This is a genomic window from Cypionkella sp. (assembly GCF_028290025.1).
Lineage (GTDB): Bacteria > Pseudomonadota > Alphaproteobacteria > Rhodobacterales > Rhodobacteraceae > Cypionkella.
In genome coordinates this window covers 1-54,151 of record NZ_JAQGKQ010000049.1, presented here as the reverse complement: position 1 = coordinate 54,151, position 54,151 = coordinate 1, and the positions used below count along the sequence as shown (strand labels likewise).

The 54,151-nt window shown below is 58.6% G+C and carries 68 protein-coding genes (1 of these 68 cut by a window edge); 24 read left to right on the top strand and 44 right to left on the bottom strand.

Annotation, left to right across the window (positions count from 1 at the left end; translation table 11 throughout):
* The 4 genes from era to JWS10_RS07075 all read left to right on the top strand — a co-directional run.
* On the top strand, positions 1–92 hold the final stretch of the coding sequence (gene era, locus JWS10_RS07090; RefSeq protein WP_299476111.1) for a GTPase Era. The gene continues 832 nt to the left of window position 1, outside the view; 92 of the gene's 924 nt are visible here — the last part of the coding sequence; its start codon lies off the left edge, out of view; its stop codon occupies positions 90–92.
* A gap of 127 nt (positions 93–219) precedes the next feature.
* A complete protein-coding gene (locus tag JWS10_RS07085; RefSeq protein WP_299505802.1) occupies positions 220–555 on the top strand; it encodes a DUF1491 family protein in 336 nt (111 codons plus the stop codon).
* A gap of 152 nt (positions 556–707) precedes the next feature.
* The gene (gene recO / locus JWS10_RS07080; RefSeq protein ID WP_299505800.1) at positions 708–1,448 is read left to right on the top strand and encodes a DNA repair protein RecO; all 741 of its coding nucleotides are present in this window, start codon (positions 708–710) and stop codon (positions 1,446–1,448) included.
* 125 nt (positions 1,449–1,573) lie between these two features.
* Entirely contained in the window at positions 1,574–2,791 is a 1,218-nt protein-coding gene (locus JWS10_RS07075; RefSeq protein ID WP_299505795.1) for an MFS transporter, read from the top strand.
* Here JWS10_RS07075 and JWS10_RS07070 read toward each other — a convergent pair.
* Together JWS10_RS07070 and JWS10_RS07065 are read right to left on the bottom strand one after the other, a co-directional pair.
* Positions 2,788–4,440, bottom strand: coding sequence for an acyl-CoA dehydrogenase family protein (locus JWS10_RS07070; protein WP_299505793.1), 1,653 nt, complete (start codon positions 4,438–4,440; stop codon positions 2,788–2,790). The genes JWS10_RS07075 and JWS10_RS07070 overlap by 4 nt on opposite strands.
* 275 nt (positions 4,441–4,715) lie before the next feature.
* Positions 4,716–6,314, bottom strand: a complete 1,599-nt coding sequence (locus JWS10_RS07065) for a phosphoenolpyruvate carboxykinase (protein ID WP_299505792.1) — start codon at positions 6,312–6,314, stop codon at positions 4,716–4,718.
* 357 nt (positions 6,315–6,671) lie between these two features.
* On the opposite strand from JWS10_RS07065, the gene JWS10_RS07060 reads away from it, so the two are divergent.
* From JWS10_RS07060 to JWS10_RS07030, 7 genes are all read left to right on the top strand, one after another.
* The gene (locus tag JWS10_RS07060) at positions 6,672–7,373 is read left to right on the top strand and encodes a response regulator transcription factor (RefSeq protein ID WP_299476078.1); all 702 of its coding nucleotides are present in this window, start codon (positions 6,672–6,674) and stop codon (positions 7,371–7,373) included.
* Positions 7,374–7,383: 10 nt separating this feature from the next.
* Positions 7,384–9,075, top strand: coding sequence for a sensor histidine kinase (locus tag JWS10_RS07055; RefSeq protein WP_299505789.1), 1,692 nt, complete (start codon positions 7,384–7,386; stop codon positions 9,073–9,075).
* Positions 9,076–9,086: 11 nt separating this feature from the next.
* Positions 9,087–9,491, top strand: a complete 405-nt coding sequence (locus tag JWS10_RS07050; RefSeq protein WP_299505787.1) for an HPr kinase/phosphorylase — start codon at positions 9,087–9,089, stop codon at positions 9,489–9,491.
* Between the two features lie 28 nt (positions 9,492–9,519).
* Positions 9,520–10,416, top strand: a complete 897-nt coding sequence (rapZ, locus tag JWS10_RS07045) for an RNase adapter RapZ (protein ID WP_299505784.1) — start codon at positions 9,520–9,522, stop codon at positions 10,414–10,416.
* 7 nt (positions 10,417–10,423) lie between these two features.
* Positions 10,424–10,819, top strand: coding sequence for a PTS fructose transporter subunit IIA (locus JWS10_RS07040; RefSeq protein ID WP_299505782.1), 396 nt, complete (start codon positions 10,424–10,426; stop codon positions 10,817–10,819).
* Positions 10,820–10,822: 3 nt separating this feature from the next.
* Entirely contained in the window at positions 10,823–11,092 is a 270-nt protein-coding gene (locus JWS10_RS07035; protein ID WP_299476067.1) for an HPr family phosphocarrier protein, read from the top strand.
* 92 nt (positions 11,093–11,184) lie between these two features.
* The gene (locus JWS10_RS07030; protein WP_299476105.1) at positions 11,185–11,997 is read left to right on the top strand and encodes a lysophospholipid acyltransferase family protein; all 813 of its coding nucleotides are present in this window, start codon (positions 11,185–11,187) and stop codon (positions 11,995–11,997) included.
* Between the two features lie 103 nt (positions 11,998–12,100).
* Here the strand turns inward: JWS10_RS07030 and JWS10_RS07025 are convergent, their stop codons facing one another.
* Positions 12,101–12,976 (bottom strand): 3-hydroxybutyryl-CoA dehydrogenase, encoded by an 876-nt coding sequence (locus tag JWS10_RS07025; protein WP_299476102.1) that lies wholly within the window; start codon positions 12,974–12,976, stop codon positions 12,101–12,103.
* Positions 12,977–13,138: 162 nt separating this feature from the next.
* Between JWS10_RS07025 and JWS10_RS07020 the strand changes: the two genes are divergently transcribed.
* On the top strand, positions 13,139–13,966 hold the full coding sequence (locus JWS10_RS07020) for a DUF6473 family protein (protein WP_299505779.1): 828 nt from the start codon (positions 13,139–13,141) through the stop codon (positions 13,964–13,966).
* Positions 13,967–14,009: 43 nt separating this feature from the next.
* Here the strand turns inward: JWS10_RS07020 and JWS10_RS07015 are convergent, their stop codons facing one another.
* The 6 genes from JWS10_RS07015 to JWS10_RS06990 all read right to left on the bottom strand — a co-directional run bounded on the left by JWS10_RS07015 (position 14,010) and on the right by JWS10_RS06990 (position 18,050).
* Complete coding sequence (locus tag JWS10_RS07015) at positions 14,010–14,936, bottom strand: FAD-binding protein (RefSeq protein ID WP_299505777.1); 927 nt, start codon at positions 14,934–14,936, stop codon at positions 14,010–14,012.
* Positions 14,936–15,697, bottom strand: coding sequence for an electron transfer flavoprotein subunit beta/FixA family protein (locus JWS10_RS07010; protein ID WP_299476059.1), 762 nt, complete (start codon positions 15,695–15,697; stop codon positions 14,936–14,938). Before JWS10_RS07010 ends, JWS10_RS07015 begins: the two co-directional genes overlap by 1 nt.
* A gap of 117 nt (positions 15,698–15,814) precedes the next feature.
* A complete protein-coding gene (locus tag JWS10_RS07005; RefSeq protein ID WP_299505773.1) occupies positions 15,815–16,387 on the bottom strand; it encodes a cob(I)yrinic acid a,c-diamide adenosyltransferase in 573 nt (190 codons plus the stop codon).
* Positions 16,387–16,596, bottom strand: coding sequence for a twin transmembrane helix small protein (locus JWS10_RS07000; protein WP_299476054.1), 210 nt, complete (start codon positions 16,594–16,596; stop codon positions 16,387–16,389). The genes JWS10_RS07005 and JWS10_RS07000 overlap by 1 nt, the downstream gene beginning before the upstream one ends.
* Positions 16,597–16,660: 64 nt before the next feature.
* Complete coding sequence (locus tag JWS10_RS06995; protein WP_299476051.1) at positions 16,661–17,485, bottom strand: SDR family NAD(P)-dependent oxidoreductase; 825 nt, start codon at positions 17,483–17,485, stop codon at positions 16,661–16,663.
* A gap of 106 nt (positions 17,486–17,591) precedes the next feature.
* The gene (locus tag JWS10_RS06990) at positions 17,592–18,050 is read right to left on the bottom strand and encodes an SH3 domain-containing protein (RefSeq protein ID WP_299505770.1); all 459 of its coding nucleotides are present in this window, start codon (positions 18,048–18,050) and stop codon (positions 17,592–17,594) included.
* A 157-nt stretch (positions 18,051–18,207) separates the two neighbouring features.
* On the opposite strand from JWS10_RS06990, the gene JWS10_RS06985 reads away from it, so the two are divergent.
* Positions 18,208–20,511, top strand: coding sequence for a DNA topoisomerase IV subunit A (locus tag JWS10_RS06985; protein WP_299505767.1), 2,304 nt, complete (start codon positions 18,208–18,210; stop codon positions 20,509–20,511).
* Between the two features lie 224 nt (positions 20,512–20,735).
* Positions 20,736–20,918, top strand: a complete 183-nt coding sequence (locus tag JWS10_RS06980) for a hypothetical protein (protein ID WP_299482350.1) — start codon at positions 20,736–20,738, stop codon at positions 20,916–20,918.
* Between the two features lie 127 nt (positions 20,919–21,045).
* On the opposite strand, the gene JWS10_RS06975 is transcribed toward JWS10_RS06980, so the two are convergent.
* From JWS10_RS06975 to mbfA, 8 genes are all read right to left on the bottom strand, one after another.
* Positions 21,046–21,963, bottom strand: coding sequence for an ornithine cyclodeaminase (locus JWS10_RS06975; protein WP_299505764.1), 918 nt, complete (start codon positions 21,961–21,963; stop codon positions 21,046–21,048).
* Entirely contained in the window at positions 21,960–22,583 is a 624-nt protein-coding gene (locus JWS10_RS06970) for an HAD family phosphatase (RefSeq protein WP_299505845.1), read from the bottom strand. Before JWS10_RS06970 ends, JWS10_RS06975 begins: the two co-directional genes overlap by 4 nt.
* Positions 22,558–23,550, bottom strand: coding sequence for a DMT family transporter (locus tag JWS10_RS06965; protein WP_299505761.1), 993 nt, complete (start codon positions 23,548–23,550; stop codon positions 22,558–22,560). Before JWS10_RS06965 ends, JWS10_RS06970 begins: the two co-directional genes overlap by 26 nt.
* A 49-nt stretch (positions 23,551–23,599) precedes the next feature.
* The gene (locus tag JWS10_RS06960) at positions 23,600–24,064 is read right to left on the bottom strand and encodes a YaiI/YqxD family protein (protein ID WP_299505758.1); all 465 of its coding nucleotides are present in this window, start codon (positions 24,062–24,064) and stop codon (positions 23,600–23,602) included.
* Entirely contained in the window at positions 24,061–24,525 is a 465-nt protein-coding gene (locus JWS10_RS06955; protein WP_299505755.1) for a CAP domain-containing protein, read from the bottom strand. The genes JWS10_RS06960 and JWS10_RS06955 overlap by 4 nt, the downstream gene beginning before the upstream one ends.
* A complete protein-coding gene (gene fghA / locus JWS10_RS06950; protein WP_299505752.1) occupies positions 24,518–25,348 on the bottom strand; it encodes an S-formylglutathione hydrolase in 831 nt (276 codons plus the stop codon). Before fghA ends, JWS10_RS06955 begins: the two co-directional genes overlap by 8 nt.
* Before the next feature lie 30 nt (positions 25,349–25,378).
* Positions 25,379–26,305 (bottom strand): AEC family transporter, encoded by a 927-nt coding sequence (locus JWS10_RS06945; protein WP_299505750.1) that lies wholly within the window; start codon positions 26,303–26,305, stop codon positions 25,379–25,381.
* A gap of 168 nt (positions 26,306–26,473) precedes the next feature.
* Positions 26,474–27,451: an iron exporter MbfA gene (gene mbfA / locus JWS10_RS06940; RefSeq protein WP_299482370.1), complete on the bottom strand. Its 978-nt coding sequence runs from the start codon at positions 27,449–27,451 to the stop codon at positions 26,474–26,476.
* Positions 27,452–27,798: 347 nt separating this feature from the next.
* On the opposite strand from mbfA, the gene JWS10_RS06935 reads away from it, so the two are divergent.
* Positions 27,799–28,422, top strand: coding sequence for a TetR/AcrR family transcriptional regulator (locus tag JWS10_RS06935; protein WP_299505748.1), 624 nt, complete (start codon positions 27,799–27,801; stop codon positions 28,420–28,422).
* Positions 28,423–28,467: 45 nt separating this feature from the next.
* Here the strand turns inward: JWS10_RS06935 and JWS10_RS06930 are convergent, their stop codons facing one another.
* The 5 genes from JWS10_RS06930 to JWS10_RS06910 all read right to left on the bottom strand — a co-directional run bounded on the left by JWS10_RS06930 (position 28,468) and on the right by JWS10_RS06910 (position 33,921).
* Positions 28,468–29,706, bottom strand: a complete 1,239-nt coding sequence (locus tag JWS10_RS06930) for a folylpolyglutamate synthase/dihydrofolate synthase family protein (protein ID WP_299505843.1) — start codon at positions 29,704–29,706, stop codon at positions 28,468–28,470.
* 23 nt (positions 29,707–29,729) lie between these two features.
* Positions 29,730–30,644, bottom strand: coding sequence for an acetyl-CoA carboxylase, carboxyltransferase subunit beta (accD, locus tag JWS10_RS06925; RefSeq protein WP_299505746.1), 915 nt, complete (start codon positions 30,642–30,644; stop codon positions 29,730–29,732).
* Between the two features lie 128 nt (positions 30,645–30,772).
* Positions 30,773–31,402: a hypothetical protein gene (locus JWS10_RS06920; RefSeq protein WP_299483273.1), complete on the bottom strand. Its 630-nt coding sequence runs from the start codon at positions 31,400–31,402 to the stop codon at positions 30,773–30,775.
* A gap of 152 nt (positions 31,403–31,554) precedes the next feature.
* Positions 31,555–32,862, bottom strand: coding sequence for an AMP-binding protein (locus JWS10_RS06915; RefSeq protein ID WP_299505744.1), 1,308 nt, complete (start codon positions 32,860–32,862; stop codon positions 31,555–31,557).
* Between the two features lie 183 nt (positions 32,863–33,045).
* Positions 33,046–33,921 (bottom strand): LysR family transcriptional regulator, encoded by an 876-nt coding sequence (locus JWS10_RS06910; RefSeq protein WP_299505742.1) that lies wholly within the window; start codon positions 33,919–33,921, stop codon positions 33,046–33,048.
* Positions 33,922–34,018: 97 nt separating this feature from the next.
* Here JWS10_RS06910 and JWS10_RS06905 point away from each other — a divergent pair, with 97 nt between their 5' ends.
* Both JWS10_RS06905 and JWS10_RS06900 read left to right on the top strand, forming a co-directional pair.
* Positions 34,019–34,168: a hypothetical protein gene (locus tag JWS10_RS06905; RefSeq protein ID WP_299505741.1), complete on the top strand. Its 150-nt coding sequence runs from the start codon at positions 34,019–34,021 to the stop codon at positions 34,166–34,168.
* A gap of 222 nt (positions 34,169–34,390) precedes the next feature.
* Positions 34,391–35,239, top strand: coding sequence for a universal stress protein (locus JWS10_RS06900; RefSeq protein ID WP_299505740.1), 849 nt, complete (start codon positions 34,391–34,393; stop codon positions 35,237–35,239).
* 89 nt (positions 35,240–35,328) lie between these two features.
* On the opposite strand, the gene JWS10_RS06895 is transcribed toward JWS10_RS06900, so the two are convergent.
* Entirely contained in the window at positions 35,329–36,087 is a 759-nt protein-coding gene (locus JWS10_RS06895; RefSeq protein WP_299483283.1) for a cell cycle transcriptional regulator TrcR, read from the bottom strand.
* Between the two features lie 152 nt (positions 36,088–36,239).
* On the opposite strand from JWS10_RS06895, the gene JWS10_RS06890 reads away from it, so the two are divergent.
* Positions 36,240–36,878, top strand: coding sequence for a ribonuclease T2 (locus JWS10_RS06890; RefSeq protein ID WP_299505737.1), 639 nt, complete (start codon positions 36,240–36,242; stop codon positions 36,876–36,878).
* Between the two features lie 39 nt (positions 36,879–36,917).
* Here the strand turns inward: JWS10_RS06890 and JWS10_RS06885 are convergent, their stop codons facing one another.
* The 5 genes from JWS10_RS06885 to nth form a co-directional block, all read right to left on the bottom strand.
* On the bottom strand, positions 36,918–37,277 hold the full coding sequence (locus tag JWS10_RS06885; RefSeq protein ID WP_299505735.1) for a type II toxin-antitoxin system death-on-curing family toxin: 360 nt from the start codon (positions 37,275–37,277) through the stop codon (positions 36,918–36,920).
* A 13-nt stretch (positions 37,278–37,290) separates the two neighbouring features.
* Complete coding sequence (locus tag JWS10_RS06880) at positions 37,291–37,434, bottom strand: hypothetical protein (RefSeq protein ID WP_299505732.1); 144 nt, start codon at positions 37,432–37,434, stop codon at positions 37,291–37,293.
* 173 nt (positions 37,435–37,607) lie between these two features.
* Positions 37,608–37,772 carry a hypothetical protein gene (locus JWS10_RS06875; RefSeq protein WP_299483287.1) on the bottom strand — a complete coding sequence of 55 codons (165 nt, stop codon included), beginning with the start codon at positions 37,770–37,772 and terminating at the stop codon, positions 37,608–37,610.
* Positions 37,773–38,025: 253 nt separating this feature from the next.
* Positions 38,026–39,009, bottom strand: coding sequence for an adenosine kinase (locus tag JWS10_RS06870; protein WP_299505729.1), 984 nt, complete (start codon positions 39,007–39,009; stop codon positions 38,026–38,028).
* A complete protein-coding gene (gene nth / locus JWS10_RS06865; protein ID WP_299505726.1) occupies positions 39,006–39,650 on the bottom strand; it encodes an endonuclease III in 645 nt (214 codons plus the stop codon). The genes JWS10_RS06870 and nth overlap by 4 nt, the downstream gene beginning before the upstream one ends.
* 102 nt (positions 39,651–39,752) lie before the next feature.
* On the opposite strand from nth, the gene JWS10_RS06860 reads away from it, so the two are divergent.
* The 3 genes from JWS10_RS06860 (at position 39,753) to JWS10_RS06850 (ending at position 42,244) form a co-directional block, all read left to right on the top strand.
* Positions 39,753–40,583 (top strand): methylated-DNA--[protein]-cysteine S-methyltransferase, encoded by an 831-nt coding sequence (locus tag JWS10_RS06860; RefSeq protein ID WP_299505724.1) that lies wholly within the window; start codon positions 39,753–39,755, stop codon positions 40,581–40,583.
* Between the two features lie 135 nt (positions 40,584–40,718).
* Positions 40,719–41,372, top strand: a complete 654-nt coding sequence (locus tag JWS10_RS06855; RefSeq protein ID WP_299473283.1) for an OmpA family protein — start codon at positions 40,719–40,721, stop codon at positions 41,370–41,372.
* A gap of 104 nt (positions 41,373–41,476) precedes the next feature.
* A complete protein-coding gene (locus JWS10_RS06850; RefSeq protein ID WP_299473287.1) occupies positions 41,477–42,244 on the top strand; it encodes an FCD domain-containing protein in 768 nt (255 codons plus the stop codon).
* Positions 42,245–42,304: 60 nt separating this feature from the next.
* On the opposite strand, the gene JWS10_RS06845 is transcribed toward JWS10_RS06850, so the two are convergent.
* The 5 genes from JWS10_RS06845 to JWS10_RS06825 all read right to left on the bottom strand — a co-directional run bounded on the left by JWS10_RS06845 (position 42,305) and on the right by JWS10_RS06825 (position 44,927).
* The gene (locus tag JWS10_RS06845; protein ID WP_299505722.1) at positions 42,305–42,871 is read right to left on the bottom strand and encodes an ATP F0F1 synthase subunit B; all 567 of its coding nucleotides are present in this window, start codon (positions 42,869–42,871) and stop codon (positions 42,305–42,307) included.
* 4 nt (positions 42,872–42,875) lie between these two features.
* Complete coding sequence (locus JWS10_RS06840) at positions 42,876–43,421, bottom strand: F0F1 ATP synthase subunit B' (protein WP_299505720.1); 546 nt, start codon at positions 43,419–43,421, stop codon at positions 42,876–42,878.
* A gap of 83 nt (positions 43,422–43,504) precedes the next feature.
* Positions 43,505–43,744 carry a F0F1 ATP synthase subunit C gene (locus tag JWS10_RS06835; protein WP_054005488.1) on the bottom strand — a complete coding sequence of 80 codons (240 nt, stop codon included), beginning with the start codon at positions 43,742–43,744 and terminating at the stop codon, positions 43,505–43,507.
* 48 nt (positions 43,745–43,792) lie between these two features.
* A complete protein-coding gene (locus JWS10_RS06830; RefSeq protein WP_299473310.1) occupies positions 43,793–44,581 on the bottom strand; it encodes a F0F1 ATP synthase subunit A in 789 nt (262 codons plus the stop codon).
* A complete protein-coding gene (locus tag JWS10_RS06825) occupies positions 44,565–44,927 on the bottom strand; it encodes an AtpZ/AtpI family protein (protein WP_299473313.1) in 363 nt (120 codons plus the stop codon). The genes JWS10_RS06830 and JWS10_RS06825 overlap by 17 nt, the downstream gene beginning before the upstream one ends.
* A 193-nt stretch (positions 44,928–45,120) precedes the next feature.
* Here JWS10_RS06825 and JWS10_RS06820 point away from each other — a divergent pair, with 193 nt between their 5' ends.
* Entirely contained in the window at positions 45,121–45,471 is a 351-nt protein-coding gene (locus JWS10_RS06820) for a metalloregulator ArsR/SmtB family transcription factor (RefSeq protein WP_299473401.1), read from the top strand.
* 70 nt (positions 45,472–45,541) lie between these two features.
* On the opposite strand, the gene JWS10_RS06815 is transcribed toward JWS10_RS06820, so the two are convergent.
* Positions 45,542–47,047, bottom strand: coding sequence for a malonyl-CoA synthase (locus JWS10_RS06815; RefSeq protein WP_299505718.1), 1,506 nt, complete (start codon positions 47,045–47,047; stop codon positions 45,542–45,544).
* A 181-nt stretch (positions 47,048–47,228) separates the two neighbouring features.
* Here JWS10_RS06815 and JWS10_RS06810 point away from each other — a divergent pair, with 181 nt between their 5' ends.
* Positions 47,229–47,396: a hypothetical protein gene (locus tag JWS10_RS06810; RefSeq protein WP_299505717.1), complete on the top strand. Its 168-nt coding sequence runs from the start codon at positions 47,229–47,231 to the stop codon at positions 47,394–47,396.
* On the opposite strand, the gene JWS10_RS06805 is transcribed toward JWS10_RS06810, so the two are convergent.
* The 4 genes from JWS10_RS06805 to rplS form a co-directional block, all read right to left on the bottom strand.
* Positions 47,365–48,174 carry a division plane positioning ATPase MipZ gene (locus JWS10_RS06805; protein ID WP_299473322.1) on the bottom strand — a complete coding sequence of 270 codons (810 nt, stop codon included), beginning with the start codon at positions 48,172–48,174 and terminating at the stop codon, positions 47,365–47,367. The genes JWS10_RS06810 and JWS10_RS06805 overlap by 32 nt on opposite strands.
* 142 nt (positions 48,175–48,316) lie before the next feature.
* Positions 48,317–48,745: a hypothetical protein gene (locus JWS10_RS06800; RefSeq protein WP_299505715.1), complete on the bottom strand. Its 429-nt coding sequence runs from the start codon at positions 48,743–48,745 to the stop codon at positions 48,317–48,319.
* A gap of 96 nt (positions 48,746–48,841) precedes the next feature.
* Positions 48,842–49,063: a 50S ribosomal protein L31 gene (gene rpmE / locus JWS10_RS06795; protein ID WP_054005494.1), complete on the bottom strand. Its 222-nt coding sequence runs from the start codon at positions 49,061–49,063 to the stop codon at positions 48,842–48,844.
* 11 nt (positions 49,064–49,074) lie between these two features.
* Positions 49,075–49,449, bottom strand: a complete 375-nt coding sequence (gene rplS, locus JWS10_RS06790; protein WP_299505713.1) for a 50S ribosomal protein L19 — start codon at positions 49,447–49,449, stop codon at positions 49,075–49,077.
* A 561-nt stretch (positions 49,450–50,010) separates the two neighbouring features.
* Between rplS and JWS10_RS06785 the strand changes: the two genes are divergently transcribed.
* The gene (locus JWS10_RS06785; RefSeq protein WP_299505711.1) at positions 50,011–50,505 is read left to right on the top strand and encodes a hypothetical protein; all 495 of its coding nucleotides are present in this window, start codon (positions 50,011–50,013) and stop codon (positions 50,503–50,505) included.
* A gap of 34 nt (positions 50,506–50,539) precedes the next feature.
* Here the strand turns inward: JWS10_RS06785 and trmD are convergent, their stop codons facing one another.
* The 6 genes from trmD to JWS10_RS06755 all read right to left on the bottom strand — a co-directional run.
* Complete coding sequence (gene trmD, locus JWS10_RS06780; RefSeq protein ID WP_299505709.1) at positions 50,540–51,367, bottom strand: tRNA (guanosine(37)-N1)-methyltransferase TrmD; 828 nt, start codon at positions 51,365–51,367, stop codon at positions 50,540–50,542.
* A gap of 98 nt (positions 51,368–51,465) precedes the next feature.
* Positions 51,466–52,365 carry a hypothetical protein gene (locus tag JWS10_RS06775; RefSeq protein WP_299505707.1) on the bottom strand — a complete coding sequence of 300 codons (900 nt, stop codon included), beginning with the start codon at positions 52,363–52,365 and terminating at the stop codon, positions 51,466–51,468.
* A 294-nt stretch (positions 52,366–52,659) separates the two neighbouring features.
* Complete coding sequence (gene rimM / locus JWS10_RS06770; protein ID WP_299505705.1) at positions 52,660–53,169, bottom strand: ribosome maturation factor RimM; 510 nt, start codon at positions 53,167–53,169, stop codon at positions 52,660–52,662.
* 65 nt (positions 53,170–53,234) lie between these two features.
* Positions 53,235–53,591 carry a 30S ribosomal protein S16 gene (gene rpsP, locus JWS10_RS06765; RefSeq protein ID WP_299473350.1) on the bottom strand — a complete coding sequence of 119 codons (357 nt, stop codon included), beginning with the start codon at positions 53,589–53,591 and terminating at the stop codon, positions 53,235–53,237.
* 41 nt (positions 53,592–53,632) lie between these two features.
* Positions 53,633–53,929, bottom strand: a complete 297-nt coding sequence (locus JWS10_RS06760) for a chorismate mutase (RefSeq protein ID WP_299473353.1) — start codon at positions 53,927–53,929, stop codon at positions 53,633–53,635.
* Positions 53,926–54,151 (bottom strand): GNAT family N-acetyltransferase (locus JWS10_RS06755; RefSeq protein WP_299505703.1); only part of this gene is annotated, 226 nt, incomplete at its 5' end. The genes JWS10_RS06760 and JWS10_RS06755, both read right to left, overlap by 4 nt.

Sequence of the window (54,151 nt, the reverse complement as noted above, 5' to 3'; positions counted from 1 at the left end):
TGTTCCTGCAGGTGAAGGTGCGCGAAAACTGGCAGGACGAGCCCGAGCGTTATTCCGAGATGGGTCTGGATTTCAAAGACGGCGAGGCTTGAGCCGGGGCGGAATTTGAAGCGAAGTTCGTTCAATAGATTGGCTCAAGTTCCGGTTTTGCAGTTAGAAACCGCGCGTCTGTTACACGATTGATCCCTCCGGGGGGATATTTGCGCAAAGAGGATGATCATGAGCGCCCGCCTGACGTCCGATCTCTGGGTCTCCGCTTATCTCACCCGGCTCCGGCTGGCGGATATTCCAGTTTATGTCACCGCCAAAGGTGATCCCACGGCGGGCGCGGTTCTGGTCAAGGTCGCCCTGCTGAACGGCCAGGCCCGCGCCTATCAACGCTCGTTTGATCTGATGGCCGACACCCGCGTCTGGGTGGTTCTCGCCGATGGGCCCGAGCCGGAAGTCGATGCCCTGCTGACCCGCCAGCGCAGCCGTGACCCTGACCTTTGGGTGATCGAACTCGAAGATCGTCAAGGTCGCACGCTGCTGGACCAGGCCGGTCTCTCCGATTAAAGCGCCCGGCTTCGCTGCGTCCCGTGCAGCGAGGCCCAACGGCAAAGTTGGTTACTCGGCTGAGTAAACCGCGCAATCATCCCCGCAATCCGGCCCAAAACCCAAGCACGGCGAGCCTTGCTCTGCCACCGCGCTGCGTCGATACTCGTCCTATGGAATGGCGCGATCAGGGTGCGGTGATTTCGGTGCGGCCGCATGGCGAGACATCGGCGATCATTGAGGTGTTCACGGCGGCGCATGGGCGTCACGCTGGCGTGGTGCGCGGTGGTGCCTCGCGCCGGATGGCCGCCGTTTTGCAACCCGGCACCCAAGTCGATGTGGCGTGGCAGGCGCGGCTTTCCGAGCAGATCGGCAACTTCAAGGTTGAACCTTTGCGCAGCCGTGCGGGCGTGCTGACCAACCGTCTCAACCTCGCTGGCCTCAACGCCATCTGTGCCATGCTGCACGCCGCCTTGCCGGATCGCGAGCCGCATCCGGCACTTTACGCCCGCTCCATCCAACTGCTCGACGCCTTGCTGACCCCCGGCTGGCCGCCCGATTATTTGCGGTGGGAGCTGCATTTGCTAGAGGAACTCGGTTTCGCCCTCGACTTCAGCCAATGCGCCATCACCGGCAGCCGTGAGGATCTCGCCTATGTCAGCCCGAAAACCGGCCGCGCGGTCAATCGCGATGCGGCAGGCGATTGGGCCTCGCGCCTGCTGCCGTTACCGCCGGTTCTACTCGGCCAAGGCCCCGCGAGCCCCTTGGAGATCGCGCAAGGTCTGGCACTGACCGGCCATTTCCTCAACCGCGCGATGGAGCCGCTGCTGAACGGCAAACCACTGCCCGACGCCCGCGCCCGCCTGTTGGCCATCCTTGCCAAGCATTCCGCCGACGATCCTTTTGCGAAATAGAGGACCGTTTCGCGAGGAAATTCGGCCATTCCCAAAAAATAAAAGCCTGATAAATAGTCGCAGATAGCCCAACCGCCGTCGCCTCCGACACAGACCCATGCCGCCATTCAAAGCCATATACCGACATGGCCCTGCGGTATCAGTCTTTGGAGTTGAAACACTCCTCCAGCCCCAAACTTCAGCACTTCGCCCTGCTTGCGGGATTAGAGGCTGCGGTGCGCGGCACGCTGATTTCCACCATTCCGATCGCGGTTTACGATGCTTTCGGCTCGGCGCAAAACCTGTCCACCGTTTACCTGACCGCCGGGATCATCACTCTGTTCTGGGGTCTGATGGTGCCGCGCCTCACCCAAATCTGGCCGCGCCGCTGGGTCTATTCGGCGGGCTGCGTGTTCTACCTGATCTCCATGGTGCTGTTCGTTTTGGGCACGCAATGGTCGGTGCAACTTGGCATTCTGATCATGTCGATGGCCACCGTGACCTGCTTTGTCTGCTTCAACGCCTATGTGCTGGATTACGTCCCCCGCGCCGAACTGGGCCGCACCCAAAGCCTGCAAATGGTCTATGCCGCAGCCCCTTGGGCAATCGGCCCGATGAGCGGCGTCTACATGCGGGCGTTTTGGGCACCGCTACCCTTCATCGTCGCCGCCATCTTCGCGGTGATCCTGTTCGCGGTGTTCTGGTATCTGCGGCTCGGCTCGGGCAAGCAAATCACCCGCGCCAAAGGCCCAGCCGTCAATCCTTTGGCATACTTAGGCCGGTTCTTCCGCCAGCCCCGGCTGATCGCAGGCTGGCTGTTCGCAGTGATCCGCAGTTGCGGCTGGTGGGTCTACGTAGTCTATGTTCCGGTTTTCTGCATTGAGGCAGGCTTGGGCGACAAACTCGGCGGCTTCATGCTATCGGTGTCCAACGCCACCCTTTTGCTATCGCCCTTCATGGCCTCATGGGTGCGCCGCCGCACTGTTCGCATCGCTTTACGCTGGGCGCTGGCCTATTGCGCAATCCTGTTTTGCCTTGCCACCATCGCCGCCCCGCTGCCGTGGATCACCATCGGCTGCCTGTTTTTAGGCTCATTCGGCCTCGTCATGCTCGACATTTCCGGCGGCCTGCCGTTTATGATGTCGGTCAAACCGTCCGAGCGCGCCGAGATGGCCGCCGTCTATTCCAGCTTCCGCGACGTCTCCGGCATCGCCACCCCCGGCATGGCTTGGCTGGTGTTATGGGTAGCGCCCTTGAACTTCATTTTCGCCGCATCCGGCCTCGCATTCGGCGCAGCCTATGTCATCGCCAGCAGTTTGCATCCGCGTTTGGGCATCTTGCGGCCCTCACGCGGCCGCCCCTAATCGAGCAGCCGCCGCGCGATAACCTGCGCCTGAATCTCCGCAGCGCCCTCAAAGATATTCAGTATCCGCGCATCACATAAAATGCGCGAAATCTGATACTCCAGCGCAAAGCCGTTGCCACCATGGATCTGCAACGCATTATCCGCCGCAGCCCAAGCCACCCGCGCACCGAGCAGTTTCGCCATCCCCGCCTCCAGATCGCAGCGTTTGCCGTGATCTTTTTGCGAGGCGCTGAAATAGGTTAGCTGCCGGGTAATCATAATCTCAACCGCCATCATCGCGAGCTTCCCCGCCACCCGGGGAAACTCAATCAGCGATTTGCCGAACTGCTTTCGATCCTCAGCATAGGCCATCCCAACTTCAAGCGCGTTCTGCGCCACCCCAATCGCCCGCGCCGCCGTCTGAATCCGCGCAGATTCAAACGTCTGCATCAACTGCTTGAAACCTTGCCCCGGCACCCCACCGAGCAGGTTCTCAGCCTTCACGCTGAAGCCATCAAACGCCAACTCATATTCCTTCATGCCGCGATAGCCCAAAACCTCAATCTCGCCGCCAGTCATGCCCGGAGTAGGAAATGGCTCGGCCTGCGTCCCCGGTAGTTTCTCCGCCAGAAACATCGACAAGCCTTTGTAATCGCTGCTTTCTGCGTCCGTGCGCGCTAGCAAAGTCATCACATGCGTCCGCGCCGCATGGGTGATCCAGGTCTTGTTGCCCGTCACCTCCCAGCCATCCGCGCCTTGCACCGCCCGCGTCCGCAAAGCCCCCAAATCGCTGCCAGTATTCGGTTCGGTAAACACCGCGGTCGGCAAGATCTCACCGCTCGCCAGCTTCGGCAACCACTGCGCCTTCTGAGCATCCGTCCCGCCGCACAAGATCAATTCGGCGGCAATTTCGCTGCGAGTCCCCAACGACCCCACGCCAATATACCCCCGCGACAACTCCTCGCTAACCACAACCATCGAAGCCTTCGACAAGCCAAACCCGCCAAACTCCTCAGGAATCGTTAGCCCAAACACCCCCATCTCGGCCAAAGCCTCAATAATCTCCATCGGGATCAATTCGTCGCGCAGATGCCAGCCATGCGCAAACGGCACGACCTTTTCATCGGAAAATCGCCTAAACTGATCGCGGATCATCTCCAGCTCATCGTCGAGACCGCAGGCCCCAAACGTCGCCCGCCCCTGATTGCTGCGCATCAACGCCACCAATCGCATCCGCGCCGTGGCAGTATTCCCGTCCGCCATCAGCGCGTGCGAAGCCGCCCCCGGCACCGCCGAAATCCCCAAGTCTCCCAGACGCGCAATCTCCCCCTGCGACATCGGAAGCCCGCCGTGGATCTGCGCCAAATACTCGCCGAAACCGATCTGAAGGATCAACGCCTCCATCTCGCCAAAGCGCCCCTCAGCCTCCAGCCGCCCCGCCCAAGCCCGCAACTGCCGCAGGCTTTCGGTATAAGTCGCAAGCCAAGCCAGCCCATGCGCCGCAAACTGATGCGCTTCCAACGCCGCGCCCGAGACTTTGCCGCCAACCGTCACCAGCCCCCGCAACGCCTCACGCGCACGCGAAAACAGCGCCTCAACTTCCGGCATAGCCTCAGCGGTCAGCTCCAACAGATCAGCCATCACGCCAGAGTTCTGATCCAAAGCCATCACGCAAATCCTCATGCTGCATCTGCGAAATAGCTAATCGCTTCGCATCCGCAGCGCAATAATAATTCACAAACAAGAACTGAAAAGATTTAAAGTGTCGCAGCCAATCCCGCGCGATCCGCTTTCACATTGGCGGAAATATCCTGCGGGGGTCTGGGGGTGCAAAACCCCCAGCGTTCCTCCAACAAGCAAAGCTTAACAGATCTTTAAGACAGTCTCGCAAGCCACTGAAAACCCCACACTAAAAACGGTCCCAACTCGGGACCGTCTCAATCTCACCCAATAGCCGCCGCTTTCACGTCCGCATCAATGAACGGCACATATTGCGCGAAATTATCCGCGAACATGCCCACCAGTTTCGCGGCCTGCGCATCATAACCCGCCGTATCAGCCCATGTCGCGCGCGGGTCCAGCAAGCCTGCATCGACCCCCTTCACAGCCACCGGCACCTCAAAGCCAAAGTTCGGATCGCGCCGGAACTCTCCCGCCGCCAGCGACCCGTCCAGCGCCGCCGTCAACAAAGCCCGCGTCGCCTTGATCGGCATCCGCTTGCCGGTGCCATACTTGCCGCCCGTCCAGCCGGTATTGACCAACCAGCACGACGCACCAAATTGCGCAATCTTCGCTTGCAACAGCTTGCCGTAAACCTCTGGCCGCCGCGGCATGAACGGCGCGCCAAAACAGGTGGAGAACGTCGGCGTAGGTTCGACAATCCCGCGCTCCGTCCCCGGCGTTTTTGAGGTAAACCCCGACAGGAAATGATACATCGCCTGCGCTGGCGTCAGCCGCGCAATCGGCGGCAGCACCCCATAAGCATCGCAAATCAGCATGATCACATGCTTCGGATGCCCGCCCATCCCCGTGTCGGACGCGTTCGAGATATACTCCAACGGATAAGCGCAGCGCATATTTTCGGTCAGGCTGCTGTCGCTGAAATCCAGCTCCAACGTTTCGGGATCGAACACCATATTCTCAACCACAGTGCCGAACCGCGATGTCGTGCCGTAAATCTCCGGCTCCGCTTCTGCCGACAGATGGATCGTCTTGGCATAGCAGCCTCCCTCAAAGTTGAAGGTGCCGCGATCCGACCAGCCATGTTCATCGTCACCGATCAAAATCCGCGACGGGTCCGCCGAAAGTGTCGTCTTGCCAGTGCCCGAAAGCCCGAAGAACACCGCCGAATCCACCGGATTGCCAATCGCATGGTTCGCCGAGCAATGCATTGGCATCACACCGTTTTCGGGCAACAGATAATTAAGCAGCGTGAACACCGCTTTCTTGTTTTCGCCCGCATAAGCCGTGCCGCCAATCAGGATCATCTTGCGCTCAAAGTTCAGCGCGATCACGGTTGAGGTCCGGCAGCCGTGCAGCGCCGGGTCAGCTTCAAACGTCGGGCAGTTGATGATTGTCCATTCTGGCACGAAGCTATTCAACTCGGCCCGCTCTGGCCTGCGCAGCATGTGGCGGATGAACAGCCCGTGCCACGCCAGCTCCGTCACCATCCGCACGTCCAAGCGATGCACCGGATCGGCCCCGCCAAACAGATCCTGCACGAAATAATCGCGCCCCTGCATATGCGCCAGCATGTCCGCGTACAGCCGATCAAACGCCTCGGGCGCCATCGCTGCGTTATTCTCCCACCAGATCGAATCCTCGACCCCAGCGGTGCGCACCACGAATTTATCCTTCGGCGACCGCCCGGTGAACTGCCCGGTAGAGCATAAAAATGCGCCGCCCTTGCCCAACTTCCCTTCACCACGCGCCACCGCGGCTTCGACCAACGCGGGCTCGATATAGTTGTAAAAGACGCGACCCAGCCCGCGGATGCCCTGATCTTCCAGCCTGTGCGATGGGTTTACACGTCCAATAGTCATCCTGCTCGCTCCCGTTCCCGTCAAAATACGACGGTTAAGTTTCCAACTTGTTACGCCCGGAATCTCAAGGCGCAATGCCGCGAAAACCACGTTTTGGTCTTCGTAATTCTGCTATAACATACGGATATTGCACGGAATAGGACGCGAAAGCGCCGTTAGCGCAACCATTTCCGGGTTAGCGCAACCAAAATGCAGTGTATCGGAAAACTGCGTCATATTAGTCATTCATTTGGAAATTTAGCGACTGATGGACTCTCCAGCCATGGGTGATTCGCAGTTAGCAGTTGCTTAGTGGCCCGGGAATACAGAATATGTGTCAAAAATCAGGCAAGCCGAGCAGAATAGGGAAGCCCAAATATGGCAAGGATCGCCCTTGTAGACGACGACAGGAACATCCTGACGTCGGTATCCATGACTCTTGAAGCCGAGGGGTTTGAAGTCGAAACCTTCAATGACGGGCAATCCGCGCTCGATTCGTTCAATCGCCGGATGCCGGACATGGCCGTTCTCGACATCAAGATGCCCCGGATGGATGGCATGGATCTTTTGCAACGGTTGCGGCAGAAATCCACCATGCCGGTGATCTTTCTGACCTCGAAAGATGATGAGATCGACGAGGTTTTGGGCCTGCGGATGGGTGCCGACGATTACGTCAAAAAACCGTTCAGCCAGCGGCTTTTGGTAGAGCGTATTCGTGCGCTTTTGCGCCGCAACGAAGCGATAGCGACGGGCGAAGTCGCCGTTACCGAAGAAACCAAGATTATGGAGCGTGGCCATCTGCGCATGGACCCGCTGCGGCATTCGGTGGCTTGGAAAGGTCGCGACGTTTCGCTCACCGTGACCGAGTTTATGCTGTTGCAAGCCCTCGCTCAGCGCCCCGGTTTCGTGAAAAGCCGCGATCAGTTGATGGACGTGGCCTATGACGATCAGGTTTATGTCGATGACCGCACGATCGACAGCCATATCAAGCGGTTACGCAAGAAAATGCGTTCGGTTGACGATGACTTTGCTGCCATCGAAACGCTGTATGGCATTGGTTATCGCTACAACGAAGAATGACTGCCAAAGCATGACCGCTGCGCAAAACATATCCATGAAAGACGTGATCCCGGCGAAGAAACCGGGAGAACTGCTCTTGGGCGAAGACTGGGTCTCGCCCGAGGTTGTGGCGGATAATGCATTGTCCCAAGGCCGTGGACGGCGTGGCATCGTCTCGCTGAACCGCTCGCCTTTGGCGCGCAAGATCATCGTATTCAACCTGATGGCGCTGGTGATTTTGGTCGCTGGCGTTTTGTTTATGAACCCATTTCGCGACAGTTTGGTTTTGCAGCGCGAGAAAGCCTTGGTAACCGAGGCGCGTTTGATTTCCAACGTCGTCGAAACCGCTGCGACCAATGCCGAAGGCAAACTGCCGACCAGCATGGCGGGCTTGGCAATCGGGCCGGGGGTCGAGGTTTTCGTATTTGATCTCAATGGCTTGCTTGTAAGCCACAACATCGGTCAAACGCTGCCAGGAACCGTGATCAAAGATGAGCGTCAAACCGTCATCACCGATTTTCTGAATGGCATTTGGGAGGCCGTCTCTGGCCTGCTTGGTTCCAGCAACCGCGCCGCCGTCACCGCCGATAGTGAGGCTTTAGCGCGTGACCTTTACGCCCAGGCTCTCAGCGGTGCCGTTGCGGTGAACACCGGGCGTGGCTTGGATGGCGGCGCACAGTTCTCGGTGGCAAGCCCGGTGCTGATTGCAGGCTCGGTGGTGGGCTCGGTGGTGCTGACCTCGGCGGAAGGTGAGATTGACCGTCTGGTGCGTTATGAGCGTGAGCAAATCCTACAAATGTTTGTGATTGCGCTGCTGGTGTCGATTGGCCTGTCGCTGGTGCTGGCCTCGACCATCGCCAACCCGCTGTCCGATCTCGCGGCCGCTGCCGAACTTGGCCGCGACCGTGACGCCCGCAAAATGTCGCCCGGTCGGGTGCGTATCCCTGACCTCGCCGCCCGGCCCGACGAAATTGGCCGCCTGTCGGTGGCTATGCGTGGCATGGTCGCGGCGCTTTATGACCGCATTGACGCCAATGAACAATTTGCCGCTGACGTGGCACATGAGATCAAAAACCCGCTGGCCAGCCTGCGCTCGGCCGTGGGCTCGATGCGGATGGTGAAGAAAGACGAACACCGTGAGAAGCTGCTGAACGTCATCGAACACGACGTGCGCCGCTTGGATCGGTTGGTTTCCGACATTTCCAACGCCTCGCGTCTCGACAGTGAACTGGTGAAAGAGGAGGAGGAGGAGTTCAACCTCGTTAAAACCCTCACCAACCTTACCGAATATCTGGGCGATCAAGCGCGCGAGAAGCACGTTGAATTCATTACTGATTTCCCGACCGATCCGATCAAAATCCATGGCCTCGAAGGTCGCCTCGCGCAGGTGTTCGTCAACCTGATCACCAATGCCGTGTCGTTCTGCGATGATGGCGATGCGGTGCGGGTTTGGGCGCGCCGCCGTGAAAACCGCGTGCTGATCGTGGTTGAAGACACCGGCCCCGGCATCCCGGAACAGGCGCTGACCAAGGTGTTCAAACGCTTCTATTCCGACCGCCCGACAACTCATTTCGGCAATAACTCCGGCCTTGGCCTGTCGATCAGCAAACAGATTGTCGAAGCGCACGGCGGCGTGATCTGGGCCGAGAACATCCGCCCCACCAACGCCGACCCCACCTCTGACCCGCTCGGCGCGCGGTTTGTGGTTGGTCTGCCGGTGTGACGCAGGCGTTGGTGCACGCCAGTTGCGTGGCGGTGGATGGGCGCGGTGTGCTGATCATCGGCGCTTCGGGCACGGGCAAATCCGCGCTCGCTCTGCAACTGATCGCTTACGGAGCCGCGCTCGTCGCTGACGACCAGACCCAGATCACCGCGCAAGCTCAGCAGCTTATCGCCACCTGCCCGCCACAGCTTTCCGGCATGATCGAAGCCCGAGGCGTCGGCCTGCTGCACTCCCACCCGCGCGCCAGCGCCCCGATCAGCCTCGTCGTCGATCTTGACCAGACCGAAACCGATCGCCTGCCGCCCCATCGCATCACATCTTTGCTGGGCGTGACGCTTCCCCTTGTTCTCGGCCTGAAAAGCAACCATTTTCCAGCCTCAGTCTTGTGCTATCTCAAAGCATCAAGGCTGGCATGAGGTGCTTTTGAAACCGTTGAAACCCCATATGGAACCTGGCGCAGAGCATCAACTGGTGCTGATCACTGGCCCCTCGGGCGCTGGCCGTTCCACCGCAATCCACGCGCTTGAGGATTTGGGATTTGAGGTCATCGACAACCTCCCCCTCAGTCTTGTGCCGCGCCTGATTGACGGCCCCACGCTTGGCCGCCCCATCGCGCTTGGCCTTGATGTGCGCAACCGCGATTTCAATACCACCGCCCTGATCGAACTGGTTGATACCCTGACCCGCGATCCGCGCGTCGGGCTAGACCTGATCTACCTTGATTGCGCGGCAAGCGCGTTGATCCGCCGCTATTCTGAAACGCGCCGCCGACACCCGCTTGCCCCGATGGAATCCCCCACCGAAGGCATCGCGCGCGAGATTGATCTGCTGGCCCCGATCCGCGCCCGCGCCGATCACATGATTGATACCACTGAAATGTCGCCGCACGATCTGAAAGCTGAGATCGGTCAATGGTTTGACCGCGGTGCGACCGGGCATATGTCGGTCTCAGTTCAGTCGTTCAGTTACAAGCGCGGGCTGCCGCGTGGCCTCGACATGGTGTTTGATTGTCGCTTTCTGGCGAATCCCTATTGGCAAGCCGACCTGCGTGGCCTAGACGGCCGCGACGCGAGCGTTGGCGCTTATATCGAAGCCGACGCGCGGTTTGTTGATTTCTTCCAAAGGTTGCAGGGGCTTGTTCTGATGCTACTCCCGGCCCATCTAGCAGAGGGTAAGGCGCATCTGTCGATCGGCTTTGGATGCACGGGTGGGCAACACCGCTCTGTTGCAGTTGCAGAAAAACTCGGCAAGGTGCTTGCGGAAGCAGGCTGGCCGGTGTCAAAACGGCATCGTGAATTGGAACGCAGGGCGGTGACGTTGCCTGCTGAAGGGTCGAGGTAAGACGCGCGTGATCGGTATCGTGATCGTGGCACATGGCGGCTTGGCGCGGGAATATCTTTCCGCCGTCGAACACGTGGTTGGTCCGCAGACCTCCATGCGGGCGATTGCGATTGAGGATGACCATGACCGCGGTGCCAAACAGCGCGAGATCTGTGATGCCGCTGATGCGGTTGATCAGGGCCAGGGCGTGGTGATGGTCACCGATATGTTTGGCGGCTCGCCGTCCAATCTGTCGCTGATGGCTTGCGCCGCTTCTGAACGCCGCATTATCTACGGCGCGAACTTGCCGATGCTGATAAAGCTGGCAAAATCGCGCGATCTTCCGGTGACAGAGGCTGTGGCAGCCGCACTGGAAGCTGGACGAAAATACATCAATTCGCTGGATCTGGGCGGGGGAGCCTGAACAATGCCCGCACAGGTGCTATACATTACAAACGAAAAGGGTCTGCACGCGCGCGCGTCGGCCAAATTCGTCGAGGTGGTCGAGGAATTTGACGCTACGGCACAAGTCACCAAAGACGGCATGACCGTGTCTGGTGACAGTATCATGGGGCTTTTGATGTTGGCAGCCTCACGCGGAACCTCTATTGAGGTCTCTACTGGCGGACCAGACGCCACGGCACTAGCCGAGGCTCTGGCGGCTTTGGTGGCCAATCGCTTCGGAGAAGAATTCTGAGGCGCGACGAGGAAGGCTTAGGCTTCGTGACAGACACGCCACAGACAGAGAGCGTCAGCGCAGGCCCGCCCAGCGGCAAGCGCGAATATGACATGCGGCGGCTGTCCTATGCCGGCACTTTCAGCAATCCGGTCAAGGCAGGCACGATTCGCGCGATCGAGTGGTTGACGGCGAAGATCACTTTGCTGCGGCTGATCCGCGATTTTGAACGCTCAGGTGCGCCGTTTGGCTCGCCGTTCTGGCCGAAGGCCATGAAACAAATGGGCATTCGCATTGATACTCCGCCCGAAGAAATCGCACTGATCCCTCCGACCGGGCCGTTGGTCGTGGTGGCAAACCACCCGCATGGTCTGGTCGATGGCATGATTATGGCCGACTTGGTTAACCGTGTGCGCTCGGATTTCAAGATTTTAACCCGCAGTCTGCTCACCGGGATTCCCGAAGTGGCGGAGTTCATGATTCCGGTGCCGTTCCCGCATGAAGATAACGCCCGGCAGTTGGGGCTGGAAATGCGCAATGAGACGATGGCGCATCTAAAAGCGGGCGGCGTGATCATCGTTTTTCCGGCGGGTAAGGTCGCGATGTCGGAAGGCTTCTTTGGCCCGGCGATAGAGGCCGAATGGAACGTGTTTACTCATAAGATGATCCAACGCTCGGGTGCCACGATTCTGCCGATCCACTTTACCGGCCAAAACTCGCGCACCTTCCTGATTGCCAACAAGCTGTCGGACACGTTGCGGCAAGGCTTGCTGCTGTATGAAATCAAGCGGGCCTTGTTTAAGCCCCAACGGCCCTATATCGGCGCGCCGATCTCTGCGACCGAGCTTGATAAATGGGAAGGCAACCCACGCGGCTTCCTCGCTTGGCTGCGCCAACACACGCTGGATCTGGGCAATAAACCATAGGGTTTGAATGGGGGAAATCGACGGAAGCGTTAAAACTTCGCAAACCACCCCCTCTTAACCCATTGATTTTACTGAAGCGCAAATCTGTCCACGCATGGACATCCTACCGGGTCGGAACCGGCACCTCGCCGCGATAATCATAAAAGCCACGCTGAGTCTTACGGCCCAACCAGCCCGCCTCAACATATTTTGCCAGCAGCGGGCACGGCCGATATTTCGTATCGCCAAGCCCCTCATGCAGCACATTCATAATCGCCAGGCAGGTATCGAGGCCGATAAAATCCGCCAATTCCAGCGGCCCCATCGGATGATTGGCCCCCAATTTCAGCGACTCATCAATCGACTTCACCGAGCCGACCCCCTCATACAAAGTATAAACCGCCTCATTGATCATCGGCATCAAAATCCGGTTCACAATGAACGCCGGGAAATCCTCGGCGCTCGCCGCCGTTTTCCCCAATTTGCCCACCACAGCCAGCAACGTATCATAGGTCGCCTTGTCGGTCGCAATGCCCCGGATCAGCTCCACCAGCTGCATCACCGGCACCGGGTTCATAAAGTGGAACCCCATGAACTTCTCCGGCCGATCCGTCCGGCTCGCCAGCCGCGTGATCGAGATCGACGAGGTATTGGACGTCAAAATAGTATCCGGCCCCAAATGCGGCAACAGCCCGTCAAAGATCGCGTTCTTGATGGCTTCCTTCTCCGTAGCCGCCTCAATCACCAGATCCAACGGCCCCAGATCAGCCAAAACCTGCGTCGTCCTGATCCGCCCCATCGCCGCAGCCTTGTCTTCAGCAGCCAGTTTGCCCCGCGAAACCTGCCGCTCCATATTCTTGTCGATAGTGGCGATAGCCTTGCCCAGCATCTCGGGGTTCACATCGTTCAGCAACACCTCGAACCCGGCCTGCGCGAACACATGCGCAATCCCGTTGCCCATCTGCCCCGCCCCAACGATGCCAACCGACCTGATTTCCATCCCAAACGTCCCCATGCTGCTGTGCGGCACAATACGCAGCCAACGCAGGCAGGTGCAACCCTGCGGCGGGTCCGAACAATTCGCCATAAATGCACGCATTAGCAATTCGGTAAGGCGATTCGGGCAAAGTCGATCTTGGGTATGAAGACGATTGGGTGGGCTATGGCGTATATTTTTCCCGGCGAGGGGTCGCTGGACTATTTTCCGTGCCGATATGGCAGTTCGCGGGTGCTGTTCCGCGGGCCAAAGCGAGATATTGAGCGGGCCTATGTGGCGGTCCTTGGCGGCACGGAAACCTACGGCAAATTCGTGCCCCTGCCATTCCCGGACCTCATTGAACGGGAGCTGGGGCTTCCGGTGGCCAATCTCGGCTGCATGAACGCAGGGCCAGACGTATTTCTGAACGAAGTCGCCGTAACAGAGATTGCCGCCAAAGCCACTGTGACCGTGGTGCAGATCCTCGGTGCGCAAAACCTGTCGAACCGTTATTACGCCGTGCATCCGCGCCGCAATGATCGGTTTCTGGGCGCGACGCCGCTGCTGCGGGCGATCTTTCCGCGCGTCGATTTCACCGAGTTCAACTTCACGCGCCACGTTCTGATGTCGCTGCAACAAGCCTCAGCCGACAAGTTTGAAGTCATCGCCGAAGAACTTCGCGCGGCTTGGGTCGCTCGGATGAAACTACTGCTGTCCCGGCTTGGCCCGCGCACGATACTTCTGTGGGTGTCGGACCAGCCGCCGCCCCCGCCCGCCCGCAAGGCGGATCTTACGCGCAATCCTCTGCTGATCGACCGAGAGATGATCCACGCCGTCCAGCCGCCAAGCGCTGCTTATGTTGAAGCTGTGTTCAGTCCTGCGGCCAACTCGCAAGGTGTTGACGGTATGGCCTTCGCGCCGATGGAGGCTCCTGCTGCAGCGGGTCTGCCGGGGCCTGCTGCACATCAAGAGGTCGCCGATCTACTGATACCAGTCATCCATCAGTTGATGTAAAAAGGGCGCCACGCGGCGCCCTTTTATCTAATAGCAGACCGACTTACAGCTTTTGGATCAGGTCCGGCAAGATGGTGAACAAATCACCCACCAGCCCGTAATCCGCTACTTGGAAGATCGGCGCTTCTTCATCTTTATTGATGGCGACGATAACTTTGCTGTCCTTCATACCGGCAAGGTGCTGAATTGCGCCAGAAATCCCGACGGCCACATACAACTGCGGTGCCACGACCTTACCAGTCTGCCCCACTTGCCAGTCATTCGGCGCGTAGCCCGAATCCACTGCCGCACGCGAAGCACCAACGGCAGCGCCCAGCTTATCGGCCAACTGTTCGATCAGATCGAAGTTTTCTTTGCTGCCAACCCCACGGCCACCCGACACCACGATACCCGCGCTCGTCAGTTCTGGCCGATCCGAAGTTGCGGTTTTATCCTCAACCCAAGCCGACAGACCCGCTTCACCCGGCCCGGCGATTTTCTCAATCGCAGCAGAGCCGGTCGCCTCGACAGCCGTGAAAGTCGCGGTGCGAACGGTAAGCACCTTCTTCGCATCCGCCGATTTGACGGTTTGCACAGCGTTACCAGCGTAGATCGGACGCTCAAACGTATCGGCGTCGATCACAGCGGTCACATCCGACATCACCATGACGTCAAGCAAAGCGGCGACCCGTGGCAGCACGTTCTTGTTAGACGCGGTAGCTGCACCACAGATGTGGCTGTAATCACCTGCCAAAGACACCACCAACGCGGCGGTAGACTCCGCCATACCGTGACAATACGCATGATCATCGGCGAACAACACTTTGGATACGCCGGACAACGTCGCAGCCTCGGCCGCCGCCGCCTCGCCACCGCTACCAGCCACCAACACATGCACTTCACCCAAACCAGCAACGGCGGCTAAGGTTTTCGCCACTGCATCGGTCGCCAAAGCGCCTTCGTTTACATCCGCAATCAGCAGAACGGCCATCAGATCACCCCCGCTTCGTCTTTAAGTTTTGCGATCAGCTCGTCAACCGAGCCCACTTTGACGCCAGCTTTGCGGCCCGCAGGTTCAACGGTTTTGACGATATTCAAACGCGGAGTGACATCAACGCCGAAATCCGCTGGAGTTTTGATCGCCAGCGGCTTGGCCTTGGCTTTCATAATGTTCGGCAGGCTTGCGTAGCGTGGCTCGTTCAGGCGCAAATCGACCGAAACGATCGTCGGCATTTGCACCGAAATCGTTTGCAAACCGCCATCTACTTCGCGGGTGACAACCGCCTTGTCGCCATCAATCGCCAGTTCCGAAATGAACGTCGCTTGGCTCCAGCCGAGCAAAGCCGACAGCATTTGCCCAGTGGCATTCATATCGTTGTCAATGGCTTGTTTGCCACACAGCACCAAACCGGGCGCTTCTTCGCGCACCACGGCTGCCAGCAATTTAGCGACTGAAAGCGGCTCGATATCGGTATGCACGTTGTCGGTCGCTTCGATCAGGATCGCGCGATCGGCGCCCATCGCCAAAGCAGTGCGCAGGGTTTCTTGGCTTTGTTTCACGCCAATCGACACCACAACAACTTCGGTCACGACGCCTTTTTCCTTCAGCCGTATCGCTTCTTCGACTGCGATCTCGTCAAACGGATTCATCGACATTTTTACATTGGCCAGATCAACCCCGGAACCGTCCGCTTTCACGCGCACTTTCACGTTGTAGTCGATCACACGTTTGACAGGCACAAGAACCTTCATCGCGTATATCTCCGTTCATTGGCCCGAAGGCCGCCCAAGCTCTCGCAGGTGTCATATCGTGTTGAGCCCGCCCATAACAGACCAAAACCGACAGAAATACGCGGCACCGCGTCGCGTCTAGCGGGTAAGGCCGGGCACCCACAGCACGTCGTCTTTGCCGTCGTTGTTGGCGATGCGCCCGGCAACAAAAAACCAGTCTGACAGGCGATTGAGGTATTTCACAGCCTCGGGGTTCACCGCTTCCATGGTTGAGAGTTCCACCACCAACCGCTCCGCCCGCCTGCAAACCGTCCGGCACAGATGCATTTGCGCGGCCAAAGCCGAGCCACCCGGCAGGATGAAGCTGCGCAAAGGCGTCAAACGGGCATTCATCGCGTCAATTTCAGCCTCAAGCCGATCAACCTGCGCCGCAATCATCCGCAACGGCGGGTAGGCCGCAGTCGCATCCTTCTCCATATCAGGCGTGCAAAGATCGGCTCCGAGATCGAACAAGTCGTTGGATATCCGTTGCAACGCCGCGTCGATATCACCACTGGAGTGTTGCCGCGCCAGCCCAACTGTGGCGTTGGTCTCATCGACCGTGCCATAGGCGCTGACCCGCGCCGAGTGCTTCGCCACTCGAACACCATTGCCCAAAGCAGTTTCGCCGGTGTCGCCAGTCTTGGTGTAAATCTTCGACAGAACGACCATCAGTTGCCTCCGCGGCTGCGCAAATAGGCGTAACCGACGATGATGATAACCGCCCCGGCTTGCGCGATGATCCGGTATCGCATCAGCCGGTTAGAGTTTTTGCGATGAAATTCGCCACCCTTGGCAAAGCTGCCGATGCCGATCATCAGGATGATAAGCACGAGAAAACATGCGAGAATGCCGATGGTGAAAATTGGGTCGCTGAGCATGGTGGGCTCCTTTCGCTTGCCTTGATTTAGGCGTTGGCGGCGCAAAAGCGAACTGGAAAACCCATCAGCCCTTTGCAATCATCCAATCCAGCAACCTAGTGGGCAGAATGCGCCGTGCAAAGCCCATCAGATGCGTCGGCATCGTGACATAGTAACGCGCCTTCGGTCGCGCAGATTCGAGCGCGTGGATAAGCTTTTCGGTCACCGCCGAAGCCGGCAACTGCCAGCGATCCTTCGGCCCCGCCTCATATAAGCGCCCGCGCAGTGCCGCGTATTCCGCTGACCGTGCCGAGTTCTGCCAATCAATCCAACGCTCAAAATGCGGAATCGCCTTTTCGCGGATCGAGGTGCCAATCGGACCCGGCTCGATCAAGATCACCTTGATGCCAGTGTCGGCCATCTCAATCCGCAGCACGTCCGTCAGCCCTTCCATCGCGAATTTCGTCGCCACATAAGCACCGCGCCATTTCAACGCCACCAGACCAAGCACCGAGGAACAGTTGATAATCCGACCGCCACCCTGCGCCCGCATCAAGGGAATCACCCGGCGCGTCAGGTCGTGGCAGCCAAACAGGTTGGTCTCAAAAATCGCCCGCAACGCCCCGCGCGGCAGATCTTCCACAGCGCCCGGGCAGGCAAAAGCACCGTTATTATACAGAGCATCCAGCTTGCCGCCGGTGCGCGTCACAACCTCGGCGACCGCCGCCTCGACGCTCGCCTCATCGGCGTAATCCAGCACGAAACTTTCCAAGCCCTCGGCCCGCAAACGCTCGCAGTCGGGTTCTTGCCGACAGGTCGCAAACACCCGCCAACCGCGCGCGCGTAAGCCTCTGGCTGCGTCAAGCCCGATGCCCGACGAGCATCCTGTGATCAAAATCGTGCGTTCCATGCCTGCGCCCTTTGTGGGTTTTGCCCCTCATTAGGCGCAGCAGCAGCGTTCGACAATCATTCAGTTCCCGATTGGCAGAAGCGATAGGTCTGGCATTGGTCTCAAATCACTGCCGCAACAGACGCGAGGCAACATATCCCTCAACCCCGTCGCCCTCGATTCGGATCAGCGACCAGTCATCCGCGCCTTCGCCTTGACTGACCACCAGCACAGATTCGCCGCGCACCAAACGCTCCACCACCTCAAAATCCTTACCCGGACCGGACCGCACATTGGCGGTTTTCGCGGTCACGACCATCATCAAAGCTGGCTTTGGCGATGAGGCGTCAGCGATGGATTCAACCGGCGGCGCGGCGATCAGCGGCACATCCGGCACGAAATTCGCCTCGGTCACCGACAAAATAGCAGGCGCGGGCACGACTTCGACCACTTTCGCCAAAGTCTCTCCGGGTCCCGCAACGGGCGTCTTGGCAATCAAACCAAAGCGTTGCTGACCGCGATCGGCTCCGCCCAAATACATCACCGCGAACAGTCCCGCGCATAGAAAAAACGTAAGCTTAAACATCGCACAGGCACTCCGCTGAATGGCAGCAGCCATAGCATAAGGTTAGCCACATTCGAGTGGAAAAAGTAGCGATTTTTCCCCGTAAACGATGTAATCTGCGTTCTCACCTTTCGTTTTCCCGCTGGACCAGGCCACGGCCCCGCTCTACACCACATCCATGTCCGACGCCGAAGATGATCCCAAGATAGAGCCGATTACCCTTGCCGAGCCTTTGGCCCGCGCGATTGGTGAACGCTATCTGACCTATGCTTTGTCCACGATCATGCACCGCGCCTTGCCGGATGCGCGTGATGGCCTCAAGCCAGTGCACCGCCGGATTCTCTATGCAATGCGGGAACTTAGGCTATCGGCGACCAGTGCTTTCCGCAAATCAGCGAAGATCAGCGGCGACGTGATGGGCAATTATCACCCGCATGGCGATAGCGCGATTTACGACGCGATGGCGCGGCTCGCGCAAGATTTCAACGTCCGCTACCCGTTGGTCGATGGCCAGGGCAACTTCGGCAACATCGACGGCGATAACCCAGCAGCCAGCCGTTACACCGAAGCCCGCCTGACCGCGATCGCCGAAACCCTGATGGAGGGGCTGACCGAGAACGCCGTCGATTTCCGCCCGAACTATGACGGCACGCTCGAAGAGCCCGTGGTGATGCCCGCCGCCTTCCCCAATCTGCTGGCGAATGGCTCGTCGGGTATCGCGGTTGGCATGGCGACCAACATCCCGCCGCATAACCTTGAAGAACTGATCCTCGGTTGCCACGCGATGATGGCTGATCCCGCGATCAGCGATGATGCCCTTGTCGATATCATCCCCGGTCCCGATTTCCCCACCGGCGGCACTATGATCGAGCCGCGCGCGACGATGCTCGAAGCCTACCGCACCGGGCGTGGCAGCTTTCGCACCCGCGCGAAGTGGCATGTTGAGGATTTGGGCCGCGGCACTTGGCAGATTATCATCACCGAAATCCCTTATCAGGTGCAGAAATCCAAGCTGATCGAAAAGCTGGCCGAACTGATCCAGACCAAGCGCATCCCCCTGCTCGCCGATGTCCGCGACGAATCCGCTGACGATATCCGCATCGTGCTGGAACCCCGCTCGCGCACGGTTGAAGCCGATATGCTGATGGCGGCGTTGTTCAAAACTTCGGACCTTGAAGCGCGGTTTAGCCTGAACATGAACGTGCTGATCGACGGGCGGCAGCCGAAGGTCTGTAGCCTGAAAGAAGTCCTGCGCGCCTTCCTCGATCACCGCCGTGACGTGCTGAAGCGCCGCAGCACGCACCGGATGGAAAAAATTGACCACCGCCTAGAGGTGCTCGAAGGCTTCATTATCACCTTCCTGAACCTCGATCGCGTCATCGACATCATCCGCTACGATGATGATCCGAAGGCCGCTTTGATGGCCGAAAGCTGGGGCAAGCCGCACAAACGCGCGATGTCCGAGAAGGATTACGTGCCGCCAAAGCCCGGCGATGGCGAACTGACCGAGGTGCAGACCGAGGCCATCCTAAACATGCGCCTGCGCTCTTTGCGGCGGCTAGAGGAAATGGAACTGCTGGCCGAGCGTGACGCTTTGATGGCCGAACGCGCCGCGCTGGTTGACCTCTTGGAAAGCGATGCTCTGCAGTGGGTGCAGATTGGCGTTGAACTTGACGACATTCGCCGCAAATTCGGCAAAGCCACTGTGATCGGCAAACGCCGCACCGCCTTCGCTGAGGCAGGCGATGTTGAAGAAGTCAGCTTTGAGGCGATGATTGAACGCGAGCCGATCACCGTGGTTTGCAGCCAAATGGGCTGGATCAGGGCGCTGAAGGGCCATGTCGATCTCTCCACCGAGCAGAAATTCAAAGACGGCGACACCGCCCGCTTTGCTTTCCATGCCGAGACCACCGATAAAATCCTGCTGATCGGCGCGAACGGTCGTTTTTACACGCTGATCGGTGTCAACCTGCCCGGTGGCCGTGGCATGGGCGAACCTGTGCGCTTGATGGTCGATCTGCCCAATGATTCCGAAATCGTTGATCTGCAAATCTTCAGGCCCGGTGAAAAGCTGCTGGTCGCCTCCTCCGCTGGCGATGGCTTTGTGGTCACCACGGACGAGGTTTTGGCGCAGACCCGCGCCGGCAAGCAGGTGCTCTCTCTAAGCGCCGGCGCGAAGACTGCGATCTGCCGCAAAGTGGCGGGCGATCATGTTGCCGTGGTCGGTGATAACCGCAAGGTTCTGGTGTTCCCATTGGCAGAGTTGCCCGAGATGGCCAAGGGCAAGGGTGTGCGGCTGCAAAAATACAAAGACGGCGGGCTGTCGGATGCCACCACTTTCGTGCTCGCGGCTGGTTTGGTCTGGAAAGACCCGGCGGGGCGGACCCGGACAGAAACCGAGCTTGCCGAATGGATCGGCGCGCGCGCGACGGCGGGGCGGATGGCACCTCGGGGCTTCCCGCGCGACAATCGCTTCAATTAAGCGACAATCGGCGCAATACTTGGCTGCGCAATCAGCGGGTTTTCGGTATCTCGCAACGTTCGCGCTGCAACCTTCTCCGCATCTTCGGCGGCCCACGTTGATTTCTGCGCGCGTTCGGACAGCTTTTAAGCGGAACCATAACTCCAAATCAGAGTTTCAACCGGGTGTGGGCATAGTGCCACTTGCAACGCGCCACAGGAAATTCATTTTTGGAGGAATAGAACATGGCTAACACCAAGGCGACCTCGGGTTCAGACAACGGGCAGCCACGTGACCAAGACGGTCGCTTCACTGCCAAATCTGAAGGTAAATCCGCCGGGGGCGCGCGTGGCGGCTCATCCTCGAAAGAAAGCAAAAGCAAATCCGCCGATTCCCGCGGCGGTAAAACCTCCGGCGGCTCCAAATAAAGCCGGAGGTGTCGGTCGCTGTCCGTACCCCTAGGCAGCGACCGATTCTTTCAGACCGCTGTGATCTGCCTAACGAGCTGATAACTCAGCATTTCGCGAAACGGTGTCGCGTCTCTACCCGCTCAAATCAACGATTTTGCCAAGCTGCCAAGATATACGCCGCCGTCATCAAATCCAGATGGGCGCCGCCGCCGTTTTTCGCCACAGTGATTTCATCGTCCGAAGTGCGACGGTATAACCCCTTGGCGATATCATAAAAATCCGCCCTGATCTCCGCTTCGGAAATCACTCCATTAGCAATCGGATCGATCAGCTCGCCAATATGGTGCAGGGTGGTCGCACGTGCATCGACAAACACCGAACCGCGCCGCATCACCTCATCGTCCGCCTCGCGCATCGCTGGAGTATAAGCGCCGATCAGGTCTAGGTGCTGGCCCGGCTGCAGCCACTCGCCCCTAATCAGCGGCGTAGTGCTCATCGTCGCGGTGCAAATCACATCCGCCGCGCGCACCGCAGCCGCAAGATCGCTGACCGCCGTCAGGCGCGGATCAGCCGCAGCCATCGCCTGCGCCCCGGCAGCCGTGCGGTTCCATATGCTGAACCGTGCATCGGGGAATAGCGATGCGTAAGCCTCAACCATCGACTTCGCGACCACTCCCGCCCCGACCAAAAGAATGTTGCGGCTGTCTTTGCGCGCGAGTTTGCTGGCAGCAAGCAAGCTGTCGCCCGCAGTTTTCCACTTGGTGACCAAATGGAAGTCCACCAGCGCCTGTAGCACGCCAGTCTGGTCGTCAAACAAAGTCACCACGCCGTTAACTGTCGGCAGGCCCAACTCACGGTTGCCAGCGCAGAGCGTCGCAACCTTCACGAGCGCGCCGAGGCCATCAATCCACGCCGCCCGGTCCAACAGGGTATCTGCGCCACGATACAGGAAAAGATCGTCAATCTCGGCGCGCGGCAGTCGGTGTCCAGCCTCAATCGCCGCGCATAGCCCTGACCATGACAGCAGCGCCTCGGCCTCTGGCCCAACAATTTCAACGCTCATAGACCTGCCTCTTGCATACTTAACAAACCTTCCGCGACCAGCCGCGCCGCCCAGCCCTGCCAGCTTTCAAACTGATGCGTCCGCCACCCGCGCCGCGCCGCAGCTGTGATGTTCTCTGCCTTGTCATCGGTGAACAACAACCTGTCCGGCGCTATGCCGCAATCTTCCTCAACCATCTGATAAATCCGCGAATCAGGTTTGATCACCCCCATCACGCCAGAGACATACAGCTTGTCAAAATCTTGCAGAAAATCCATCTTCGGCGCGGCTTCTTCAAACGAGTAGCGCCCGAAATTGGTCAGCGCGAACACCGGGATGCCCTTGGCCCTCAGCGCCCGCTGCAAGGCAATACTGCCCTCAATCCGCGGCGAGGCGAGTTCGATCCACCGATCATACCACATCCGCACTTCAAGATGCCATTCGGGGTGTCGCTCCGCCCAGTCATAGATCGTCTCGCGGAACAACGCGCCCTCATCGACCCGGTCATTCATTCCGTGCAGATCAACAGCGGCGAACAAAGCCCGGCGTCGATCCTCACCAATCACCCGGTCGTAAAACGCTTCCGGCTGCCAGCGCGTCAGCACATTGCCGATGTCAAATATCACCGCTAGGGGCTGCAACATCCAGATCCTTTTGCTTGCGCACCGTCTCGCGCCACAAAGTATAAAGCCCCGCGCCGCAGATCAGCGCAATCCCTGCCCACGCGGTATGATCGGGGAAAGTGCCAAACACCACCACGCCCCAGAAAATCGCCATCGGCATCCCGATATATTCAAACGGAGCCACCAGCGCGGCTTCGGTCGTCCGGTAAGCCTGTGACATCAGCAACCCGCCTACCCCCACAGCCACGCCCGTCGCCAGAAACGCCCACCAATCACCGACCGGAGGGCTATGCCATGGCCGGAACAAAAACTCCCACGTGCCGCCCGGAGCCTGCGCAAAGCCGCCATCGCCCGCGACCAGCCCAAACGTCGTGCTCACCACGATAAACCCGCATTGCACGAAGAAATTCAACGTCATGGCGCTTTCGGTCCCCCGCATCCGCCGCGTCATCATATGGCTGGAGGCATAGCAGAATGCCGAGATCAGCACCAAAATCGCCGCCGGTTGGATAATCCCCGCCCCCGGACGCGTCATAATCACCACCCCGAGCATCCCCACACCCACCGCCGCCCAGCGCCTTGGCCCGACATGCTCACGCAGAATAAGCGCCGACATCAGCGTCACGAACAGCGGCGCCACAAAGGCCGTCGCCACCGCATCCGCCAAAGGCATCAGCGACAGCCCAACGAAATACGTCACGTTCGACACCATCACGATGCAAACCCGGAACAAATGATCGAGCGGTCGCTTCGTCAGCAGTTGCCGAAAGCCGCTGCCCGAAAACCAAATCACCGCCAAAACGATCGTCATGCCAACAAATGCCCGGATCAAGATCACCTGATGCAGCGCATACGTTCCCGACAATGCCTTGATTGCGAGATCATTAATCGACAGCACGACGCCGCCACCGAGCGCAAAGAAAATCCCCTTAGGAAACTTCGTCGCGGCAAGCTTCGTCGTCGTGTTTTTGGATTGGTCCGACATGCGGCCACCTGACCGCACGGTGCAGCCGATGTCTATCGCAGAGGCGACATCAAAGCTTCGATTGCCGCACAACCCGCTCTAAAACTTCCAAAAACCGACTGCGATCCGCTTTGGAAAATGGCCGCCCGCCGCCTTGCCGAAACGGATCAGCCGAGCGCAAATCCTGCATCAAATCGCGCGTTGCCAGGACGTTGCCGATATTGGCACCGTTCAATTCCTCGCCATTGTGCTTGACGACCTTCGCCCCCGCCGCGACGCATTTCGCAGCCAACGGAATATCCCCCGTCACCACCACATCGCCCACACCGCAAGCCTCGGCGATCCACTTATCCGCCTCATCTGGCCCAGCCGCCACAAACACGCTTTCCACCAGCGGGTTCGCGCTTGGTCTTATGCCGCCATTCGACACCAGAATCATCCGCATGCCGTGCCGCGTCGCCACCCGCTCGGCTTCCGCCTTCACCGGGCAAGCATCTGCATCAATAAAGATCCGCCCCGAAATCTCAGCATTCATGGGCGTGCGAAAACCTGAACCCAATAATATTTCATGGCGTACTTCTGACCTTTCAGTGGCGCATCATCCGCTTGATACACCACCGCAATCCCGGTTTCGGTCAAGCCACAATCCAGAATATTCTTACGGTGTCCCGAACTGACCATCCAGTCCCGCATAATCCCCGCCGACGAGCTTTGCCCCGCACCGATATTCTCGGCCACTTTGCTGTAACGATAACCTTGCGCCTTGACCCGGTTAGAGAACTTGCCGCCATTCTTGCTGGAATGGCCAAAAAAGTTGTTTTGCGCCATAGACTTAGCATGACCGCGCGCCGCTGCCTGCAACTTGGAGCTCGTCGAAAGCGCCGCGCAACCCGCCCCGGCGCGGGCTTTATTCACCGCCAACAACACCTGATTTTCCGTATCACCAGCCCAGACGGGCTGCGCCAATATCGCCAAAATAGCTGCCAGTTTAAGCATTCAGTGCTCCTGCATGAAATGCCACGTGCTCCTCCATGAAAGTGCTCACAAAGAAATAGCTGTGGTCATAGCCCTTCTGCATCCGAAAACTGCCGCCCTGCCGACGCTCGGCCATAGCGCCTGCCAAAGCTTCCGGTTTCAACAAATCCAGAAACTGATCCGACGTGCCTTGGTCGATCAGAATCGGTCCGTCAAAACCCCGTTTCTTCATCAACAGTGTTGCATCATACGCGGCCCAAGTCGCCTCATCTGGCCCAAGATAGGCGAGTAATTGCTTGCGGCCCCAATCAGAGGTTGTAGGCGAGCAGATCGGAGCAAACGCCGAAACGCTGCGGAATCGCCCCGGAAAGCTCATCGCAATGGTTAAAGCACCATGTCCGCCCATCGAATGTCCGGTAATAGACTGCGCCGCTTCGGCCAAGGGAAACGCCTGAAAAAGCTCGCGCGGCAGTTCTTCCGTCACATAATCCCACATGCGGAAATTCTTATCCCACGGGCTTTGCGTCGCGTTGACATAAAATCCCGCGCCCTGCCCCATGTCATAGGCGGCATCGTTCGGCACATCGTCGCCACGCGGGCTGGTATCTGGAAAAACCAGCGCAATTCCAACCTCAGCCGCCCAACGCTGCGCACCCGACTTTACCATCGCGTTCTCATGCGTGCAGGTCAGCCCCGACAAATACCAAAGCACCGGCACCAAACCTTCTTCGGCCTCAGCCGGCAGGAACAACCCAAAGGTCATTTCGCCGCCAGTCACCGCCGAGGCATGGCTGTAAACCCCTTGCACGCCGCCAAAAGCCCGGTTTTCAGATATGGTTTTCATTATGCCCCTCGTTCGGTTCAGACTCAGATTTTAACGCGCCACAAATGCAATCACCGCCGTCACGGTTAACACCGAAAACGCGGTCGAGATCAGAATGGCGGTCGACACACGTTGCGGGGCCACCCCGAAATGCTGCGCCAGAATAAAGACATTCCCCGCCACAGGCAAAGATGCCGCCGCCACCATCACGCCAGCCGCATAGCGCTCCACCGGGAAAATAACCAGCGCGGCCACTGCCACCGCCGCAGGATGCAACACAAGTTTGGCAAAACTTAGCCAAGCTGCCACCTCAAGCCGTTCTGCACTGCGGCCCGCAAGGCTCGCACCAATCGCAAACAGCGCGCAAGGCGTCGCCGCAGCCCCCAGCATCACCATAAACTCATTCGCAGGCGCAGGCAGCGCCCAGCCCGTCGCACCCCAAGCCATCCCCAACACCACCGAGACGATCATCAGGTTTTTCAGCAAGCCCACGCCCAGCACGCGAAAGATGCCCCAAGACATCCGCCCCTCGCGAAAGCCCACCACCAACAGCGTCAGCACAGAGGAAAACACCACCAAATCGACCGCCAGCACCAGCAAAACCGGCCCCACAGCCGCTGGTCCCAGCAGCAGCGTCAGCATCGGAATCCCCAAAAATCCAACGTTACCGATGATGCCGGTATGCGCCTCAAATGCCGCGACTTCTGGCTTGGCCCCGCGCAGCAGCGCCACGCCCACCACCAAACACCAGACCAAAGTTGAGGCGAGCAGGTAAGCGCAGACAAACGCCCAAGAGAAAATCTCAGCCAAATCCAAATTGGCCGCAAAGCCGAACAGCATCGCGGACAACGCGAAGTAAAACACGAACTTCGTCAGATAAGCCGTTGCCTCAGCGGTGAAAAACCGCACCCGCCCCGCGCCATAGCCAAGGCCAATCACCGCAAAGAACGGCAGGGTTTTCAGGAAAATCGCCAGCATAAGCTCAGAGTTTCACGCCGCCCCGCCAGACACAAGGCCACGAGCGCAAGGTTTTCGCATCGCAATGCAGCGCAGGCCGCCTGCGCAAACCTTAACAATCTATGAATGACCCCCAACTAAGTCATTGATATTGCTAAGCCACCCAATCCGCCACACGTGGACACGCCCTCAACCACTGCCGATCAACACCCCCGTCGCAAACACCAAAGCCCCACCCAGCACCACCTGCAAAGCCGCCCTCAAAAACGGCGTCTCCATATAGCGGTTCTGAATCCAGGCAATCGCCCACAATTCCACAAACACCACCACCATCGCAATCGAAGTCGCGGTCCAGAAATCCGGGATCAGATACGGCAACGCATGACCCAAGCCCCCCAAAGCCGTCATCACCCCACTCGCCAAGCCCCGTTTGAACGGCGAGCCCCGCCCCGACAGCACCCCATCATCATGCGCCGCCTCGGTGAACCCCATCGAGATCCCCGCCCCCAAACTCGCAGCCAGCCCCACCAGAAACGTCGTCCAAGTATTCTGCGTCGCAAAAGCCGTCGCAAATATCGGCGCCAACGTGGAAACCGAGCCATCCATCAACCCAGCAAGCCCGGGCTGCACCCAAGTCAGGATAAACTGCCGCTTGGCGACTTTATCCTCTCCCGTCCGCACGTCCGGGCCGACCAGATCAGCCTCCAACCCCTCAGCGTGCCGCTCATGCGTGGCCTCCGCCGCCGCCAAATCCCCCAGCAGTTTCCGAGTGGCCGCATCCCCCGTCCGCGCCGCCGCCCGCAGATAAAACTCTGCCGCATCATGCTCCATCGCGCGCGCCTCGTCACGAATTCGCTCCAGCCCGAGATTCTCGGTCAGCCAAACCGGACGCCGCGCGAAAAATCCCGCCACATGCTCGCGCCGGATTAGCGGAATCATCGAGCCAAACCGCGCCACATGCAGATCAATCAGCATCTGCCGGTGGCCGTCCTCTTCAGCCGCCATCTCATCAAACATCGCCGCCGAGCCCGGATACGCACCGCGCAAACCATGCGCAAACGTCCGATAAATCCGCGCGTCATCCTCCTCGGATGAAATCGCCAGCGCCAATACCTCCTGCTCCGTCAACTCCGCGAACCGCCTGCGGTGAGAAATACCAATGCCCATATCAGCCTCATTCTGGAATGATTCTAATATGGGGCATTTCCAGCGAAGGCCAAGCAGAAATCACATAGTGTACCAAGCCGTTCAGATTTTATTGCCATAATGTTCGAATCTGTCCATAAATTTGAACCGCTCAGTTCAGAACATCCCCGACATTAAACGCCTGTCCGTTACACTGATGCTTAGCCTTGCCGCCGCTACACAAGCTCGGCAATTTCTGTTAATGTAATCCTGCTCGATTTGAGATTCCCGCCAACCGCCACAGCGCAAGACCCTGCGCATCCCGGCAAGTGACCAACCGCTTGCCCGCGCCCCCGCTGCCGCTGTAGACTGCCAACAGGGGGACAAAAATGGGTGCCAAGCCGCAGCTTATAGTTAAGGGTCGCAAGTTCGATCAGGTGCTGGAAGGCGCGCGCAATGTATTCATGCGCGACGGGTTTGAGCGCGCCTCTGTGGACGACATCGCGCGCGAGGCTGGGGTCTCAAAAGCCACACTTTACGCCTACTTTCCCGACAAACGCCTGCTTTTCCTAGAATGCGCCAGCGCCGAATGCCGCAGGCAAGCCGCCGATGCCGAATCCCACATAGACCCGAACGCGCCGATTGCCGACGTGCTTCGGCTCGCTGCAGAACGGATCACCGCGTTCATGCTGTCCGAATTTGGCCAGCGCATTTACCGCGTCGCCGTCTCAGAATCTGAGAATTTTCCCGCAATCGCGCAAGAGTTCTACCATTCCGGCCCAAAATTGGTGCAAGGCCGCATCGCCGAAGCCCTGCGTTGCGCCGTCGAACGCGGCGAGGTCGCCATCGACGACATCCCGTTTGCCGCCGCGCAGTTTGCTCAGTTGTGCAAAGTCGATATTCAGGATCGTCTGATCTTCGCCCCAGCCCCCTGCTGCACGCCGCAGGACACCACACGCGTCATCGAAGGTGCGGTCGCGATGTTCATGGCACGTTATGGAGTGAAGGTTTAGGCGGCGTAAGCCGAGCGGGGTGAGCAGGTCCGAGAGAGCAATCCCCTAACCGTTTTCTCGCAGCACACCCCCCGCAAGATATAGCGACCCGCAGATCAACACCCGCGCATAAGGTGAGACTGAAACCACTGCGGTCAAAGCCTCGGCCACCGAACCCGCTACCACCGCGTCAATCCCGACAGAACGCGCCGCCTCTCGCGTCACTTCGGCAGGCAGAGTGTTCTTCTCGCCCGGGATAGAAACCGCGTGCAGGCGCGTCACATGCGGCGCGAGCGGCTGCATATAGCCCCGCACATCTTTTGTGTTAAGCATACCGCAAATCAGATGCGTCTCACGCGCAGGCATCCGTGCCAAGGTCGCAGCCACCGCAGCGCCGCCCGCCGGATTGTGGCCACCATCGAGCCACAACTCGACATTCGGGGCGCTTTCAACCAGCGGCCCTACCCGCAGGCGCTGCATCCGCGCTGGCCAATACGCCTTTGTGACCGCAGCTTCGCACGCCGCCTGATCTTTGCCCAACGCTCGCAACGCCGCAATCGCCGCTCCAGCGTTTTGGATCTGAAACGGCCCCGGCAAATTCGGCAACGGCAAGTCCAGCAGCCCGTTTTCATCCTGATAGATCAGCCGCCCGCGTTCTTCCCACGCGCTCCACTGCTGACCAAACGCCAGCACCGGGCTGCCCAACCGCGCCGCGCGCGCCTCAATCACCGCCATACCCGCATCTTCTTGCGGGCCAACCACGCACGGCACGCCACGTTTGATGATCCCGGCTTTTTCGCCCGCGATTTCGGCCAAAGTTTCACCCAGATACTGCTGATGGTCGATCGATACCGGGGTTATCACCGTTAAAACCGGCTTGGCGACGACGTTGGTCGCGTCCAAACGCCCGCCTAACCCCACTTCGAGCAATGTGTAATCCGCCCTCACGCGGCTAAATGCCAAAAACGCCGCACAGGTGGTGATCTCGAAAAACGTGATCTCATCCGGGCCATTCGCGCGCACACATTCGTCGAGCAAAGCCGTCAACGCATCTTCGGAAATCAACTCGCCCGCCAGCCTGATCCGCTCATGAAACCGTGCCAGATGCGGCGAGGTATAGGCATGTACCAGCGAACCGCCCGCCTCTAACCCTGCCCGGATCATCGCTTGGGTCGAGCCTTTGCCATTCGTCCCGGCGATATGAATAACCGGAGGCACCGACCGCTCCGGGTTGCCCAAGGCGGCCAACAACCGCTCCACCCGGTCCATCACAAGGTCGATCACCTTGGGATGCAGCGTCATCATCCGTTCTAGGACGGCGTCAGAGCTCACTCTTTGACCTCAGCCGCCTCAAGAATATCGCCCGGCGGCGGAAGATCGCCCTTTACCGCAGGGGATTGGTTCATCAGCATCCGCAGGATCGTCACCAATTCCTCACGCAGCGCTTTACGATGAGTGACCCGGTCCAGCATGCCGTGATCCAACAGATATTCGGCGCGCTGAAAACCTTCTGGCAGTTTCTCGCGGATGGTTTGCTCGATCACCCGCGGGCCTGCGAAACAGATCAGCGCGTTCGGTTCGGCAATCTGCACATCGCCGAGCATCGCATAAGACGCGGTCACCCCGCCCGTCGTCGGGTGGGTCAAAACCACCACATAGGGCAGGCCCGCCTCTTTCAGCATCTGCACCGCCACCGTGGTGCGCGGCATTTGCATCAAGGACAAAATCCCCTCCTGCATCCGCGCGCCGCCCGCTGCCGAAAACAGCACCAATGGCCGCTTCAGCTGCACCGCACGCTGCGCCGCCGCGATAATCGCGTTACCGACATACATCCCCATCGAGCCAGCCATAAAGCTGAAATCCTGCGCCACTGCGATGATCGGCGTGCGGCCAACTTCGCCCTCGGCGACCAGCATCGCCTCCCGCTCTCCGGTGGTTTTCTGCGCGGTTTTCAGGCGATCGGGATATTTCTTCTGGTCGCGAAAATGCAGCGGATCAACCACGGGCTCCGGCACTTTAACCTCAACGAACACGCCCACATCAAACAGCCCAGTAAATCGATCACGCGGGGAAATCGCCATGTGATGATCGCATGAGGTGCAAACGTTCAAATTTGCCGCAAGTTCGCGGTGAAACAGCATCGTCCCGCATTCCGGGCATTTCGTCCAAAGATTCTCGGGCACCTCGCGGCGCGAAAATAGAGAGTTGATCTTCGGGCGGACGTAGTTGGAAATCCAGTTCATCGCCTGTCCTGCGGTAACATCGGTCTACCGTCAGATAGTCCGAGGAGGTCGGAAATGCAATCGCTGCCACGCCGCAATGGCACGGCGTCGCAACCCGTTGCTGTCAGTCGCCGTCCGCGGCAGAATGCTCAAGCGAGATCCAGCCAAACCTGCCCATTGCGATAGCCGCCCGCAATCACATGCCCGGGCTGGCTGATTTCGGGATGTGTATCGGCCCAATCGCGGAACCGATCATTGCTGACGATGCGCGCCCCCAGCGCCTTTGCAGAGGCCAAGATAACCGGATCGGCAGGCGTACCCTTATCGACAACCATCACCCGATCTGCCGGCAGTCCCAACAGCTTACCCAAAGCGTAGTCGTGCTTGTAGCGCCCCATCAATTTGTAACCGGCATTGGCATCAAACACCACGCCGGGCGCATAGCCTGCGTGAACCAGTTGGCTTATCACCGCTTTCACAGCCTCAATCTGCGGCACACCGTCTTTCCAATGCATCACGTTCGAGCCATCGACCACCACATAGTTCGGCTTTGCGCGCGCAAACAAACCGCGCCGCGGCGGCCCCGTTTCGGTCCGCATTGTGCGGTCAAATGCCGTGCGATCCGCTGCGCCAAGCCGCAGCCGCGCTTGCGATAAGATCCACAGGCCAGCCAGCAAAGCTGGCCCAGTCAGCATCACAAAATCTTGCCAGCCGGGCAACGCAACCGCCAAGGCAAGCCCAACGACGGAGATTAAACACAACAGCAGCGGCACGATCATTGCGACACCCAAAACTCAACGCGGCTTTCTTCAGACGTGATTACGCCCGGGACTTCGCCGCCAATCCCCACTTAAGTGCCGATTCATTAAAACATCGTTACCAATCAACAGCGTCTGCCCAATGCCACAATCGCCCGACGCTGCGACCAACTTTACCGCTTTGGGCGCAGATCAACGATCCGCACCGCCTTGCCATCGCTACGCGGCACCGACCCCGGCACGCCTGCGCTGACCTCGACGTTAACGCCCAAAATCTGCCGGATGCGCTTATGCAGCCCAAGCGCCAGTCCCTCATGTGCAGCCATTTCGACGCCCACGGCAGCCTCAACTACCACGCGCATACTGTCCATCCGACCATCGCGGCGCAACTCGATCTGAAAATGTGGCGCCAAACCCGGATGCGCCAGCACCTGCTCTTCAATTTGCGAAGGAAACATATTCACCCCGCGCAGGATTATCATATCGTCACTGCGGCCCCTGATACGCTCCAGCCGCCGCATCGACCGCGCCGTGCCGGGCAACAGCCGGGTCAAATCCCGCGTCCGATACCGCACAATCGGCAACGCCTCTTTGGTCAGAGATGTCAGAACCAGCTCCCCATAGGCGCCATCAGGCAACACCGCGCCGCTTTCAGGATCAATGATTTCGGCCAGAAAATGGTCTTCCCACAGCGTCAGACCATCTTTGGTTTCCACGCATTCAATCGCTACTCCCGGCCCGATCACCTCGGACAGCCCAAAGCAATCCAGCGCATGCATATCGAAAGCGTCCTCAATCTCGGCCCGCATCGCATGGGTCCACGGCTCACCGCCAAAAATCCCCACCCGCAGCGGGCTTTTGCTCGGATCGCGGCCCTGCGCACGATATTCATCCAAGATTGACAACATATAAGACGGCGTCGAGCCGATGGTGGTCGCGCCAAAATCTTCGATCAGCGTCACCTGCCGATGCGTCACGCCCCCGGAAACCGGCACCACTGTGCAGCCCATTCTCTCAGCGCCATAGTGAAAGCCAAGGCCACCGGTGAACAGACCGTAACCAAACGACAAATGCACCACATCACCGGGCCGGGTGCCGCAAGCCCGCATAGAACGCTCCATCAGATGCGCCCAAGTGTCGATGTCTTTCGCCGTATACCCCACCACGGTCGCCTTGCCCGTCGTTCCCGATGAAGCATGCAACCGCACCACTTTTTCGCGCGGCACCGCGAACATGCCGAACGGATAATTCGCCCGCAGATCAGCTTTGGTGGTGAAGGGAAACCGCGAGATATCACTCAGTTGGCGCAAATCATCGGGATGCACACCAGCGGCTTTGAAAGCCGCATTGGCGTGCGCCACGTTGTGGTAGGCGTGCGCCAGCGACCACTTCAGCCGACTAAGTTGCAGCGTCTCTATCTGATCGCGTGAGGCGGTCTCGATAGCTTCAAAGCTGCGCGGATCGGGGGAAAGATCAAGCATGGACTCTCCTCGCCTTGGCGGCGCTATAGCTGCGGATATACTGACTTACGCCAACAATCTGGCAATCTGATGGCAAACGCGCGATAGCCTCGGTGCGCTACGTGGCCGGTCCTCGCGTGCAACTGCAAAGCGACATCGGCATTTTTGTCCAAGCACCCCGGCTATTTAGAGCATCCAGTGCCTTCAAGCTGCGGCTGCCTGCTTCAACAGCCAATCGCAGAAAAGTTGCAGCGATGGTCGCAACAACCCCGGACGTGTCACCAAAAAATAGCCCTCGCCACCCCGATCTTCGTGTAACAAGCGCAACCGCCCCGCTGCCAGATCGGCTTCGACAAAGATGCGGACCGCGATCGCCACCCCCTGCCCATCCCGCGCCGCATCCAACAGCAGTGAGCCGGGCATTGAGGTCATGCCAGCACCAAACGCGCGCTGCAAGCCGTGCTTATCCAGAAATGCCGTCGCCTCTGAGGTGCCAAGTTCTTGCAGCCATGGCAGCTTCTCTAGATCGGCCAAGCTAAAGGCCGCGCCCTCTGGCACCAATTTCGGTGAGGCCACCACCACAATGCTTGAGCGCAACACCCGCCGGGCAACCAGCCCCGCCCAATCGCCCTTGCCATAGCGCACACCCAGATCAGCCTCGCGGCCGATATCACGCGCGGCAGCCGTCGGGTCGATCACCAGATCAATGCCCGGATAGCGCGCACGAAAATCGGCCAACCTCGGCAACAGCCATCCCGCCGCAAATGTCGAAGTTGTGGTGATCCGAAGCACCCGTGCCGCATCCGCCCCGGTCAGGTCTTCAATCGTGCTGGAGATCGCAGAAAAGCTGGCGTGCAGACTTTCGGCCAGCCTACGTCCCTCCGCCGTCAACCCCAACCGCCGCCCACCACGCTCAACCAAGGCCAGACCCATATGTGCCTCAAGAGCGCGGATCTGCTGACTGATCGCGGCATGGGTGACGCCAATCTTTGCACCAGCTTCCTCTAGCCCGCTGGCCTGTGCAAAAGCTGAAAACGCCCGCAGAGCGGACAGCGGTGGCAGTTTTCGCCAATCCGTCATGGAAGCTCACCTTACATGAAAACACCGTTGCTGCTTTGAAATATGCGGCATTAGAAGCGACATTGCTAGCATGAAGCAACGTAAATAGGAGAGTTCGATGTTAGGTATTCTTGCAGCAGCCTTTGGCTATGCCACCCGCACCGATACCCGTACCAGCCGCGAAAAAATCGTCGAGCAACGCCGCTTGGAAGAAGAATACTTCTGGCAAGGTCGCAAAACTTTGCCCAGCGAGTGGCCAGATCATTGATCGCTGTCACCGATCCGCCCTCGGTATAAGCCGAGGGCGGCGTCCGGATCGTATGCGATGCGCTGACGCCGCCGCTAAGGCGCTAAAGCGGCACGGACTTGATCCGCCTAAGAAAACGCCCCATGTTGAAGCACTAAGGTCAAGGCAGTGCGCTCTACCGCACTCTGTGGTTGCATCTTCGCACAGCCAAAACCGTAGCACATCCAGTGGGGAGACCGAGTGATGGACTACAAAACCATTCTGACCGTTCTAAGCAGTTCCGCAGACGCAAAACGCACCATAGCTTGCGCCGCGCGCGTTGCCCGCGCCCAAGACGCGCATCTTGAGGTGCTGGTATTGGGCGTTGATCGCACGCAGATGGGCTATTCCTATTTGGGCACCGAAGCTGCGCTGGTGCAGGTTGGCATCGACCGCGCCGAGGCCGATATCAGCGCGCTGCAAGCAGAGGTCACCGCCGCTTTGGCCGCTGAGGGCAGCGATCTGCGCTATTCCGTTGAAACCGAAATCAGCCAACTTGGTGCGATCAGCGATCTGGTCGCCCAGCATGCCCGCTACGCCGATCTCGTGGTTCAGCCCTTGCCCTATGGCGCCAATACCGGTTCCGAGGCCGAAGCAGTGGTTGAAGCCGCTTTGTTTGAGGGCAAGGCCGCGGTGCTGGTGCATCCCGTCACTGGGCCTGGGCAAAACGTGCAACCCAAACGCATCGTGATTGCATGGAACCAGACGGCCGAGGCGATGACCGCCGCTCGCCGCGCCATGCCCCTGCTCAAGGCTGCCGAACTGGTCAATATCGTGATGGTCGATCCGGCCAGCAGCGCAGCGGCGCCCGCAGAGCCTGGCGCGTTACTGTGCCAGATGCTTTCCCGCCACGGTGTGCGCGCGGAAGTATCGGTGCTGGCCCGCACATTGCCACGCGTTGCTGACGTTCTAAACCAGCACGCCCGCGACCAGAATGCCGATCTGTTGGTGATGGGCGCTTACGGCCATTCCCGGCTGCGCGAGGCTATTTTGGGCGGCACCACCCGCTACATGCTGGAAGGCGCGCTCGTCCCGGTACTGATGGCCCGGTAGCCCAAGCTGACGCCAAAACGCAATCGGACAAACAAAAACCCCGGTCACTTCGACCGGGGTTTTTTCAACTATAAATCAGCGGCTAAAGATCAGCGACGCACGTCGGCGTCTTCATCCTCTTCTTCGTCATCATCATCATCATCGCCGTGCGGCAGGTTGAAGAAGCTATCGGCGTCCGAGAAATCTGCAGGCTTTTCTTCCTGTTCTTCACGGGTGAACTGCGCGATACCCGACGGCATCTTGGCCTCAGTATCCATGCCCAACGACTGCTCGGTCGAGACCAGCTTGCGCCGCTCATCATCCGTCATAACCGAGCCTTCAGCCGCTTTCTTACGCACAGCAGCTTGCACAGCCGTATCCAGCTCCGACTGTTTGCAAAGCCCCAACGCCACCGGATCAATCGCGGTGATATTGTTGATGTTCCAATGCGTCCGCTCACGAATAGCTTGGATCGTTGGCTTGGTGGTACCAACCAGCTTGCCAATCGCGCCATCCGACAATTCGGGGTGAAACTTAACCAGCCACAGAATTGACGCCGGACGATCCTGACGCTTCGACAATGGCGTATAGCGCGGTCCGCGACGTTTTTCCTCGCCCACCGCACTCGCGTTAAACTTCAGTTTCAGCTTGTACAGCGGGTCTTTTTGGCCGCGCTCAATCTCAATCGCGTCCAACTGGTTGTTGCCAACCGGATCGAAACCCTTCACGCCGGTCGCCACATCGCCATCGGCGATGCCCTGCACTTCCAATTCGTGCATGCCACAAAACTCCGCGACTTGGCGGAAAGTCAGCGTGGTGTTGTCCACCAGCCAAACGGCGGTCGCTTTAGACATCAGGGGGCGAGACATAGCGCAATCCTCTAGAGCAATGCCCGCGAACAGGCGGGACTTTACAAATCTCCCCCGAGCCGGGAAAACGGCTGCGACCGAGGCCGCGAAGTTTTCGTTTTCAGGGAATTCTTGGCCCATATAATGCGGTTTTAGGTAAAGGGGAAGTGGTAATGCGTCAACTGGCCTTGGTGCTCGCGGCGATTTGTCTGGGTTTCGCCGCAAAGGCGCAGGGCGACAAGCCGGGCGATTTCGACTTTTATGTGATGTCGCTGGGCTGGTCGTCAAACTGGTGCGCGTTGGAAGGCGATAACCGCCGCGACCCGCAATGCGACGCCGGGCGCGGCCTGACATGGACGCTGCACGGGCTATGGCCGCAATATGAACGCGGCTACCCTGCGAATTGCCGCACAGTTGAAAACGACCCCAACCGCGGCGATTCTGCCCAAATGGCCGATATCATGGGTGGGGCGGGGTTAGCCTTCTACGAATGGAAAAAACACGGTCGCTGCTCCGGTCTTTCCGCCAAAACCTATTATTCCACGATGCGCAAAGCCTACAATTCGGTAGTGATCCCGCCGATTTTCGCCAAAATTACCAAAGATCTGCATGTGCCAGCCTCAGTGATCGAAGATGCATTCTCCGAGTCCAACCCGCACATCGCCCGCGATCAAATGACCATCACCTGTAATCAAGGCATGATCCAGGAACTGCGGATTTGCCTGACGAAGGACTTGAAGCCAAGGCGCTGCGGCGCGGACACAATCAAAGATTGCAAGCTGAAAGACGCGGGACTTGAGGCTGTGAGGTAGGTGCAGCTTATCGCGTCCCTATCGGGAAAGCGGTTGATCTCAAATTCTGACCAAACGTTCCCTAAACCATTGCACCAACGCGTCAAAGTCCACGTCGCCGCTCGCGACACCTACCACTAAATCGTCAATCGGCTCATCATCAGGAATATTCAACCGATAGCCGCTGCGCTCAACCAAAAGCTCGGCGAGTAACCATGCTGTTCGCTTGTTGCCATCGACAAATCCGTGGTTCGCAACGACGCTATGCAGCAGTGCCGCGACTTTCTTCGCGATTGGGGAATGATAGCCCGAGTAGGGTCGCGCCAATGCGGACTGAATCAGGTGCAGGCTTGTCACACCTTCTCGACCACCATAGCTCAAAGCCTCATCATGCGCTGTAAATGCGTCGGCCAGCGTCAATCCGTAATGGCGGCTAGCGATCTTTCAACCGTTTCAGCGCATCGCTGCGCTTAGAGGAAGCACCCTTTACAACCGCTGCCGACTTCGGGCTTGGCACTACCGCAGCCTCAGTGGTGCGCACTTCCATCAAGCGCCCACTTTCAGCATCACGCTTCACCCAGCCTCCCTTGACGGGTGTCGTTATCGGGTCTGATCGCATCTTGTCACCCAAACAATCTTCGGTCTCTAGGCATTGTATCAGGTATTTATGAACTAGCTCAAAACTTTGAAAGCCAGCCGACACAAATTTCAGCAGATGCCCGCATGGCGGGACACACCCAAATCCGCAGCTTACTTCTTAACCTTCTCGGCAGCCGCAGCTTTCATCCGCGCTACCAATTCTTCCTTGCTGGCCTTGCCGCCGTTCGCCGATCTCTCCGCGCCGAGGCCCTTGCCAACATGGTGCTTTGGTACATTCTTGGCACCCTTGGGGTTGCCCGATTTGCTGTAATCCATAGTGCCGCCTCTTATCCTACTTGTGTTGCCCCGGTCATGCCTGAATCCGGCGCATCCCGCAACCCACAGCGAAAAGCCTCAACCCCGCGTGAATATACATCGCAAAACAAAGCATGAAAGCTTCCCAGTTGCGGAAATATTCCCAGCGCAGCCGCTTCAGGTCAGCAAAGGCGCAAAGATTTACAAAACCTTAATCACCCTGCTAACCCGTTGATTTTACGTAAGCGAGAGCCCGTCCACGCGCGGCAGGCCATTAAATCAACCCTTCAGCGGCGAACAAATCGGCCAAATTCGCCTCAGGCCGCGCTCCGAAATGCCCGATCACCTCAGCCGCCGCAACGCAGCCCATCCGGCCCGCAATCTCCAACGACCGCCCCGTCGCGATGCCAAACAAGAACCCCGCCGCGAACTGATCGCCCGCCCCGGTCGCATCGACAGGCACCACGCGGCGCACCGGAACCACGGCACGCTCATCGCCCCGGATGACGATCACTTCATCGCCCGACCGCGTGCAAACCACCAGCCCCGCATCCGCCGACGCCTGCTTCAAAGCCGCGTCCAGATCGGTCTGATACAGGCTCGACCATTCATGCTCGTTGCCGATCACGTAATCCAGATCCTTGACCAACCGCCGGAAATCCGCGCGATGCCGATCCACGCAGAACGGGTCCGACAGCGCAATCCCCGCCTGCCCGCCCGCCGCCTGACACAGCTTCGCCGCCCGCTCAAATGCCTGCATCCCCTTCGGCTTGTCGTAAAGATAGCCCTCAAGGAACAACACTGCAGCATCACCGGCCACCTCATCCGAGACATCCTCCGGCCCAAGCTCCGACGATATCCCCAGATAAGTATTCATCGACCGCTCCCCATCAGGTGCAACGAAGATCATCGAGCGCGACGTCGGCAGGTCACCACCCGAAACCGGAGCGTTGACGAAATCGGTTCCGCCCTCAGCCATCGAGGTCGCATAGAACTTACCCAACGCATCATCATGCACCCGACCAATGAACGCCGTGGTCAGGCCAAGATTGCCGAGACCCGCCAGCGTATTCGCCACCGATCCGCCCGGAGCCTGCACCCGCCCGGTCATCGCCGCATACAACAACTCGCCGCGTTCCCGCTCGACCAGTTGCATGATGCCTTTCTCAATGCCCATATTCTCTAGAAAGCTGTCATCCGCCTGAGCGAACACGTCCACGATAGCATTACCGATACCGACAACCTGATAGCGTTTCATAAGTTTTTTTCCTCGTACAAGCAGTCATCAACTATGGGGCAGATAAAACATTTCGGAGTGCGCGCGATGCAGATATACCGCCCGTGCAGAATTAGCCAGTGATGCGCGTGATGCTGGAATTCTGCGGGCACATTGTCTTCAATCGCCCGCTCGACCGCCAGCTCATCCTTACCCGGCGCGATCCCGGAGCGGTTGCCAAGCCGAAAGATATGCGTGTCCACCGCCTGCGACGGCTGACCAAACCACATGTTCAACACCACATTCGCTGTCTTCCGCCCCACACCCGACAGTGACACCAATGCGGCACGGCTGGACGGCACTTGGCCATCGAACTTTTCGATCAACAACTGCGACAGCCGGATCACATTCTTGGCCTTGTTGCGGTAAAGCCCAATGGTGCGAATATGCTCAATCACGCCCTCCTCACCCAAAGCCAACATCTTGGCGGGGGTATCGGCGATGGCGAACAGCTTGCGGGTGGCTTTGTTGACCCCCACATCCGTCGCCTGCGCTGACAAAGCCACCGCCACCACCAAAGTGAAGGCGTTGGTATGCTCCAACTCACCTTTTGGCTCGGCCTCCAACTGCTGGAACCGAATGAAAATGCGCTGCATGGCGGGGTAATCAAGCTGGCGAGTCATGGTTTTGATATGCCCGAAGCCAGGCAACCCGGCAAGCTTTAGCGCAAGAATCGGGTCGTGAAAGCCCGCATGCAAGCCTACATTGTCGGCAAGGAGACCAATATGACCGACCAATCCAGCTATCATTACGCCGTTATCGCGCGCGCATTGAAAGTCATTGACGCAAGCGGCCCAGGCCAAAGCCTTGACGATCTGGCGGCGCAAATGGGGATGAGTGCGGCGCATTTTCAACGCACTTTCTCGCAATGGGTCGGCGTGTCGCCCAAACGCTATCAACAATATCTGACGCTGGATCATGCGCGTGGCCTGCTGGCGGACCGCTTTACCGTGCTGGAAACCGCACATGCGGCGGGGCTGTCAGGCGGTGGGCGACTGCACGATCTGTTCCTGACATGGGAGGCGATGAGCCCCGGCCAATACGCTACGGGTGGCGCGGATCTGGTGATCCGTTGGGGCTATTTCCAGACCCCGTTTGGCGAGGCTTTGGTGATGGCGACATATCGCGGCATCTGCGGTCTGGGCTTTACCGAAGAGTTTGGCCGTGACTGGTCGATGGCCGATCTGACTGCCCGCTGGCCGCAAGCGACGTATCTGCAAGATCAAAACATTGAGCCTTTGCTGACAGAGGCTATGTCGGGTCGTGAGGCCCGCCTGCATTTGATCGGCGCGCCGTTTCAGATCAAAGTGTGGGAGGCTTTGATGCAAGTGCCGACGGGATATGTCACTACGTACTCACAACTTGCGGGCGCGGTTGGCCATCCAACGGCGCAGCGGGCGGTCGGCACGGCGGTTGGCCGCAATCCGATCAGCTTTCTGGTGCCGTGCCACCGGGCGTTGCGCAAATCCGGCGGGCTTGGCGGCTATCACTGGGGGCTTCCGGTGAAACGCGCCATCCTCGCATGGGAATCCGCGCGCGAGGATGCAAGGATCTAAATCTACGCTCCACGGGTTTTTCACTTTTGCGCGATAATTTGCCAAGTTCGCGCGGGAACCATGCCGCACATCCCGCGTTGCTGTATATAGGGTGCTTAGGTCGAATGCGGCCCGCACAGACATTCAGAGGCAGACATGATCTTTAAGACTCCGGTTATCATCTCCACCGCCGCGCTGTTGGCATTGACCGCTTGCGTTAATCCCGATGCCTACCCGAACGATCCCAATGCGCGCGCCAAGAATGGTGCGCTTGTTGGCGGTATGCTGGGCGCTGTAGCCGGCGGCACCAGCAAGGGAGATAACGCTTTGGCAAAAGCCGTTATCGGTGGTGCTTTGGGCGCTGCGGTCGGTGGTGCGATTGGCTCGTCGCTTGACGCTCAAGCCGCCGATCTGCGCGGTTCGCTGTCCTCGAACATTTCGGTCACCAATAACGGCTCCTACCTTGTGGTAAACATGCCGCAAGATTTGTTGTTTGCCAGCGATAGTGCAAACTTGCGGTCTGATCTGACCTCCGATCTGCGCGCCGTTGCGGCTTCGCTGAACCGTTATCCGAATTCGAACATCGAAGTTATCGGCCATACCGACAACACCGCTTCGGCAGCGTATAACCAAGACCTGTCGCAACGCCGTGCATCCGCTGTGGCGAATGTGTTGCGCGATAGCGGCGTGCCTGGTGGCCGGATTTCGGCCTACGGTCGCGGCGAAGATCAGCCGATCGCGTCGAACCTTAACGCATCGGGTCGCGCGCAAAACCGCCGGGTCGAAATTATCATTCGCCCAACGCGTTAAGCTTATCGAAAACCGCTTAAGGGGTCGGGGGAAACTCCGGCCCTTTATCATTGAGCCATGGATGGATTGGTCATATATTTGCACCAATCCAGCCGGAGCCAACGATGCCCTTCCTGAAAATTGACGCCGAAAAACTGTCGCAATCCGTGGTGCAGCAGATTGAACTGTTGATCCTGCGCGGCATCTTACGCCCCGGTGAGCGCCTTCCCTCCGAGCGCGAACTGTCAGAACGGATGGGGGTTTCACGACCTTCGTTGCGCGAGGCCGTGGCCGATCTGCAAACGCGCGGGCTGTTGACCAGCCGCCCGAACGCCGGCATTTTCGTGGCAGACGTGCTCGGATCGGCGTTTCCGCCCGCGCTGATCGGGTTGTTCTCCGCGCATGACGAAGCGGTATTTGATTACCTGGCCTTCCGCCGCGACATGGAAGGCTTGGCCGCCGAACGCGCGGCCCGTCTGGGCTCGGATACCGATTTGGCAGTGGTCGCGGCGATTTTCGCCAAGATGGAAGCAGCGCACAGCAAGCGGGATCCGTCTGATGAGGCTGAACTTGATGCGAGTTTCCACATGGCGATCATTGAGGCCAGCCACAACGTCGTTATGCTGCATATGATGCGCGCGATGTATGATTTGCTGCGGCAGGGCGTGTTCTACAATCGGCAAGTGATGTTCAAAAATCGTCTTAACCGCGACAATCTTCTGGATCAGCACCGCGCCATCAATAGCGCAATTCAGACACGTGATCCGCAGGCGGCGCGTGATGCGGTGGCGGCGCATCTGGGCTTTGTCGAAGCAGCTATGGTCGATCAGATGAAGGCGCGCCGAAACGAGGCGATCGCGCGACAACGCTTGCAGCACGAGCAGTCAAAATAGACCCAGCCAAATGAAAAAGCCCGGCGCGTGCGCCGGGCTTTTCGCAATATCGTCGGTTGGTTAGTGGAACTTAGCGTCAACCGTTGCGATCGCCGCGTCGATCGAAGCCGAAGCGGTTTGCGCGGTCGACTGCTTGGCCAACACCTCGCCTGCCGCAGCCACTGCAACCAAGATCGCGCTTTCGCGGACTTGACGCAGCGCCGCCGCTTCAGCCGAAGCAATCTGCTCCTCTGCCGCTGCCAAACGGCGGGCAATCGAGGTTTTCAGATCTTCTTTGGCCTGCTTAGCAGCGGCCTCAGCCTCTTCCTTGGCGGAAGCGATGATGCGCGCGGATTGCTCTTGCACTTCCTTATGCTTGGCATCGTAAGACGCCAGCAGCAATTTGGCTTCGTCACGCAAGGCGCGCGCTTCATCCAGTTCGGCTTTGATGCGGATCGCACGAGCATCCAGCAATCCGGCCAATTTCGCCGGAACACCTGTGTAAAGCAGGATGCCGATGAAAATCAGGAAAGCCAACAGCACCACAAAGTTGGTGTTGCGCAAGCTGATCAGTTCCGCGCCGTGATTGTTGCCAGTTAGCACAGCGACGATGCCAAGCAGAGCGACGACTAGAAAGATGTTTTTCATCGCCTTAGCCTTTCAATCGAGCGTTTACAGCGGCTGTGATCGACGCTGCATCAGACTGGCCGCCCAAAGCTGCAACCAGCTCTCCGGCGGTGTCTTTCGCCACTTCCGAGATAGCATCTTGCGCACCTGCCCGGATTTCGCCAATCCGACCCGCCGATTCCTCAGCTTTCGCCGAGATTTCAGCATCAGCCTTTGCAATCGCCGCGTTCAAATCCAACTGGATGTCAGCTTTCGCCGCGGTGACGATCTTGCCAGCCTCAGCCCGCGCCGAAACCAATGCGTCATTGTAGGCATTTTCCGCTGCCGCAACCTTTTGCTTCAGCTCTTCAGCCGCAGCAAGATCGTTGATGATCGTGCCACGACGGGTGGCTAAGGTGCCTCCGATGCGTGGCAAAGCAACCAGCTTCAGCACGAAAAAGATTAGAACCAAGGTAACAGCTAGCCAGAAAATCTGGTTCGCGAAGTGGGTCGGGTCAAGCTGCGGCATCCCTGCCTTAGCGCCTTCATGCGCAACTTCCGTTGCGGCTTCAGTGGTAGTCGTGGTCGCCATTTTGCCCTCCGTCGGACCCTTTTTGAAGTTCAAGGGCGCCGCGCAATGGCGGCACCCCTGACCGTAAGGATGCGAGCGTCAGATCAGACTGCGAACATCAACAGCAGAGCGACGAGGAACGAGAAGATCCCCAAAGCTTCTGCGAAGGCCAGACCGATGAACAGGGTCGCAGTTTGCGAGCCAGCTGCCGACGGATTGCGCAAAGCGCCAGCCAGGAAGTTGCCAGCAACATTGCCAACGCCGATTGCGGCAGCGCCAGAACCGATAGCGGCCAGACCAGCGCCGATGAATTTGCCGAGTGCGGCTGCGGTTGCGAGATCCATGATATTCTCCTTAGGATGGAATAGGTTAGATGAGGTTAAAAACTTGCGTCAGTGGCCCGGATGCAGCGCATCTTTCAGGTAAACGCAGGTCAGGATGGTAAAGACATAGGCTTGGATGAAGGCCACAAGAACCTCCAGCGCGTAGATGGCGGTGATGGCAAGGATCGACACCGGCGTTACCAGAACACCAATACCCGAGATCAGGATCATCGGCGCAAAAGCGGCGAACACTTTCATAACCGCGTGGCCTGCCATGATGTTGCCAGCAAGACGGATGGAGTGGCTGACCGGGCGCACGAAGTAGGAGATCAGCTCGATTATCGCGATCACAGGGCGCAGGATCAGCGGTGCGTCCTTCATCCAGAACAAGCCCAAGAAGTGCATCCCGTGCTTATAAAGACCTAGCAGCGTGACGAACAGGAACACGCCGATACCCATCACCGCCGTTACAGCGATATGCGATGTTGGCGAGAACGAACCGGGCAGCAGGCCGAGGATGTTTGAAAACACGATGGTCAGGAACAGAGTCATAACCATCGGGAAGTATTTCGCGCCGTCTTCGCCAGTTACATCGACAACCATGTTGCGGACGAAGTCATAGCCCAACTCACCAACCGATTGCATCCGCGACGGCACCAGCTTGCGACCAGCCGAGCCCAAAACGAACACGCCGATCACGCAAATCGCTGCCAAAAGCAACCAAACGGTGGCATTTGTTATTGTATACCAATGGATTGGGCCATCGCCGAACAGCGGGTGAACCTCAAACTGTTGCAGAGGATGGAACGACAATCCTTCGCTATGCGCTTCGCCTGCCACGTCAATCTTCCTCTTCATCGTCGGCCACCGAAGTGGCTTTTGGTTGCGGGTCAGTCGCAGAAGCGTCTGATTTTGCCTGCATTTCTTTAGCTGACCGCAGCATGGTTTTTACCCCAGCCGCAAAGCCCGCCAGTATAAAAATCACCAGAAACAGCGGCATGGTTCCCAACAGGTAATCCAGCGCGTAGCCGATGCAGAAACCGATCATCAGACCGGCCACAAGTTCTATTACCATGCGCCAAGCAAGCTGTGCCTGACGATGGTTATCCTCTTGCGCCGAACGCCGGGGCGCAGCAGCTGCTTTGGCGGTTTCGATCCGCTTTTCGAGTGCGGCAAGGCGCTCACGATCCGCATCAGATACCACGGCAATAGCCTCCAGAGGTTTGGGGGATAACTACGGATTGGGACGCTGTGAGTCAAGTGCGTAAGCTGATCCCTAAACCGTTGATTTTGCTATGGGTTTACCGGAGCAGATGAATGTTCAGCCGCGCCATATGACCGCTGGCATATTCAACCATTTGGTTGACGATCGGATTTGGTGGCCCGATAACAGTGCGATGACAGCCAATCTCGACACCGTATTCTCTGCCCTCGCCGACCCTACGCGGCGGGCGATTTTGGCGATGTTGCTGGAGGATGACATGGCCGTCACCGATGTGGCCGAGCCGTTCCAGATGAGTTTAGCCGCTATTTCTAAACATCTGGGCATCCTTGCAGAAGCCGGTTTGATCAGCCGCGAAAAGCGCGGGCGGGTGATATGGTGCAAGCTAGAGCCGGATGCGATGCGAAGCGCGAGTGTGTGGATGCAGGGGTTCGGACAGTTCGAGCCGGTTGATCTGGATGCGTTTGAGCGGTTTTTGGAGGGCGAGTTAGCGGAGGATGAAAACAGCGTTGAAACGCTGGATTAACCTTTGGAATTGCCCGGTTTTTGGTGGCTGGAAAACTGCCATAGGTTTGTATCGCTCTGACGGTAATCATTTATTTCTTGAACCAGCCGGCATACTCGGCCCGCAGTAGGTTCTTTTGCACCTTACCCATGGTGTTTCGCGGCAGATCGCTGACAACGACAGCAGCCTTCGGTTGCTTGAAGCGCGCTAGGTTTTGCGCGACCTGTGCAAGTACCGCCGCAGGATCAAGTTTCGCGCCTTTGCGCGGCGCGAGCACCGCGAACACCGCCTCGCCAAAATCCGGATGCGGCAGGCCGATCACAGCGGATTCCATCACTCCGGGCACCTCATCAAGCAAAAGTTCCAGCTCTTTCGGGTAAACGTTAAAGCCGCCGGTGATTATCAAATCTTTGGCGCGACCGACGATGGTGATGTAGCCATCAGCGTCCCGCGTGGCGAGATCGCCGGTAAGGAACCAGCCATCAGCGCTTAGCTCCTCGGCGGTTTTCTCTGGCATCTGCCAGTAACCCCTGAACACGTTTGGTCCGCGCACTTCGATCACACCCACCTCGCCCGCCGCCACTTCCGCGCCATGCGCAATGAGGCGCAGTTCGACACCCGGCAGTGCCAAACCCACGGTTCCGGCACGCCGCTCGCCGTCATAGGGGTTGGACGTGTTCATGTTGGTTTCGGTCATGCCATAACGCTCAAGGATGCGATGGCCGGTTTGCGCTTCAAACGCGACATGGGTTTCGGCCAACAACGGTGCCGAGCCCGAGATAAACACCCGCATGTGCTGAGCCGCTTGCGACAGACCTGGGGTATCAAGCAGGCGCGTGTAGAACGTCGGCACCCCCATCATTACAGTGGCTTTCGGCAACAATCGGATCACGGTTTCAGCATCAAACCCCGGCAGAAAGATCATCTTGCCCCCCGTCAGCAGACTGACGTTAGAGGCGACAAACAACCCATGCGTGTGAAAGATCGGCAGCGCGTGCAGCAGCGTGTCGGCTGCGGTGAACTGCCAGACCTGCGCCAAAGCCTGCGCGTTAGATAGCAGATTGTCATGGGTCAGCATCGCACCCTTAGAACGCCCGGTGGTTCCAGAGGTATATAGGATCGCCGCACGATCACCCGGCGCGCAGTCTGTCGGCGTAAAGTCATCCGACTGCAGCGCGGCCAGATCGGGAAAACTGCCGTCTGCGTAGCCGCCCAGTGTCCGCAGATGCACCGCATAAGCCGTCGCGATCGGTTGCAGGCTGGCGGATTTCGCCGGATCACATAAGAAAACTTTTGGCGTGGCGTTGCCGATAAAATAATCCAGCTCGGCTGCGGTATAGGCAGGGTTTAGCGGCAGAAAAATCGCGCCCATGCTGACAGAGGCCGCATAGATTGCCAACGCTTCGGGCGATTTTGCAATTTGCACGGCGACCCGGTCCCCCGGCCGCACCCCAAGGCTGTGCAGAGCATGGGCATAGCGCGCAATCTGGGCATGAAACACCACGCCCGAGATCTCGCGACCGTCTTGCAGCAGCAAAAGCGGCGTTTCCCGACGGGCCAAGGGCGCGAAAAGTGCATCATAAAGTGGGTTCGGCATCGACGTTCCTTTCGGCCTTTGCTGCACTATCGCCGATAGGCGCGCCTCTCGCAAAGCCTGCCTCGAAACCAACTGCCTCAAACGTCACTGAATTGGCTCGAAAGCACCGTTTGAGTGACATTTTCCCGCCGCGTTTCAACTCCAGATTGGTTACGTGAAATGCAGCCTACAGGAGATCCCCATGAAATTCGGCTACGCTCTGTTCGCCCGGTTTGGCTTGTTTACGCAAAAGCCAGACGCAGGTAACGATCTGTTCGATACGCGACTGGAACGCACTCGTAGCCGTGAGGCGCGGCGTGAGGCGCTACCGCTGCTGTTCAGAACGAGACTGTCACACCTGGAAGCCTAAGCTCTTTCAGCAGATCGCGCAGTTCTTGCCGCGCTGCGATGTTAGACAGGTTCAGCTGATCAACGCCGGTATCCTTGAGATCCAACAGCGTCAGCCCGCGCGGAAATAGCTCGCGAAAGATCACTCGTTCGGAAAATCCGGGTGAGACACGAAAGCCGATGCGCTTGGAAAGTTCTTCTAACGCCGCGCCGACTTTCTTCTTGTTGTGCATTTGTTGCGCGCCCAAACGATTGCGCAGCACGATCCAGTCGATAGGCTTCAGCCCGGCCTGCGCGCGCAGTTGTCGCGCATTCCAGACCATCTCTGAATAAATCGACGGGCCTTTGACGCGCCCGGTTTCCGCATCGACGCGGGCCAGCAGATCAAAGTCGATGAAGCTGTCGTTCAAGGGGGTAATCAGCGTGTCGGCAAGCGAATGTGCGACTTGGCTCAAGCGCGTGTGGCTGCCGGGGCAGTCGATCAGGATGAAATCGGAAACCTGTTCCAACTTTGCCACCGCTGCAGAGAGCCGCGCATCAAAGGCGTTCTCGCCCTGCGCCAAGGATCCCGGCTCAAGCTCGGGCAAATCGCTGTAATCTGGGGTCGGCAGAGAAAGGTTGGCGCGCGCCATGAAAGCGCGGCGGTTCTCAACATAGCGGCCGAAGGACTTTTGCCGCAGATCGAGATCGAGCCCGCCCACCCGATGCCCCATTCGGCACAACGCTGTCGCCACATGCATACAGGTGGTGGATTTACCCGAACCGCCCTTCTCATTGCCGACAACGATAATATGCGCCATGCCGCGTCCCCTTTGGTCTGTGAAACTTGCTATACGGTCCCGGCCGTTTGCATTCAATCCGCATCGAATTGATTGCAAACCAAGACGAGAACGGCGCTAAGAATGTCGCGATTTATGGTAGTTGGTGGCTTGGGACGTCGTTTTACGACATCGGCACTTCCGCTTCACAAAACTGCACCATGTTGATGCATCGATCAGTCGGCCAATCGGTGCGGTGCCAGCAGTAGCGATTTGGTGCTTTCAGCGGGCGAAACTCCCACACCACAAGCGTGCCGTTTGGGGTTAAGATTTCTTCATCGTCAAAGCGGATTTCAATACCGCGCTGGGTAGGGTGCAGCACGGTGAACGGCAAATCCAAGCTAACATGCATGTTCGGTCCCTGCGGATCGCTGACCACCTGCAAATCGCCGCGGGTGTTTTGATCAGCGAAAGTCAGGCGCTGCACGGCTTGAGTGCAGTCTGCGCCATCGGGATGCGGATCGCCATAAATGCCCGACAGACGCTGAAACATATTGACGTCGGCAAAGGCCGGCGTGCTGCAAAATAACAGGGCAAACAGGATGCGAGACATAAGACTTCGTGCCACCTAATTGCGGCGAAACTTCGGGCATGCATGTAAAAAAGGGCGCCTCCGCGGAGACGCCCCAATTCTCGCAGCGGTGTTGGATCAGAAACCCAGACCGGCGTATTTGTTCTTGAACTTCGACACGCGACCGCCGGTGTCCATCAGTTTTGCCGAGCCACCGGTCCAGGCCGGGTGTGCCAGCGGGTCGATGTCCAGCGCCATTTGGTCGCCTTCTTTGCCCCAAGTGGTTTTGGCTTGGAACAGGGTGCCATCGGTCATTTTGACGGTGATGGTGTGATAGTCGGGGTGAATTCCGTCTTTCATCGCTCTGCTCCTTACTCTGCTTTGGCTTTGTAGTTGGTGTCTTCGACGATCCGGGCCGACTTGCCGCGACGATCGCGCAGATAATACAGCTTGGCACGACGCACGCGGCCGCGACGGACCACTTCGAAGCTGTCGATGTTGGTCGAATACAGCGGGAACACACGTTCCACGCCTTCGCCGAACGAGATTTTACGCACGGTGAACGAAGCAGAGATGGTCGAGCCACCTTTGCGAGCGATCACGACGCCTTCATAATTCTGTACGCGTGAGCGGGTGCCCTCGGTAACTTTGTAGCCGACTTTCACGGTATCACCGGCTTTGAAATCCGGGATTTTCTTGCCGAGCGCAGCGATCTGCTCGGCTTCGATGATGGCGATAATATTCATCGCAGTTCCTTTGTTTGCAGGGTTTTCCCCGACGTGATGCAGCCGTAGAGCTTCTGGTCTTCGATCGGGTCGCTATCGATTCTGGTTCTCAACCGGAATTGATAACCCCGCCAGAGATGCGGCTTGCTTTTGAAGTCCGAAGTTCCGGCCAGACTCGCGGAAGAAGGCAAGCATTGCGGCCAAAAAGAATCGGGCCCGATGGGCTTTTGACCCCGGACAAGGCGCGTATAGGGTGGCTGACGGGATGGGTCAAGGGGCGCGCCTAAAGCGTTAGGCCCAACGGGTGACCTCATAGCGTCGTTCGCAATTCACCGCTACGGCAACTCGACCCAGCCTCGCCGACAATGCGCGCTTGTTGCAGCGCGTGACCGCGTTCGTACTCGGCCGCTGGATTGCTTGTGCCATCACGCTTTGTAAGCTAGCTTCAGACAACTTCTCGGATTCTTAGACCCATTTTAAAACTACTTTTGCGTAAGCCAATCGAAACAACGGCTGCGTTAGGCCGAGCCTGTTCTCGACCGCCACGATCCACTTTTATGCGTCATATTTAAGGAACACACATTGGCAACCTATCGTCACGATTGGGATATCGGTCCGGTATCCCCTACGGTAACTGCGCTTCTGGCAATGTCGATTTTGCAGGCTCGGCCCAATTCCATTTTTCCTTTTACGGTTTCAGGCCGGGGCGGGGCGTCGTCGATCTTGTTGGGAACGACCTACGATTTGATCGATACAATGGGGCCATTTGACAATATGGGCACTGGGTCTGATCCAGTAACGGTAACGGCAGTTGCACCGCTGGCTTTCACTTTCACCACATTGGCCGGCCATCATCGGGGCGCTGGGCAGACAATCTCGTTTGAGTGTTATGAGAAGGCTGGCGTGGTCGAACTGGCGCAATATGGCACTTACGTCAGCACTTGGTCGCACCCTTTCACCTCGGCATTCAATCTAGGTGCCAACGCAGGGGCTTCGGGCGCATGGGCGTTGCAGGCGCACAACCTGCGTCTGGCTCTCGACATCGCCACAATTCCGGTGCGCTTCACCGTCTGGTAGCCATGCTGAGGTAAGCCTGTGGACGGGCCTCAATCTAAGCCTTGCGACGCAGATAGGCTTGCCACAGGTCAGGCCGCCGCAGTTTTGTGATTTCTTCTGACTGCGCCTGCCGCCATTTTGCGATGGCGGCGTGGTTGCCAGATTGCAAAACCTCAGGGATGGGCAAGTCGTTCCACACGGCAGGGCGGGTGTATTGCGGGTGCTCTAGCAGGCCATCGGAAAAGGATTCCTCTACCGTAGAGTGTTGGTTTCCCAGCACTTTCGGTAGAAGCCGCACCGTCGCATCTATGAGTGCGGTGGCTGCAATTTCGCCCCCGGTCAACACGAAATCACCAAGCGAGACTTCCTCGATATCGTGATGATCGAGCAGCCGTTGATCAACGCCTTCAAAGCGACCACAGAGCATAGTGATGCCATCGCAGGCGGCGAAGCGGCGGGCCATGGCTTGATTGAAGGGCTTGCCACGCGGCGAAAGATAAATCACTGGCCAGCGGTTGCGGTCGCGCGGGGTGTGTTGCGCGGCATCGTTCAATGCCAGATCCAGCACATCGGCGCGCAGCACCATGCCCGCACCACCGCCCGCCGGGGTGTCATCGACGTTAAGGTGCTTGCCCTGCCCAAAGCTGCGCAAGTTTATCACATCCAACGCCCAAAGGCCGAGATCCAGCGCCTTGCCAGTTAGAGAAACGCCCAAAATACCCGGGAATGCGTCTGGCATCAGGGTGATGATCTTCGCCCGCCACGCATCCTTAACATGCAGCGGCTCCTCCATCAAATCGCGCGGTTTCAGGCTGGCGCGGATTGAAATGCGGCCATGCGATTTTGTGGGCGGGGTGTCGGGCGTGTCGGAAGTATCGGTCATACCGGCTTTTAGCCTTTGAGTGGGCGCGCCGCTAGGGCGTTTGCGTTGCGGTGAAACCGCCCGTGGTGCGCGCATTGCAAAGGGGCTAAAATCAGAGCTTACGCCAAGCCATCTTCCGGCTGCGCGGCGTCGGTGGCGGCGATCAAATCGCGCAGCGGTGTTTCGGCCCTTGTGTTAATGTACTTCGCCGCCGCTGCCTCTAGTAGATCAAAGCTGGGGGATTTCCCCCAAATTTCTGCGTGTTGCGGCATCGCTTCGGCGAGGCGGCTGGCATAAAGCGCGATCAGATCGGGGTCTTCGGGCACCAAAGCCATTGCCAACGTCGGGCCATCTCCCGGCACTTCCACGATCAGGCCAGGGTCGGTGCTGTGCAAGATCAGAGCGATGATTTCGGCACGGTTCGCACCCGCACGCGCACGCTCAAACAAAGCCGTGCGGACATAGGCAGGCTCCGCAAATGCCGACAGCGCCAGCAAATGTTGGGCGATGGCAGCGGGCGGGGTATCGTCGGGCAGATCGGCAAGCGGAGCAATCATCCGTCGCGCGGTGTTCATCTCGCTGACCTCGACCGGATTGGCGGGGTGCGCGATCTGATCAATGGCGTGATCTAGAAAGTCATTGACGCCATGGGGCTTCCACGGGTTCCAGATCAACCGGGCGAGCGGGATCGACAGGAACGAAATCGCGACGGGCAGCATCTCGGTGTAAAGCGGCACGAAGCCCAGAGCGCCACCAATGCCGCGACCGACGCCGAACAGCAATGCCACGAAAAGCAACTGCAGTGCTGCGTTGCTGGCAAGGGTGGCCCAAGCCGGATACTGCGTCCACTCATGGAATTGACGCGGCCATTGCTGCGGGCGCAGGATGAACTGCCACAGCAAGAACAGTACCATAAACACCGGCACCAGCGGCCAACCAAAGCCGCCAAGCCCCGCCAGCAGTGGCCCGATATACAAGAGCGCCGTCGCACCCATCAGCCATCGCATACGGTTATGCATGAAGCCCCCATTTCGCCTGCGCGCAGAGTGGCTTAGCAAGTTAGTTTAGTCCAGCCCTTGCTGTTGGGTGGCACCAAAGATCGTTTGGGTAATAGGCCGACACAGGGCAGAGCCGACCGCGGGATCACGCGCCGAGGCAGCCTCTTTTACAGGATTTCTGCTGGCCTCGGTTGCAAAAGCGACCTCCCGGCGGGAGGCCCTCCTCTCGACGATTGCAAATTGCTATCGCCTGCCGGGCAATGGGCGCTGACCGGCGCGCTTCGCCCTTGATATCGGAATAAGGCCGCTCTGACCCTATTCCAAACCTTCCGGCGGATCGACGACTATGCGGCCTGCGGCGAGATCGACGGTCGGCACCACGGCAAGCGTGAACGGCAGCAGCAGCCCGGATTTCAGGCCGGGGCCAGCGATTTCGAGCAGATCGCCCGCGCCGTGGTTATGCACTGCCAGCACGCGACCGAGTTCAGCGCCGCCGGTATCGAAGGCGGCGAGGCCGATCAGATCGGCGTGGTAGAATTCATCATCCGGTAAACGGGGGAGTTTTTTCTTGTCAACATAGAGGCTTATCCCCTTCAGGGCGTCGGCCTGTTCCTTGGTTTCCACACCAGCGATGCGCGCGCCAAGACCGCCTGCGACGGGCTTCGTCAGTTTGACCTTATAGCTGGTCTGGCCGTCTTCGCTGAACAATGGTCCGTAAGACGCGATGGCTTCGGGGTCAGAGCAAAAGCTTTTCAGCCGCACCTCACCTTGGATGCCGAAAGAGCCTGCGATGGCGCCGACGCAGATGTGGTCTGGGTTGGGCATTGGGCTCTCCGATGTTAAGATGCGGCCCCCAAGGTTAGGGAGCCGCAGTTTTCAATGTTCAGCGATTATTCTGCAGCTGCCGGAGCTTCTGCACGCGCTGCTTTTTTCTTGGTCAGCTCAGCCATACGTTTGCCGGGAACTGCCGATTTCGGGTTCGAGCGAACCTTTTTCGCCAGCACGCCAGCAGCTTCCAGCATACGCGCGATACGGTCGGTCGGCTGCGCGCCTTGGCTCAGCCAATGTTTCACGCGGTCGAGATCCATTTTCACACGCTCTTCGCTGTCTTTGGCGAGCAGCGGGTTATAGGTGCCGAGTTTTTCGAGGAAACGGCCATCGCGCGGGTTGCGGCTGTCGGTTGCAACGATCGAATAGTGCGGGCGCTTCTTAGAACCACCGCGCGCGAGGCGAATTTTCATGGACATAGTGTAGTCTCCTTAGGTTTGGTTTGAACCGCAGTTTGCGGCTATTTCTGTAGTTGTTCGTGATGCCTGATAACTTCGGAAATGATGAAGGTCAGGAATTTCTTGGCAAATTCGGGGTCGAGATCGGCTTCTTTCGAAAGCCATTCCAGCCGTTCGATCTGGCGGGCTTCCCGCGTCGGATCAGATGCTGGCAGGTCGTGTTCAGCTTTCAGGCGGCCAACGGCTTGGGTGCGCTTGAAGCGTTCGGCAAGGGTGTAGACGAGGATCGCATCGAGGCGGTCGATGCTCTCTCGGTGATCTTTCAGCAATTCGGCGGCGATGATGGTGGCGTCGGTCATTGCAAGTTCTCCGGTGCTGGATGGCGCCATATCTGGCTGACACCGAAGGTTTCGTGAATGAATTCGCCGTCGAGGCTGCAGCCCATGCGTTGCGCTAGGGCCTTGCTGCGGAGGTTTTCGGCGGCGATCAGGCTGATGGCGGTTTTCCAGCCCAAAGCGGTGTAGGCATGGGCGCGGGCAGCGAGGGCAGCCTCATACGCGAGGCCGCGGCCTTCGGCTTCA

Coding starts and splice junctions, on each gene's coding strand:
- JWS10_RS07085 (WP_299505802.1), top strand. CDS start 220: ATGAGCGCCCGCCTGACGTCCGATCTCTGGGTCTCCGCTTATCTCACC.
- recO (WP_299505800.1), top strand. CDS start 708: ATGGAATGGCGCGATCAGGGTGCGGTGATTTCGGTGCGGCCGCATGGC.
- JWS10_RS07075 (WP_299505795.1), top strand. CDS start 1,574: ATGGCCCTGCGGTATCAGTCTTTGGAGTTGAAACACTCCTCCAGCCCC.
- JWS10_RS07070 (WP_299505793.1), bottom strand. CDS start 4,440: ATGGCTTTGGATCAGAACTCTGGCGTGATGGCTGATCTGTTGGAGCTG.
- JWS10_RS07065 (WP_299505792.1), bottom strand. CDS start 6,314: ATGACTATTGGACGTGTAAACCCATCGCACAGGCTGGAAGATCAGGGC.
- JWS10_RS07060 (WP_299476078.1), top strand. CDS start 6,672: ATGGCAAGGATCGCCCTTGTAGACGACGACAGGAACATCCTGACGTCG.
- JWS10_RS07055 (WP_299505789.1), top strand. CDS start 7,384: ATGACCGCTGCGCAAAACATATCCATGAAAGACGTGATCCCGGCGAAG.
- rapZ (WP_299505784.1), top strand. CDS start 9,520: ATGGAACCTGGCGCAGAGCATCAACTGGTGCTGATCACTGGCCCCTCG.
- JWS10_RS07035 (WP_299476067.1), top strand. CDS start 10,823: ATGCCCGCACAGGTGCTATACATTACAAACGAAAAGGGTCTGCACGCG.
- JWS10_RS07030 (WP_299476105.1), top strand. CDS start 11,185: ATGCGGCGGCTGTCCTATGCCGGCACTTTCAGCAATCCGGTCAAGGCA.
- JWS10_RS07025 (WP_299476102.1), bottom strand. CDS start 12,976: ATGGAAATCAGGTCGGTTGGCATCGTTGGGGCGGGGCAGATGGGCAAC.
- JWS10_RS07020 (WP_299505779.1), top strand. CDS start 13,139: ATGGCGTATATTTTTCCCGGCGAGGGGTCGCTGGACTATTTTCCGTGC.
- JWS10_RS07015 (WP_299505777.1), bottom strand. CDS start 14,936: ATGGCCGTTCTGCTGATTGCGGATGTAAACGAAGGCGCTTTGGCGACC.
- JWS10_RS07010 (WP_299476059.1), bottom strand. CDS start 15,697: ATGAAGGTTCTTGTGCCTGTCAAACGTGTGATCGACTACAACGTGAAA.
- JWS10_RS07005 (WP_299505773.1), bottom strand. CDS start 16,387: ATGGTCGTTCTGTCGAAGATTTACACCAAGACTGGCGACACCGGCGAA.
- JWS10_RS07000 (WP_299476054.1), bottom strand. CDS start 16,596: ATGCTCAGCGACCCAATTTTCACCATCGGCATTCTCGCATGTTTTCTC.
- JWS10_RS06995 (WP_299476051.1), bottom strand. CDS start 17,485: ATGGAACGCACGATTTTGATCACAGGATGCTCGTCGGGCATCGGGCTT.
- JWS10_RS06990 (WP_299505770.1), bottom strand. CDS start 18,050: ATGTTTAAGCTTACGTTTTTTCTATGCGCGGGACTGTTCGCGGTGATG.
- JWS10_RS06985 (WP_299505767.1), top strand. CDS start 18,208: ATGTCCGACGCCGAAGATGATCCCAAGATAGAGCCGATTACCCTTGCC.
- JWS10_RS06980 (WP_299482350.1), top strand. CDS start 20,736: ATGGCTAACACCAAGGCGACCTCGGGTTCAGACAACGGGCAGCCACGT.
- JWS10_RS06975 (WP_299505764.1), bottom strand. CDS start 21,963: ATGAGCGTTGAAATTGTTGGGCCAGAGGCCGAGGCGCTGCTGTCATGG.
- JWS10_RS06965 (WP_299505761.1), bottom strand. CDS start 23,550: ATGTCGGACCAATCCAAAAACACGACGACGAAGCTTGCCGCGACGAAG.
- JWS10_RS06960 (WP_299505758.1), bottom strand. CDS start 24,064: ATGAATGCTGAGATTTCGGGGCGGATCTTTATTGATGCAGATGCTTGC.
- JWS10_RS06955 (WP_299505755.1), bottom strand. CDS start 24,525: ATGCTTAAACTGGCAGCTATTTTGGCGATATTGGCGCAGCCCGTCTGG.
- fghA (WP_299505752.1), bottom strand. CDS start 25,348: ATGAAAACCATATCTGAAAACCGGGCTTTTGGCGGCGTGCAAGGGGTT.
- JWS10_RS06945 (WP_299505750.1), bottom strand. CDS start 26,305: ATGCTGGCGATTTTCCTGAAAACCCTGCCGTTCTTTGCGGTGATTGGC.
- mbfA (WP_299482370.1), bottom strand. CDS start 27,451: ATGGGCATTGGTATTTCTCACCGCAGGCGGTTCGCGGAGTTGACGGAG.
- JWS10_RS06935 (WP_299505748.1), top strand. CDS start 27,799: ATGGGTGCCAAGCCGCAGCTTATAGTTAAGGGTCGCAAGTTCGATCAG.
- JWS10_RS06930 (WP_299505843.1), bottom strand. CDS start 29,706: ATGATGACGCTGCATCCCAAGGTGATCGACCTTGTGATGGACCGGGTG.
- accD (WP_299505746.1), bottom strand. CDS start 30,644: ATGAACTGGATTTCCAACTACGTCCGCCCGAAGATCAACTCTCTATTT.
- JWS10_RS06920 (WP_299483273.1), bottom strand. CDS start 31,402: ATGATCGTGCCGCTGCTGTTGTGTTTAATCTCCGTCGTTGGGCTTGCC.
- JWS10_RS06915 (WP_299505744.1), bottom strand. CDS start 32,862: ATGCTTGATCTTTCCCCCGATCCGCGCAGCTTTGAAGCTATCGAGACC.
- JWS10_RS06910 (WP_299505742.1), bottom strand. CDS start 33,921: ATGACGGATTGGCGAAAACTGCCACCGCTGTCCGCTCTGCGGGCGTTT.
- JWS10_RS06905 (WP_299505741.1), top strand. CDS start 34,019: ATGTTAGGTATTCTTGCAGCAGCCTTTGGCTATGCCACCCGCACCGAT.
- JWS10_RS06900 (WP_299505740.1), top strand. CDS start 34,391: ATGGACTACAAAACCATTCTGACCGTTCTAAGCAGTTCCGCAGACGCA.
- JWS10_RS06895 (WP_299483283.1), bottom strand. CDS start 36,087: ATGTCTCGCCCCCTGATGTCTAAAGCGACCGCCGTTTGGCTGGTGGAC.
- JWS10_RS06890 (WP_299505737.1), top strand. CDS start 36,240: ATGCGTCAACTGGCCTTGGTGCTCGCGGCGATTTGTCTGGGTTTCGCC.
- JWS10_RS06875 (WP_299483287.1), bottom strand. CDS start 37,772: ATGGATTACAGCAAATCGGGCAACCCCAAGGGTGCCAAGAATGTACCA.
- JWS10_RS06870 (WP_299505729.1), bottom strand. CDS start 39,009: ATGAAACGCTATCAGGTTGTCGGTATCGGTAATGCTATCGTGGACGTG.
- nth (WP_299505726.1), bottom strand. CDS start 39,650: ATGACTCGCCAGCTTGATTACCCCGCCATGCAGCGCATTTTCATTCGG.
- JWS10_RS06860 (WP_299505724.1), top strand. CDS start 39,753: ATGACCGACCAATCCAGCTATCATTACGCCGTTATCGCGCGCGCATTG.
- JWS10_RS06855 (WP_299473283.1), top strand. CDS start 40,719: ATGATCTTTAAGACTCCGGTTATCATCTCCACCGCCGCGCTGTTGGCA.
- JWS10_RS06850 (WP_299473287.1), top strand. CDS start 41,477: ATGCCCTTCCTGAAAATTGACGCCGAAAAACTGTCGCAATCCGTGGTG.
- JWS10_RS06845 (WP_299505722.1), bottom strand. CDS start 42,871: ATGAAAAACATCTTTCTAGTCGTCGCTCTGCTTGGCATCGTCGCTGTG.
- JWS10_RS06840 (WP_299505720.1), bottom strand. CDS start 43,421: ATGGCGACCACGACTACCACTGAAGCCGCAACGGAAGTTGCGCATGAA.
- JWS10_RS06835 (WP_054005488.1), bottom strand. CDS start 43,744: ATGGATCTCGCAACCGCAGCCGCACTCGGCAAATTCATCGGCGCTGGT.
- JWS10_RS06830 (WP_299473310.1), bottom strand. CDS start 44,581: ATGAAGAGGAAGATTGACGTGGCAGGCGAAGCGCATAGCGAAGGATTG.
- JWS10_RS06820 (WP_299473401.1), top strand. CDS start 45,121: ATGACAGCCAATCTCGACACCGTATTCTCTGCCCTCGCCGACCCTACG.
- JWS10_RS06815 (WP_299505718.1), bottom strand. CDS start 47,047: ATGCCGAACCCACTTTATGATGCACTTTTCGCGCCCTTGGCCCGTCGG.
- JWS10_RS06810 (WP_299505717.1), top strand. CDS start 47,229: ATGAAATTCGGCTACGCTCTGTTCGCCCGGTTTGGCTTGTTTACGCAA.
- JWS10_RS06805 (WP_299473322.1), bottom strand. CDS start 48,174: ATGGCGCATATTATCGTTGTCGGCAATGAGAAGGGCGGTTCGGGTAAA.
- JWS10_RS06800 (WP_299505715.1), bottom strand. CDS start 48,745: ATGTCTCGCATCCTGTTTGCCCTGTTATTTTGCAGCACGCCGGCCTTT.
- rpmE (WP_054005494.1), bottom strand. CDS start 49,063: ATGAAAGACGGAATTCACCCCGACTATCACACCATCACCGTCAAAATG.
- rplS (WP_299505713.1), bottom strand. CDS start 49,449: ATGAATATTATCGCCATCATCGAAGCCGAGCAGATCGCTGCGCTCGGC.
- trmD (WP_299505709.1), bottom strand. CDS start 51,367: ATGACCGATACTTCCGACACGCCCGACACCCCGCCCACAAAATCGCAT.
- JWS10_RS06775 (WP_299505707.1), bottom strand. CDS start 52,365: ATGCATAACCGTATGCGATGGCTGATGGGTGCGACGGCGCTCTTGTAT.
- rimM (WP_299505705.1), bottom strand. CDS start 53,169: ATGCCCAACCCAGACCACATCTGCGTCGGCGCCATCGCAGGCTCTTTC.
- rpsP (WP_299473350.1), bottom strand. CDS start 53,591: ATGTCCATGAAAATTCGCCTCGCGCGCGGTGGTTCTAAGAAGCGCCCG.
- JWS10_RS06760 (WP_299473353.1), bottom strand. CDS start 53,929: ATGACCGACGCCACCATCATCGCCGCCGAATTGCTGAAAGATCACCGA.